The 54,809-nt window shown below is 70.2% G+C and carries 53 protein-coding genes, 1 tRNA gene and 2 pseudogenes (2 of these 56 running past the window's edge); 24 read left to right on the forward strand and 32 right to left on the reverse strand.

Annotated features, from left to right (window positions below; genetic code table 11):
• Positions 1 to 350, reverse strand: partial view of a nuclear transport factor 2 family protein gene (locus GNT64_RS10625; protein WP_156679506.1) — the 5' portion only. Its footprint begins 163 nt before the window's first position; the window shows 350 of its 513 coding nt (coding positions 1-350); the start codon lies at positions 348 to 350; the stop codon falls past the left edge of the window.
• Positions 351 to 386: 36 nt separating this feature from the next.
• Complete coding sequence (locus tag GNT64_RS10630) at positions 387 to 1,421, reverse strand: NADP-dependent oxidoreductase (protein ID WP_156679507.1); 1,035 nt, start codon at positions 1,419 to 1,421, stop codon at positions 387 to 389.
• A gap of 145 nt (positions 1,422 to 1,566) precedes the next feature.
• On the opposite strand from GNT64_RS10630, the gene GNT64_RS21545 reads away from it, so the two are divergent.
• On the forward strand, positions 1,567 to 1,947 hold the full coding sequence (locus GNT64_RS21545) for a limonene-1,2-epoxide hydrolase family protein (RefSeq protein ID WP_197277364.1): 381 nt from the start codon (positions 1,567 to 1,569) through the stop codon (positions 1,945 to 1,947).
• Between the two features lie 200 nt (positions 1,948 to 2,147).
• Here the strand turns inward: GNT64_RS21545 and GNT64_RS10640 are convergent, their stop codons facing one another.
• The 3 genes from GNT64_RS10640 to der all read right to left on the reverse strand — a co-directional run bounded on the left by GNT64_RS10640 (position 2,148) and on the right by der (position 4,271).
• The gene (locus GNT64_RS10640) at positions 2,148 to 2,576 is read right to left on the reverse strand and encodes an Hpt domain-containing protein (protein ID WP_156679509.1); all 429 of its coding nucleotides are present in this window, start codon (positions 2,574 to 2,576) and stop codon (positions 2,148 to 2,150) included.
• A 100-nt stretch (positions 2,577 to 2,676) separates the two neighbouring features.
• The gene (locus GNT64_RS10645) at positions 2,677 to 2,895 is read right to left on the reverse strand and encodes a sulfurtransferase TusA family protein (RefSeq protein WP_156679510.1); all 219 of its coding nucleotides are present in this window, start codon (positions 2,893 to 2,895) and stop codon (positions 2,677 to 2,679) included.
• A 5-nt stretch (positions 2,896 to 2,900) separates the two neighbouring features.
• A complete protein-coding gene (gene der, locus GNT64_RS10650) occupies positions 2,901 to 4,271 on the reverse strand; it encodes a ribosome biogenesis GTPase Der (protein ID WP_156679511.1) in 1,371 nt (456 codons plus the stop codon).
• Positions 4,272 to 4,416: 145 nt separating this feature from the next.
• On the opposite strand from der, the gene GNT64_RS10655 reads away from it, so the two are divergent.
• The gene (locus GNT64_RS10655; protein ID WP_231639461.1) at positions 4,417 to 4,623 is read left to right on the forward strand and encodes a helix-turn-helix domain-containing protein; all 207 of its coding nucleotides are present in this window, start codon (positions 4,417 to 4,419) and stop codon (positions 4,621 to 4,623) included.
• Between the two features lie 18 nt (positions 4,624 to 4,641).
• Here the strand turns inward: GNT64_RS10655 and GNT64_RS10660 are convergent, their stop codons facing one another.
• The 5 genes from GNT64_RS10660 to GNT64_RS10680 all read right to left on the reverse strand — a co-directional run bounded on the left by GNT64_RS10660 (position 4,642) and on the right by GNT64_RS10680 (position 9,986).
• The gene (locus GNT64_RS10660; RefSeq protein ID WP_156679512.1) at positions 4,642 to 5,964 is read right to left on the reverse strand and encodes an outer membrane protein assembly factor BamB family protein; all 1,323 of its coding nucleotides are present in this window, start codon (positions 5,962 to 5,964) and stop codon (positions 4,642 to 4,644) included.
• Between the two features lie 4 nt (positions 5,965 to 5,968).
• Positions 5,969 to 6,685 (reverse strand): tetratricopeptide repeat protein, encoded by a 717-nt coding sequence (locus GNT64_RS10665; RefSeq protein ID WP_156679513.1) that lies wholly within the window; start codon positions 6,683 to 6,685, stop codon positions 5,969 to 5,971.
• Between the two features lie 77 nt (positions 6,686 to 6,762).
• Complete coding sequence (gene panB / locus GNT64_RS10670) at positions 6,763 to 7,635, reverse strand: 3-methyl-2-oxobutanoate hydroxymethyltransferase (protein ID WP_156679514.1); 873 nt, start codon at positions 7,633 to 7,635, stop codon at positions 6,763 to 6,765.
• Between the two features lie 41 nt (positions 7,636 to 7,676).
• Positions 7,677 to 8,210 (reverse strand): ankyrin repeat domain-containing protein, encoded by a 534-nt coding sequence (locus tag GNT64_RS10675; protein WP_231639463.1) that lies wholly within the window; start codon positions 8,208 to 8,210, stop codon positions 7,677 to 7,679.
• Between the two features lie 69 nt (positions 8,211 to 8,279).
• Positions 8,280 to 9,986 carry a catalase gene (locus GNT64_RS10680; RefSeq protein ID WP_156679515.1) on the reverse strand — a complete coding sequence of 569 codons (1,707 nt, stop codon included), beginning with the start codon at positions 9,984 to 9,986 and terminating at the stop codon, positions 8,280 to 8,282.
• A gap of 905 nt (positions 9,987 to 10,891) precedes the next feature.
• Here GNT64_RS10680 and GNT64_RS22240 point away from each other — a divergent pair.
• Positions 10,892 to 12,214, forward strand: a pseudogene (locus tag GNT64_RS22240) (alpha/beta hydrolase family protein).
• 3 nt (positions 12,215 to 12,217) lie between these two features.
• Here the strand turns inward: GNT64_RS22240 and GNT64_RS10690 are convergent.
• The 3 genes from GNT64_RS10690 to GNT64_RS10700 are packed head-to-tail and all read right to left on the reverse strand — an operon-like array spanning position 12,218 to position 14,243.
• On the reverse strand, positions 12,218 to 12,607 hold the full coding sequence (locus tag GNT64_RS10690; protein ID WP_156679516.1) for a RidA family protein: 390 nt from the start codon (positions 12,605 to 12,607) through the stop codon (positions 12,218 to 12,220).
• Between the two features lie 5 nt (positions 12,608 to 12,612).
• A complete protein-coding gene (locus tag GNT64_RS10695; RefSeq protein WP_156679517.1) occupies positions 12,613 to 13,482 on the reverse strand; it encodes an LOG family protein in 870 nt (289 codons plus the stop codon).
• 41 nt (positions 13,483 to 13,523) lie between these two features.
• A complete protein-coding gene (locus GNT64_RS10700; protein ID WP_156679518.1) occupies positions 13,524 to 14,243 on the reverse strand; it encodes an extensin family protein in 720 nt (239 codons plus the stop codon).
• Positions 14,244 to 14,497: 254 nt separating this feature from the next.
• Between GNT64_RS10700 and GNT64_RS10705 the strand changes: the two genes are divergently transcribed.
• From GNT64_RS10705 to GNT64_RS10720, 4 genes are all read left to right on the forward strand, one after another.
• A complete protein-coding gene (locus GNT64_RS10705) occupies positions 14,498 to 15,655 on the forward strand; it encodes a phosphoserine transaminase (RefSeq protein WP_156679519.1) in 1,158 nt (385 codons plus the stop codon).
• A 195-nt stretch (positions 15,656 to 15,850) separates the two neighbouring features.
• Positions 15,851 to 17,428, forward strand: a complete 1,578-nt coding sequence (gene serA / locus GNT64_RS10710) for a phosphoglycerate dehydrogenase (RefSeq protein WP_156679520.1) — start codon at positions 15,851 to 15,853, stop codon at positions 17,426 to 17,428.
• Between the two features lie 196 nt (positions 17,429 to 17,624).
• Positions 17,625 to 18,737, forward strand: a complete 1,113-nt coding sequence (locus GNT64_RS10715) for an ATP phosphoribosyltransferase regulatory subunit (RefSeq protein WP_156679521.1) — start codon at positions 17,625 to 17,627, stop codon at positions 18,735 to 18,737.
• A 131-nt stretch (positions 18,738 to 18,868) separates the two neighbouring features.
• Complete coding sequence (locus GNT64_RS10720) at positions 18,869 to 20,158, forward strand: adenylosuccinate synthase (RefSeq protein ID WP_156679522.1); 1,290 nt, start codon at positions 18,869 to 18,871, stop codon at positions 20,156 to 20,158.
• Between the two features lie 54 nt (positions 20,159 to 20,212).
• Here GNT64_RS10720 and GNT64_RS10725 read toward each other — a convergent pair whose 3' ends face one another.
• The 4 genes from GNT64_RS10725 to fumC all read right to left on the reverse strand — a co-directional run bounded on the left by GNT64_RS10725 (position 20,213) and on the right by fumC (position 23,255).
• Positions 20,213 to 20,809, reverse strand: a complete 597-nt coding sequence (locus GNT64_RS10725) for a hypothetical protein (RefSeq protein ID WP_156679523.1) — start codon at positions 20,807 to 20,809, stop codon at positions 20,213 to 20,215.
• A gap of 68 nt (positions 20,810 to 20,877) precedes the next feature.
• On the reverse strand, positions 20,878 to 21,528 hold the full coding sequence (gene gmk, locus GNT64_RS10730; protein WP_156679524.1) for a guanylate kinase: 651 nt from the start codon (positions 21,526 to 21,528) through the stop codon (positions 20,878 to 20,880).
• A gap of 65 nt (positions 21,529 to 21,593) precedes the next feature.
• Positions 21,594 to 21,797, reverse strand: a complete 204-nt coding sequence (locus GNT64_RS10735) for a hypothetical protein (RefSeq protein ID WP_156679525.1) — start codon at positions 21,795 to 21,797, stop codon at positions 21,594 to 21,596.
• Between the two features lie 69 nt (positions 21,798 to 21,866).
• Positions 21,867 to 23,255: a class II fumarate hydratase gene (gene fumC, locus GNT64_RS10740; protein WP_156679526.1), complete on the reverse strand. Its 1,389-nt coding sequence runs from the start codon at positions 23,253 to 23,255 to the stop codon at positions 21,867 to 21,869.
• Positions 23,256 to 23,710: 455 nt separating this feature from the next.
• Between fumC and GNT64_RS21880 the strand changes: the two are divergent.
• From GNT64_RS21880 to GNT64_RS10750, 3 genes and pseudogenes are all read left to right on the forward strand, one after another.
• Positions 23,711 to 24,376, forward strand: a pseudogene (locus tag GNT64_RS21880) (type III PLP-dependent enzyme domain-containing protein); the annotation flags it as partial.
• A gap of 27 nt (positions 24,377 to 24,403) precedes the next feature.
• Positions 24,404 to 24,793 carry a type III PLP-dependent enzyme domain-containing protein gene (locus GNT64_RS21885; protein ID WP_277873272.1) on the forward strand — a complete coding sequence of 130 codons (390 nt, stop codon included), beginning with the start codon at positions 24,404 to 24,406 and terminating at the stop codon, positions 24,791 to 24,793.
• Between the two features lie 76 nt (positions 24,794 to 24,869).
• Positions 24,870 to 25,958 carry a 1,9-bis(guanidino)-5-aza-nonane synthase gene (locus tag GNT64_RS10750; protein WP_156679527.1) on the forward strand — a complete coding sequence of 363 codons (1,089 nt, stop codon included), beginning with the start codon at positions 24,870 to 24,872 and terminating at the stop codon, positions 25,956 to 25,958.
• 186 nt (positions 25,959 to 26,144) lie between these two features.
• On the opposite strand, the gene GNT64_RS10755 is transcribed toward GNT64_RS10750, so the two are convergent.
• Entirely contained in the window at positions 26,145 to 27,626 is a 1,482-nt protein-coding gene (locus GNT64_RS10755) for a DUF4139 domain-containing protein (protein ID WP_156679528.1), read from the reverse strand.
• Positions 27,626 to 29,029 carry a DUF4139 domain-containing protein gene (locus GNT64_RS10760; RefSeq protein ID WP_231638955.1) on the reverse strand — a complete coding sequence of 468 codons (1,404 nt, stop codon included), beginning with the start codon at positions 29,027 to 29,029 and terminating at the stop codon, positions 27,626 to 27,628. The genes GNT64_RS10755 and GNT64_RS10760 overlap by 1 nt, the downstream gene beginning before the upstream one ends.
• Positions 29,030 to 29,138: 109 nt before the next feature.
• Between GNT64_RS10760 and GNT64_RS10765 the strand changes: the two genes are divergently transcribed.
• The 3 genes from GNT64_RS10765 to GNT64_RS10775 all read left to right on the forward strand — a co-directional run bounded on the left by GNT64_RS10765 (position 29,139) and on the right by GNT64_RS10775 (position 32,519).
• Positions 29,139 to 30,725, forward strand: a complete 1,587-nt coding sequence (locus GNT64_RS10765; protein ID WP_156679529.1) for a tetratricopeptide repeat protein — start codon at positions 29,139 to 29,141, stop codon at positions 30,723 to 30,725.
• Positions 30,726 to 30,813: 88 nt separating this feature from the next.
• Positions 30,814 to 31,236, forward strand: a complete 423-nt coding sequence (locus GNT64_RS10770) for a putative quinol monooxygenase (protein WP_197276947.1) — start codon at positions 30,814 to 30,816, stop codon at positions 31,234 to 31,236.
• Positions 31,233 to 32,519 (forward strand): cytochrome P450, encoded by a 1,287-nt coding sequence (locus tag GNT64_RS10775; protein ID WP_156679531.1) that lies wholly within the window; start codon positions 31,233 to 31,235, stop codon positions 32,517 to 32,519. Before GNT64_RS10770 ends, GNT64_RS10775 begins: the two co-directional genes overlap by 4 nt.
• 57 nt (positions 32,520 to 32,576) lie before the next feature.
• On the opposite strand, the gene GNT64_RS10780 is transcribed toward GNT64_RS10775, so the two are convergent.
• Positions 32,577 to 32,996, reverse strand: a complete 420-nt coding sequence (locus tag GNT64_RS10780; protein ID WP_156679532.1) for a nuclear transport factor 2 family protein — start codon at positions 32,994 to 32,996, stop codon at positions 32,577 to 32,579.
• A 132-nt stretch (positions 32,997 to 33,128) separates the two neighbouring features.
• Here GNT64_RS10780 and GNT64_RS10785 point away from each other — a divergent pair, with 132 nt between their 5' ends.
• Positions 33,129 to 34,055: an alpha/beta hydrolase gene (locus GNT64_RS10785; protein WP_197276948.1), complete on the forward strand. Its 927-nt coding sequence runs from the start codon at positions 33,129 to 33,131 to the stop codon at positions 34,053 to 34,055.
• A 19-nt stretch (positions 34,056 to 34,074) separates the two neighbouring features.
• Here the strand turns inward: GNT64_RS10785 and GNT64_RS10790 are convergent, their stop codons facing one another.
• A complete protein-coding gene (locus GNT64_RS10790) occupies positions 34,075 to 35,439 on the reverse strand; it encodes an amino acid permease (protein WP_156679533.1) in 1,365 nt (454 codons plus the stop codon).
• Between the two features lie 44 nt (positions 35,440 to 35,483).
• Between GNT64_RS10790 and kynU the strand changes: the two genes are divergently transcribed.
• The 3 genes from kynU to GNT64_RS10805 all read left to right on the forward strand — a co-directional run bounded on the left by kynU (position 35,484) and on the right by GNT64_RS10805 (position 38,181).
• A complete protein-coding gene (gene kynU, locus GNT64_RS10795; protein WP_156679534.1) occupies positions 35,484 to 36,713 on the forward strand; it encodes a kynureninase in 1,230 nt (409 codons plus the stop codon).
• A gap of 187 nt (positions 36,714 to 36,900) precedes the next feature.
• Positions 36,901 to 37,566: a Ros/MucR family transcriptional regulator gene (locus GNT64_RS22280; RefSeq protein ID WP_156679535.1), complete on the forward strand. Its 666-nt coding sequence runs from the start codon at positions 36,901 to 36,903 to the stop codon at positions 37,564 to 37,566.
• Between the two features lie 6 nt (positions 37,567 to 37,572).
• The gene (locus tag GNT64_RS10805; protein WP_156679536.1) at positions 37,573 to 38,181 is read left to right on the forward strand and encodes a DUF938 domain-containing protein; all 609 of its coding nucleotides are present in this window, start codon (positions 37,573 to 37,575) and stop codon (positions 38,179 to 38,181) included.
• A gap of 1 nt (position 38,182) precedes the next feature.
• Here GNT64_RS10805 and GNT64_RS10810 read toward each other — a convergent pair whose 3' ends face one another.
• Positions 38,183 to 39,100, reverse strand: a complete 918-nt coding sequence (locus tag GNT64_RS10810; RefSeq protein ID WP_156679537.1) for a LysR substrate-binding domain-containing protein — start codon at positions 39,098 to 39,100, stop codon at positions 38,183 to 38,185.
• A gap of 103 nt (positions 39,101 to 39,203) precedes the next feature.
• Between GNT64_RS10810 and GNT64_RS10815 the strand changes: the two genes are divergently transcribed.
• Entirely contained in the window at positions 39,204 to 39,386 is a 183-nt protein-coding gene (locus GNT64_RS10815; protein ID WP_156679538.1) for a hypothetical protein, read from the forward strand.
• A 110-nt stretch (positions 39,387 to 39,496) separates the two neighbouring features.
• Here the strand turns inward: GNT64_RS10815 and GNT64_RS10820 are convergent, their stop codons facing one another.
• From GNT64_RS10820 to GNT64_RS10845, 6 genes are all read right to left on the reverse strand, one after another.
• Positions 39,497 to 41,245: a DUF885 domain-containing protein gene (locus GNT64_RS10820; RefSeq protein WP_422396585.1), complete on the reverse strand. Its 1,749-nt coding sequence runs from the start codon at positions 41,243 to 41,245 to the stop codon at positions 39,497 to 39,499.
• A 55-nt stretch (positions 41,246 to 41,300) separates the two neighbouring features.
• Positions 41,301 to 42,707, reverse strand: a complete 1,407-nt coding sequence (locus tag GNT64_RS10825; protein ID WP_156679539.1) for an amino acid permease — start codon at positions 42,705 to 42,707, stop codon at positions 41,301 to 41,303.
• Complete coding sequence (locus GNT64_RS10830; RefSeq protein ID WP_156679540.1) at positions 42,704 to 44,461, reverse strand: DUF885 domain-containing protein; 1,758 nt, start codon at positions 44,459 to 44,461, stop codon at positions 42,704 to 42,706. The genes GNT64_RS10825 and GNT64_RS10830 overlap by 4 nt, the downstream gene beginning before the upstream one ends.
• Before the next feature lie 101 nt (positions 44,462 to 44,562).
• A tRNA-Lys gene (locus GNT64_RS10835) sits at positions 44,563 to 44,638 on the reverse strand.
• A gap of 57 nt (positions 44,639 to 44,695) precedes the next feature.
• Positions 44,696 to 46,789: a TonB-dependent receptor gene (locus tag GNT64_RS10840; protein ID WP_156679541.1), complete on the reverse strand. Its 2,094-nt coding sequence runs from the start codon at positions 46,787 to 46,789 to the stop codon at positions 44,696 to 44,698.
• A gap of 149 nt (positions 46,790 to 46,938) precedes the next feature.
• Positions 46,939 to 47,220 carry a hypothetical protein gene (locus tag GNT64_RS10845; protein WP_156679542.1) on the reverse strand — a complete coding sequence of 94 codons (282 nt, stop codon included), beginning with the start codon at positions 47,218 to 47,220 and terminating at the stop codon, positions 46,939 to 46,941.
• A gap of 110 nt (positions 47,221 to 47,330) precedes the next feature.
• Between GNT64_RS10845 and GNT64_RS10850 the strand changes: the two genes are divergently transcribed.
• From GNT64_RS10850 to GNT64_RS10860, 3 genes are all read left to right on the forward strand, one after another.
• Positions 47,331 to 48,506 (forward strand): winged helix-turn-helix domain-containing protein, encoded by a 1,176-nt coding sequence (locus GNT64_RS10850; protein ID WP_156679543.1) that lies wholly within the window; start codon positions 47,331 to 47,333, stop codon positions 48,504 to 48,506.
• A 63-nt stretch (positions 48,507 to 48,569) separates the two neighbouring features.
• Positions 48,570 to 49,430 (forward strand): oxygen-dependent coproporphyrinogen oxidase, encoded by an 861-nt coding sequence (gene hemF / locus GNT64_RS10855; protein WP_156679544.1) that lies wholly within the window; start codon positions 48,570 to 48,572, stop codon positions 49,428 to 49,430.
• Between the two features lie 5 nt (positions 49,431 to 49,435).
• The gene (locus GNT64_RS10860; RefSeq protein ID WP_156679545.1) at positions 49,436 to 50,041 is read left to right on the forward strand and encodes a GNAT family N-acetyltransferase; all 606 of its coding nucleotides are present in this window, start codon (positions 49,436 to 49,438) and stop codon (positions 50,039 to 50,041) included.
• Here GNT64_RS10860 and GNT64_RS10865 read toward each other — a convergent pair.
• The gene (locus GNT64_RS10865; protein WP_156679546.1) at positions 49,999 to 50,823 is read right to left on the reverse strand and encodes a hypothetical protein; all 825 of its coding nucleotides are present in this window, start codon (positions 50,821 to 50,823) and stop codon (positions 49,999 to 50,001) included. The two genes, GNT64_RS10860 and GNT64_RS10865, sit on opposite strands and share 43 nt — an antisense overlap.
• Positions 50,824 to 50,918: 95 nt before the next feature.
• Here GNT64_RS10865 and lipB point away from each other — a divergent pair, with 95 nt between their 5' ends.
• The 3 genes from lipB (at position 50,919) to GNT64_RS10880 (ending at position 52,875) form a co-directional block, all read left to right on the forward strand.
• Entirely contained in the window at positions 50,919 to 51,596 is a 678-nt protein-coding gene (lipB, locus tag GNT64_RS10870; protein ID WP_156679547.1) for a lipoyl(octanoyl) transferase LipB, read from the forward strand.
• Positions 51,597 to 51,685: 89 nt separating this feature from the next.
• Positions 51,686 to 51,955, forward strand: coding sequence for a hypothetical protein (locus tag GNT64_RS10875; RefSeq protein ID WP_156679548.1), 270 nt, complete (start codon positions 51,686 to 51,688; stop codon positions 51,953 to 51,955).
• Positions 51,956 to 52,206: 251 nt separating this feature from the next.
• Complete coding sequence (locus GNT64_RS10880; RefSeq protein WP_197276950.1) at positions 52,207 to 52,875, forward strand: hypothetical protein; 669 nt, start codon at positions 52,207 to 52,209, stop codon at positions 52,873 to 52,875.
• Positions 52,876 to 53,204: 329 nt separating this feature from the next.
• Here GNT64_RS10880 and queE read toward each other — a convergent pair whose 3' ends face one another.
• From queE to GNT64_RS10895, 3 genes are all read right to left on the reverse strand, one after another.
• Positions 53,205 to 53,849 carry a 7-carboxy-7-deazaguanine synthase gene (queE, locus tag GNT64_RS10885; RefSeq protein WP_156679549.1) on the reverse strand — a complete coding sequence of 215 codons (645 nt, stop codon included), beginning with the start codon at positions 53,847 to 53,849 and terminating at the stop codon, positions 53,205 to 53,207.
• Positions 53,849 to 54,550 (reverse strand): 7-cyano-7-deazaguanine synthase QueC, encoded by a 702-nt coding sequence (queC, locus tag GNT64_RS10890; protein WP_156679550.1) that lies wholly within the window; start codon positions 54,548 to 54,550, stop codon positions 53,849 to 53,851. Before queC ends, queE begins: the two co-directional genes overlap by 1 nt.
• 232 nt (positions 54,551 to 54,782) lie before the next feature.
• A protein-coding gene (locus GNT64_RS10895; RefSeq protein ID WP_156679551.1) for a DUF3617 domain-containing protein crosses the window boundary here: on the reverse strand, positions 54,783 to 54,809 show its 3' end. The gene runs 399 nt beyond the window's last position; the window shows 27 of its 426 coding nt (coding positions 400-426); its start codon lies beyond the right edge, outside the window; it ends in the stop codon at positions 54,783 to 54,785.

Below are 54,809 nucleotides of genomic sequence, written 5' to 3' on the forward strand. Positions count from 1 at the left end.
TAGCGGCCGTAGATGAAGCTGTCGGTGCGCTGGTCCTCGCCCGCCACGCGAACGTGGGTGATACTGGCGAGCTCGACATCGGCGCCGTCGCCCCGCAGAGCGATGCGCGGCATGCCGAACAGGTGCATGCGGCGCTTATAGCCTTCTTCCAGGCCGATCAGGAACGGCATGAAATCCGCGCGCGATCCGCGGAACATGTCGCCGAAGTCCATCTCGGCATCGTCCCAGAACAGGCTCTCCGCCACCGGCCAGTTCATCCAGTCGACGGCGGAGGCGTAGCGGCCGAGCACGTCGCGTATGTCCGCCTCGTCCACCAGCCGGCGCACGGTGCCGGCATCGATCTCGCTCATCGTCGTCCCCTCTCCGCGCGGTCCGGCCGCGTCCGTTCAGGCCGCCTCGTCCACCAGATCGATCTCCAGCACCGTCTTGCCGATCGTGCGGCCGCTCATCAGGTCGCAGAACAAGGCCGGGGCTTCCGCCAGCCCGACGCGCCTGTTCTCCAGCACCTTGATCTTGCCCTCGCGGATCCAGCCCTCGATCGCGGCCAGCGCCTCCGGGATCTTGTCGGCGAAGGCGGGCAGCAGGAAGCCCTTCATCTCCAGCTGGCGCGCCACCATCTGCCACAAATTGTAGACGGGCGGCGGCGTGTCGGACTGGTTGTAGCCGGCGATCATGCCGCAGGAGACGATGCGGCCGAAATCCTTCATGCACACCAGCATCGCATCCAGGGTCGCGCCGCCGACATTGTCGTAGAAGATGTCCGCGCCTTCCGGGCACGCCGCGCGGATCGCGCCGACCAGATCGTCCGTATCGCGATAGTTGACGACGGCGTCGTAGCCATATTCCTCCATCGCCAGCCGCGCCTTCTCGGCCGAGCCGAGGATGCCGACGACGCGGCAGCCGCGCAGCTTGGCCACCTGCGCGGCGATATGGCCGACGGCGCCCATCGCCGCGCTCATCACCACCGTGTCGCCCACCTTCATGCGGCCGACCTCGTGCAGGCCGATATAGCCGGTCAGGCCGGATCCGCCGAGCGGCCCGACATAATAGGAAAGCGGCATGTCCGCCGCGACCGGCAGCTTCTGCAGCACGATCGTGGCGTCGCTGGCGATCGAATAATCCTCCCACGCCAGCAGCGCGAAGACGATGTCGCCGACCGCGAAGCCCGGATTGTTCGACTGCACGACACGGCCGACCATCGGCGAGCGGATCTTCTCGCCGATGGCGAGCGGCGCGAAATAGTTGGCGTCATTGTCGTCCAGCCAGCCGCGGATCGCCGGCTCCATCGAGATGTAGAGGTTGCGGATCAGCATCTCGCCCTCGCCGGGCACCGGGATGTCCGCCTCGGCCATCGCGAAATTGTCCGGCACCGGGTTCCCGTCCGGCCGGCTCCTCAGCACGACTTGCCTGTTGGTGGCCATCTCGATCCTCTCCGGCGTGTGCGGGCTCAAGCGGCGGAGGCTAGGGGCCGCCCCGCCCCCGGCAACTCCCCAAAAGGACAAGCGCGCGGCTTTTGACAGTCGCGGCGGCTTGCGCCAGCCTCGCCGGGAAGAAGCGGGGGGCGGGATGACCAACAAGGAAGTCGTGCAGGCGTTCATCGATGCCTGGAACCGGGTCGACTGGGATGCCGTCTCGGCGCTGATGACCGAGGACGTCGCCTATCAGAACATGCCGTGGGCGCCGGTGGCGGGGCGCGACGCGGTGATGGCCAACCTCGCCGGCTTCGACGTGCAGGCGTCGGACTGGATCACCCACAATATCGTCGCCGATGGCGATCTGGTGATGACGGAGCGGACCGATCGCGTGCAGATGCGCGGCATCTGGAAATCGCTGCGGGCGATGGGCGTGTTCCGCCTGCGCGACGGGCGGATCAGCGAGTGGCGCGATTATTTCGATCCGGCCGAACTCACCGCGGACATCGCGCCGCCCGAGCGCGGCGTGCTTTAGCCGTATCGACCTTCAGCTTTTTTGCATGTCCGCTCATCCTGAGGAGGGGCTGAGCGGAGGCGAAGACCCGTCTCGAAGGATCCTTCGAGACGCCATTTCGGCAGGCTCAATGGCTCCTCAGGATGAGCGGTTTGCACAAACGCAAACCAAACCGGCTTCTTCCGCAAAATTTCGATATGCTCTAGGCGATTACGCCGAGGTCAGGCCCGGCTGAGGCTCTGCGCCGGCATCTTGCGGCCGAAGGCGGGGCGGCGATCGACCAGCGGGTTGGTCTCGCGATCGAACATCGCCAGGGTCTGCTCGAACAGCGGACGCAGGCGGACCACCACCTCGATCAGCTCGCTGGGGGACTGGCGCGTCTCGATGCAGCGGCGCGCCACCTGCTCGATCTGCTCGGCCAGCGCGCCCAGCGGTTCCGCGCCGAACTGCAGCGCCTCCCCCTTCAGCGTGTGCGCCGGGATCACCAGCGCGGTCGCGTCCAGCTTGCGCATCGCCTGCTCGATCGCCGCGACCGACTTGGTCCCGTCCTCGCGGAAGTAGCTCAGGATGCGGACGAAGCCGGCCCCGAGCTCCGCGCGCGCCTGCGAGAAGGTTCGCCAGTCGACGATCGCTGTATCTGTCTGTGACACCGGCCCTGCTTCCTCGAAACGATCCGTTCGGGGATCCCCTGACCGTGGCTTGCCGGAACTGAGTAAATATCAGGTTTACACCCGCCGGCGGAATGCTCCGTTATGGGACGATCCTCACCGTCACGTCGAACGTGTCCGGCGCCGGCGTGGCGACCGTCCAGCCGCGCTCGGCCGCCATGGCCGCCACCTCCGCCGCCGCCGCCGGATCGTCGGCGATCAGCCGCACGCCGGCACCTGCGGCCAGGCCGCGCATCGCCCTAGCCAGCCGCAGCGCCGGCCACGGACAGCGCAGCCCGCGCGCATCGACGATCGCGGCCACCGCGCTCAGTCGAACGGGTTCTTCGGCGCGCGCAGGGTGAGGCGCACCGGCACCGCCCCGAAGCCGAGATCGCGGCGGATACCGTTCACCAGATAGCGGCGGTAGCTTTCCGGCAGCTGATCCACCCGCGTGCCGAACAGGATGAAGCCGGGCGGCCGCGTCTTGGCCTGGGTGAGATAGCGCAGCTTGATCCGCTTGCCGCCGGGCGCCGGCGGCGGGTTGGCCTCGATCGCCTTCTCGAACCAGCGGTTCAGCTGGCCGGTCGAGACCCGCTTGGACCAGGCGTCGCGCGTCTCGAACGCGGCGGCGAGCAGCTGGTCCACGCCGCGCCCGGTGGCGGCGGAGACGGTGAGCAGGGGCAGGCCCTTCACCTGCGCCAGCCCCTCGTCCAAGGCGGCGCGCACGCCCTGGAACAGGCTCGGCGGATGCTCGGCCACGTCCCACTTGTTCAGCGCGATCAGCAGCGCGCGGCCCTCCTGCAGCACCTTGTCGGCGATGCGCAGGTCCTGCGCCTCCAGCCCCAGGGTGGCGTCCAGCAGCAGCACCACCACCTCGGCGAAGTCCACCGCGTGCAGCGCATCGGCAACGGAGAGCTTCTCCAGCTTGTCCTGCACCTTGGCCTTCTTGCGCAGCCCGGCGGTGTCGATCAGCCGCACCGGCCGGATCTCGCCGTCGGGCGCGTGCCAGTCCCAGTCGATCGCGATCGAATCGCGGGTGATGCCCGCCTCCGGCCCGGTGATCATCCGCTCCTCGCCCAGGATGCGGTTCACGAGGGTGGACTTGCCCGCGTTCGGCCGGCCGACGATCGCCAGCTTCAGCGGGCCGCCCTCCTCCGGCTCCTCCTCGGCGGGTTCGGCATCGTCATGCTCGATAAAGGGGCGCAGCGATTCGAACAGGTCGACCAGCCCCTCGCCATGCTCGGCGCTGAACGGCACCGGATCGCCAAAGCCCAGCCCGAACGCCTCCAGCACGCCGCCCTCGCCCGCCTTGCCCTCGGCCTTGTTGGCCAGCAGCACCACCGGCGTCTCGCCGTCGCGCAGCCAGCGGGCGATCTCCTCGTCCAGCGGCAGGATTCCGGCGCGCGCGTCGATCATGAACAGGGCCACGTCGGCGGTGCTGACGGCGGCCTGGGTCTGCTGGCGCATCCGGCCGGGCAGCGTATCGGGATCCTCATCCTCGAAGCCGGCGGTGTCGACGATGCGGAAGTCCAGGCCGAGCAGCTGCGCATCGCCCTCGCGGCGATCGCGCGTCACGCCCGGGCGATCGTCCACCAGCGCCAGGCGCTTGCCGACGAGGCGGTTGAACAGGGTCGACTTGCCGACGTTCGGGCGGCCGACGATGGCGACGGTGCGGTGGCGGGACGAAGGATGGGACATGGCGCCGCTCTAGTCGCTGGAGCGCATCCGCGCGAGTCGCTTGGCCGCCGCCGGCCGATCGCACCGATTTCGAGCAGGATCGTCGACCGCCCGGCCGGGAAGGCGGTTATCGGACGGAGCTGTAGCTTTATCCCGGAGAAACCGAATGCAGCTTGCCTCGATGCACCGCGAAGACGTGAAGGCCGCCCTGCGCAAGAGCTTCGGCTCCATCTTCGCCTTCGAGCGGGCGCACGATCTGCCGCGCAAGTCGGTCAGCGATGTGCTGCGCGGCCGGCCCAACCAGCGCGTCACCTCGGCGATCCAGCAGGCGCTCGATCGGCCGGCGCCAGGCAATCAGCGGCTCACGCGCTGATCGGCGGCGGCCGGTCCGTCAGCGCCAGGCGGTCAGATGGCCCTCATTGTCCAGCAGGAACAATGTCTGGCTCGCCACCACGGGGGAGAGGAACACCGGCGCGCCGGCCTTGCCGGTGGAGAGCAGCTTGCCATCCGCCGTCGCGACGTTGGCGAGCTGCCCCTCGGAACTGGCGAGGATCAGGCGGTCGCCGGCCAGCACCGGCCCGGTCCAGCTGATCGTGCCCTTCTTCGGCTTGTCGTCGCGATAGCGTCGCAGCTGCGACATCCAGCGCACCTTGCCGGTGGTGCGGGCGATGCAGAGCAGCTTCGCCTCGTCCGTCACCACGAACAACCAGTCGCCGGCCACCCAGGGGGTGGAGATGCCGGCGACGTTCAGCTCCCACAGGCGCTGGCCGGTCGTCAGCTCCAGCGCCACCATGCGGCCGCCCTGGCCCACGGCGTAGACCCGGCCGGCATCGATCACCGGATCGGCGTCGATGTCGGAGAGGCTGGCGACGGCGGTGGAGATGCTGGTGCGGGAGAGCGCATCCTGCCACACGCTGCGGCCATTCTCGTAGCGGTAGGCGTTGAGCTCGCCGGAGGAGAAGCCGGCCACCACCGTGCCCTGCGCGGCGGCGGGCGCGGCCACGCCGAACACGCCGGCCAGCTCCAGCGTGCCCGCCTCGTTCCACAGCGTGCTGCCGTCGCTGGCCTTCAGGGCGAACAGCTGATTGTCCTGGCTGACGACGTAGAGCGTGTCGTTGGCGATCGTCGGCGCCCCGCGCAGCGGCCCGCCCGGCCGCTTCTTCCACAGGATGCTGCCGCTGGTCGCATCCAGCGCCGCCACGTCGCCGACGCCGTTGGTGGCGTAGAGCCGGCCATTGTCGAAGCTGACGCCGCCGCCGAAGCGGGACGACTTGCTCTTGTCGTCGGCCCCGGTGGCGGTGGCCCACGCCTCCTTGCCGTCCGCCACGCGGAAGGCGTGGACGACGGCGTTCACGTCGATCACGTACACCGTGTCGCCGGAGACGACCGGGGAGGCGGCCAGCCGCTCCTTGGCGGTGCTGCCGGCGATCCGCACGGACCAGGCGGGCTTCAGCTCCAGCCCGATCGCCAGGCTGCCCATCGATTTGGCGGCGTTGCCGCCGGGCTGCGTCCAGTCGCCGTTGATCGATCCGGCCGGCAGGTCCACCGGCGTGTCGGCCAGCGAGGGATCCACCTCGGCGCCGGTCTCGGCGTTCAGCACCGGCATCCGCTCGCCCAGCACCGGCGTCTTGGGCTTCTTCTCGCCGCCGCCGCCGAAGATGCTGCAACCGCTGAGCGACGCCAGGAGCGCCAGCCCGATCACGAAACGCTTCATCCGCTTATTCCCCAGCCGACCGGATCGCGCCGGCCGCCGCCGGCTGCGCCACCGCATCCACCCCCAGCAGCCCCGCCAGCCGCATCGCCCGCGTGCGGATCGTCTCCGGCACGTCCTTGTCCTTGGCCATCGCGGCGAACAGCGGGCCGGCCAGCTCGTTCTTGCCCATCTTCTGATAGGCGAGGCCGACGAGCTCGCCGGCGCTGCCGAACCACGGATTGCCGGAAACCGCCAGCGGCCGCAGCCGCGCGATCACGGTGGCGGGCGGCAGGCTGTCATACTCCACCGCCGTCTGCCGGATCAGCGCCAGATCGCGGAACGGTTTGGCCAGCCCGGCGTCGCCGGCGATCGCGGCATATTGCGCGGCGGCCGTCTTGTCGTCGCCCTTGTCCAGCGCCAGCGCGGCGGTGGTGAGCCGGGCGGTGGCGCGATACCCGTCGATCCCGCTGGTCGAGAGCTGCGCCAGCACCGGCTCCGCCGCCGGCCGCTTGTTGTCGCTGATGTCGCGCAGGGCGCCGCTCAGGCGCTCACCGGCGAGACCCGCCTGCTCGGCCTGGCGATGCTGCCAATAGAGGTAGCCGGCGAAGGCGACGAGCCCGACGACCACCGCAGCCGCCACCAGGCGGCCATAACGCCGCCAGAAACTGCCGAGCTGCTCGCGCCGCAGCTCCTCGTCCACTTCGCGGAAGAACGTCTCTTCATTCTGGGGCGTGAGGGCCACGCATGATCTCCACAGGCATCGGGGCGCGACCGCGCATCGCCCCCCTTAGACGCAGGCCGACCTGAACGAAAGCTGGTTCAGCCCTTCGCCCGGTAGGTTTGATCCGCCGTGGGAAACGTGCGCGCGCGCACGTCGGCGGCGTAGCGGCCGGCCGTCTCGGCGATGCGCTGGCCGAGCTCGTCATATTTCTTCACGAAGCGCGGCACCCGATCGAACATGCCGAGCATGTCGTCCACCACCAGCACCTGCCCGTCGCACTCGGCCGAGGCGCCGATGCCGATCGTCGGGCAGGCCACCGCCGCGGTGATGGCGGTGGCGATCGGCTCCAGCACGCCCTCGATCACCATGGCGAAGCAGCCGGCCTCCGCCACCGCCGTCGCATCCGCCATGATCTTGCCCGCCTCCGCCTCGCTGCGGCCGCGCGCGCCATAGCCGCCCAGCGCGTTCACCGCCTGCGGGGTGAGGCCGACATGCGCCATCACCGGGATGCCGCGCGCCGACAGGAAGGCGATCGTCGCCGCCATCGCCTGCCCGCCCTCCAGCTTCACGGCGGCGGCGCCCGTCTCCTTCAGCAGCCGCGCGGCGCTGAGGAACGCCTGCTCGGGCGAGGCCTCGTAGCTGCCGAACGGCATGTCGATCACGACCAGGCTGTGCCAGCTGCCGCGCGTGACGGCGGCGCCGTGGGCCGCCATCATCTCCATGCTGACGGGCACGGTGGAAGGCAGGCCGTAGATCACCTGGCCCAGCGAATCGCCCACCAGCAGGATGTCGCAGTGCGGATCGAGCAGCTGCGCCATGCGCACGGTGTAGGCGGTCAGCATCACCAGCGGCTCGGCCGTGACGCCGTTCTGCTTGCGGGCGCGGATCGCCGGCACCGTCATCCGCTTCATCGGTGCGGGCGTGGGGTTGGCGCGGCTGGTGGCGGTGTCGATGGTGTAGGTGGTGGACATCCGGCCGGTGTAACCGATCCCGGCCGGCGCGGGGAAGGATCTTAGCGACCCAGTTGCCGCACCGCCGCGTCATTCCCCTGCCCAGCCGCCACCGATGCCGCCGTGTTGCCGGCGCGATCGACCGCGCCCGCATCAGCGCCGGCGGCCTTCAGCATCTCGATCTGCCGGGTGCGGCCGAACAGGGCGGCCATCATCAGCGCCGTCTGCCCGGCCTTGTTGCGCGCGTTCACGTCGCACCCGGCGCGCAGCAGCCGCGCGGCGATCGGGTCATAGCCCTTGAAGGCGACGCCCATCTGCGCGGTGTTGCCCTGATCGCGATCCGGCAGGCACGGATCGGCCTTGGCGGCGATCAGCGCCTCCACGGTATCGAGGTGATCGTTATAGGCGGCGAGGATCAGGGCGGTGAAGCCGCGCGGATCGCGGGCGTCCACATCCACCCCGCTCGCCGCCAGCGGCGCGATCAGATCGGTGCGGCCCAGCCGCGCGGCCTCGAACAGCAGTTGCTGCCGGCGCGCGGGCGGCGGCAGAGCGGGCGCGGCGGCCGCCGTGGCCGCCGCGATCATCAGTGCGAGCATGTCGGGCTCTCCCACGAATGGCCCGGCGCGCGAGGGGAAGCGCGCCGGGCCGGTGCGACCCTTGGCGGGTCAGTTGGCCGAGGCGACCTGCTGCTGCGGGTTCGCGGCCTTATACTCGTCGATGGCCTTGTTCACCTCGGCCATCGGCACGTTCACCGCCTTGGCCAGCCGCGTGCCGAAATCCCGGTCCGCCTGCGTGAAGTAGCTGACCATGATCGTCTTGGTCCGCGCGGAGGTGACGACGTTCAGGTCGCCGGCCAGGTTCTTGACGAGGTCCGCCTTGTCCTGCGGCTTCAGTGCCCGGTAGAAGGCGCCGGCCTGCGCGAAGTTGTCGGTCTTCGCGATCGGCTTGGCATCCACCAGCCCCGACACCTCGTAGGTCGACTGGCGATACTGGTCCGCCGTGGCCTTCGCCGCCGTGGCCGCCGGGAAGTAGTTGACGTCGCTCTTGCGCTCCGCCTGATCGAGCTGGCCGAACTGGTTGTTGTTCGTCACCGCCACCAGCGGCCGGTTGACCGGCAGCTGCTGCACGTTGGCGCCGACGCGATAACGCTGGGTATCGGCATAGGAGAACAGCCGCCCCTGCAGCATGCGATCCGGCGACGCCTCGATCCCGGGCACCATGTTCGAAGGGGCGAAGGCCGACTGCTCGGTATATTCGAAGAAGCTGTCGGGCACCTTGTTCAGCGTCATCTCGCCGATCTTGCGGAACGGCACGCCCAGCCACTCCTTGGTGTCGTCGAACGGATTATAGTCGAGCTTGGCGAACTCGGCCGGGGTCATGGTCTGCACCATCAGGTCCCAGGTCGGATAGTTGCCGCGCCCGATCTCCTGGTAGAGATCGTCGGTCAGATAGTTCCACGTGGCCGTCGCCACCTGCGCGCCGTTCAGGTTGCGAATGCCCTGGCGGCTGATCCAGCGGAACTTGGCGAAGATCGTCTCGCCCTTGGCGTTCACCAGCTTGAAGGCGTGGACGCCGTTGCCGTCCATGGTGCGGTACGAGGCCGGCGTGCCGAGGTTCGAATAGACGTGCGTCAGCATGTTGGTCGATTCGGGCGTGGCCGAGAAGAAGTCGAAGAAGCGGTTGGGATCCTGCTTGTTGGTGATAGGCGACGGCTTCAGCGAGTGGATCATGTCCGGAAACTGGATCGCGTCGCGGATGAAGAAGATCGGCAGGTTGTTGCCGACGAGATCCCAATTGCCCTGATCGGTATAGAATTTCGTCGCGAAGCCGCGCGGATCGCGCATGCCTTCCGGGCTACCGGACGGGTGGATCACGGTGGAAAAGCGGACGAACACCGGCGTCTTCTTGCCGGCCACGAACAGCGACGCCTTGGTGATGTCGCCCATATCGGCCGTGGCGGTGAACACGCCGCCGGCGCCCGTGCCGCGCGCGTGGACCACACGCTCCGGCACCCGCTCGCGATCGAAGCGGGCGAGCTTCTCGATCAGCTGGCTGTCTTCCAGCAGCACGGGGCCAGTGTCGCCGGTCGTCTTGGAATGGCGGTTCTCGCCGATCGGCGCGCCGTTGTCGCGCGTCATCTGCGCCGTGGCGGTGCTGCCGGCATCGCCCTTGGCGTCCACCGTGCCCGCCACGCCGGCCTGGGCGAGCGGCGGCTTGCCGGCGGAGACGGGCGCCGGCGCCGTGGTCATGCGGGTCTCGGCCTGGGTCGAGGCCGGATCGGCCGTCTGCGCCGAGGCGGCGACGCCGAGCACCCCGCCCGCCAGCAGTGCCGCCAGCGAAACGCCGCGCCGAAAAATGGTTCCGTAAGACATGATCGTCCTCCTCTGCCTCGCGCGCCGACCGGCGCGTGCGGGTCGACGCCCGCTGGTGAACGCCCTTCTCGCGCAAAAGGAGGGGCACGGGAAACGAGGTTCCTGCGTCACTCTGAACGACGGAAGCGATCAGCCGGCGCCGCGGCGCAGGATGGAGGGCGGTACGCGCATCAACAACAGGTAGTCTACATCAGCGTCCCGCAGGGCTTTTCGCCAGCCACGATCCATGCCAGCAAGCCACCATCAGGGGACAGGGGGGATCGATGCGGAAACGGGGACGCGGGCATCGGCTGCTGATCGCGGCGATCGCGACGGCAAGCGGCGCGAGTGCCGAGATCCCGCTGGACAAGGCCGCGGCGTTGTTCGGCGCGCGACCCTCGGTAGAACAGATCAGCCTCTCGCCAGATGGCGACAAGGTGGCGATCATCGCGCCCACTACCGGCCCCGGCAACGCCGTGCTGGTCGCCCCGATCCAGGGCGAAGCCAAGCCGATCGCCACCAGCAGCGGCGTGCCGATGAAGCTGACGAGCTGCGGCTGGTCGGCGTCCGATCGCCTCGTCTGCCGTCAGCGCGGCGACCTGGAGGGCATATCGTTCAGCCGCATGTTCGGAATGGATAGCGACGGCAAACGCCAGCTGCCGCTGGCGCGGCGCTCCTCTGGAGACACCACGCGCATCTCGCAACATGACGGCCGCGTCATCGACTGGATGGCAGGGAAGGACGGCAGCGTGCTGATGGAGCGCGATTTCGTGCCGGAAATCACAACTGGATCGCACATCAGGAGCGACCGTGGCGGCCTGGGCGTCGAACTCGTCAATACGCGGACGCTGCAGACAGCGCGGGTGGAGCAGCCGCGCACCAATGCCGCAGGCTATATCGCCGATGGCCGCGGCGACGTGCGCATCATGTGGATCAACCAGAACAACGCCGCCGGAATGCTCACCGGGACGACCGACTATTTCTACCGCGACCCCGACGGCAAAGGTCAGTGGCGCAAGCTGACCAGCGACGACGTGAGCCGCACCGGCTGGCAGCCGATCGCGGTGGATGCCGGGCTGAATGTCGCCTACGCACTTCACCGGCTAAACGGCCGCCTGGCGCTCTACCGCATGAGCCTCGACGGCAAGGCGACGACGGCACTGGTCTATGCCAATCCGCAGGTCGATGTGGACGATGTGATCCAGGTTGGTCGATCCGCCCGCGTGATCGGCGCCAGCTATGTCACCGATCGACGCCAGACGATCTTCTTCGACGATGCCTACGCAAAGCTTTCCCGATCGCTCGCCAAGGCAGTGCCCGGCCTGCCGCTCATCAGCTTCGTCGGTGCCAGCGCGGACGAGAACAGGCTGCTGCTGCGCGCGGGCAGTGATGTGAATCCGGGCGGCTACTACGTGCTGGATCGCGCAGCCAGGGCGATGAACCCGATCCTGCTGGAGCGCCCCGGCCTGGAAGGAGAGACGCTGGCGCCGGTTCGCGCCGTCAGCTTTCCCGCCGGAGACGGCACGATGGTGCCGGCCTACCTCACTCTCCCCGTGGGTGCGACGGCCAAGGGTCTGCCGGCGATCGTGATGCCGCACGGCGGCCCGGCCGCGCGGGACGAGTGGGGCTTCGACTGGCTTGCCCAGTTCTTCGCCGCCCGCGGCTATGCCGTGCTCCAGCCGAACTTTCGCGGCTCGACGGGCTACGGCGATCAGTGGTTCGTCGACAACGGCTTCCGCTCCTGGAAGGTGGCGATCGGCGACGTGACCGATGCCGGCCGTTGGCTGGTGCGCGAGGGCACTGCCGATCCTGCCCGGTTGGCGATAGTCGGCTGATCCTATGGCGGCTATGCGGCGCTGCAATCGGGCGCCGTCGACCCCGGCCTGTTCAAGGCGATCGTCGCCATCGCGCCGGTCACGGACCTCGCGATGCTGAAGCGCGAGGCGGAGGGGTTCACCAATGCTCGTATAATGCAAACCTATATCGGCACGGGCCCGCATATCGCCGAAGGCTCGCCGTTGCGCCGCGCGGAGGAGATCAAGGCGCCGGTGCTGATGTTCCACGGAGAGAAGGACACCAACGTCGGCGTGGCCGAGAGCCGGGCGATGGACAAGGCATTGAAGGCGGCCGGCGCCCGCAGCGAGCTCGTGACGTACAGGACGCTCGATCACCAACTGGACGACAGCGCCGTACGCGCCGACATGCTCAGGCGATCGGACCTGTTCCTGCGCGCGGCGTTGAAGATGTAGCGATCAGCCGGCGCCGCGGCGCAGGGCCGTCACCTCGATTTCCACCTTCATCTCGGGTTTGACCAGGCCGGCGATCAGCGCCGTCGCGGCCGGGCGGATCTCGCCGAAGGCCTCGCCCAGCACCGGGCCGACCTCGTCCCAGCAGGCGGCGTCGGTGAAATAATAGGTGGCGCGCACCACGTCGGCGAGGGCGAAGCCGGCCTCGTCCAGCGCGGCGGCGATCACCTTCAGCGCGTTGCGCGCCTGATCGGCCGCCTGCTCCGGCATGATCCGCGTCTCCGGATCATAGCCCGTGGTGCCGGCGACGAAGCACCAGTCGCCCTGCACCACCGCGCGGGAATAGCCGACCTGCCGTTCGAAGGGGGAGCCGCTGGAGATCAGGCGTCTTGTCATGGGCATCATCCGGCCTTGGGCAGCTGCCAATAGTCGCGGACATGGTCCCACGCCTCCTCGGCCGTCTCCACGAACTGGATCAGCGACAGGTCGTTCGGCGAGACGACGCCCTCCGCCACCAGTTCGTCGAAATCGACCACCCGCTGCCAGAAGTCGCGGCCGAACAGCAGGATCGGCAGGGCGGCCATCTTGCCGGTCTGCACCAGGGTCAGCAGCTCGAACATCTCGTCGAACGTGCCGAAGCCGCCGGGGAACACCGCCACCGCCCGCGCCCGCAGCAGGAAGTGCATCTTGCGCAGCGCGAAATAGTGGAACTGGAACGACAAAGACGGGGTGACATAGGGGTTCGGCGCCTGCTCGTGGCTGAGCGTGATGTTCAGGCCGATCGATTCGGCGCCGACATCGGCCGCGCCGCGATTGGCCGCCTCCATGATCGAGGGGCCGCCGCCGGAGCAGACGACGAACTGGCGCCAGCCCTCCTCATCCACCGGCGTGCCGCTGGCCAGGGCGGCCAGGGCGCGGGCCTCGTCATAGTAGCGGGCCTTGGCGCGCAGCCGCTCGGCGATCCCGCGCTGCGTATCGGTGACGGCTGCGTCCACCATCATGTCCGCCCGTTCCGGCGCGGGGATGCGGGCGGAGCCGTAGAAGACGAAGGTGGAGCGGATGCGCGCCTCGTTCAGCAGCACCTCCGGCTTCATCAGCTCCAGCTGGAAGCGCACCGGGCGCAGATCCTCGCGCAGCAGGAAGTCCATGTCCTGAAAGGCCAGCGCATAGGCCGGGTCCACCGTCTGCGGGCTCGGCGCCACGGCGCGGGCGCTGGCGGCATCGGCCTTGGCGGGCGGGAAGACGCGCTGGGGAACATCTGGGTCGGTCATGCGGGCTCGATCGGTTTCGCGGGAGAATCAGGCGGGGCGCCTTAGCGGCAATATGAGCCCCGGCCCATGTCGAAATGCAGGTGATCGCGATGCAGGGCGTTCGCATCCGGCCCCAGCACCACCGAGAAGCGACGGCACGCCGCCTTGTGCACGGCGCGCAGGAAGTTGCGGGCATTCTCGTCCGGCCCGTTCCAGTCGCCCAGCACGGTGATCCGCCGGCCGCTCGCCAGCACGAAGGCGGAGATGTCCACGGCGTTGGACGTCCCGTGCTCCGACAGGCGATTGCCCGCCTGGTTGTTCACCGGGCGGCAGGCATAGGTGCCGAAGCTCTCGATCTTCACCACCCGCGAATCCAGCCAGGCGCTGGCGGCGGTCTGCAGCGCCTCGTTGGTCCACGCGACGAAGCGTTCGGCCAGGCGGCAGCGCATCGCGCCCAGATTGGTCGTTGGGATGCCGATCCTGACGAGCTTCACCGTGCCGATCGCCGAGCAGCCGCCGCCCATCACCCGATCCGGCAGCGCCTGATAGCTGGCGCCCTGCCGGCCGAGATCGGCATAGCATTGCCGCAACGCCCGCGGATCCTCGGCGCCGCCGGCCGACACCGGCGGCGAGGGTGCGGCGCGGCGCGCGGGCGGGCGACGATCGGCCACCGGCACGCACGCGGCGAGCAGGAACAGCAGCGCGCCCGCCCAGCGCGACGCCTGCCGCCCCGCGCCCTCGGCAGGCTGGCGCCGGCCGGCATCCATGCCCCTGCCGGCCATCACCCGCCGCGCCGGCGCAGGCCGGCATCGATCCCTGCCCCGGTTCGGGCGGCGGCTGGAGGGAGCGTTCGCACGCCCCGTCTATCGGGCGACCGGCGGCGATGGACAAGAGCGGGGCGTCGCACGCCCGGCCCGCCGCGCCGCATGGCGACGCCCAGCTCCGACATTCGCGTTGACACCCCGCCCGGCCCGTCTATGAGCGCCGGCGGGCCACGCCGCCCCAACGCGGCGCGCGCTCTCTGTGAGGAGAGACCATGACTGATTTTCCCCGCCCCGGCGTCAAGCCGGCTCGTCCGCATTTCTCGTCCGGCCCCTGCGCCAAGCCGCCCGGATGGGGGCCGGAGCATCTCGCCCTCGGCTCGCTCGGCCGCTCGCACCGCTCCAAGCTCGGCAAGAGCCGGCTGACCTACGCGATCGATCTCACCCGCCAGATCCTGCGCGTGCCGGATACGCACCGCATCGGCATCGTCCCCGGTTCCGACACCGGCGCGTTCGAGATGGCGATGTGGACGATGCTGGGCGCCCGCCCCGTCACCATGGCCGCGTGGGAGAGCTTCGGCGAAGGCTGGGTGACGGACGCGCTGAAGCAGCTGAAGCTGGAGCCGACGGTGGTGAAGGCGCCCTATGGCGCGCTGCCCGATCTCGCCGCGATCGATCCGTCGCACGACGTGTGCTTCACCTGGAACGGCACCACCAGCGGCGTGCGCGTGCCGAACGGGGACTGGATCGCCGACGATCGCGCCGGCCTGACCTTCGCCGATGCCACGTCCGGCGCCTTCGCGCAGGATCTGCCGTGGCCTAAGCTGGATGTCGCCACCTTCTCCTGGCAGAAGGCGCTGGGCGGCGAGGGCGGCCACGGCGTGCTGATCCTCGGCCCGCGCGCAGTGGAGCGGCTTGAAAGCTATGTGCCGGATCGGCCGCTGCCCAAGGTCTTCCGGCTCACCTCCAAGGGCAAGCTGATCGAGGGCATCTTCAAGGGCGAGACGATCAACACGCCCTCGATGCTGGCGGTCGAGGACTATATCTGGACCCTGGAGTGGGCGCGCGGCGTGGGCGGCCTCTCCGGCATGATCGCGCGGGCGGACGCCAATGCCGCGGCGCTGGACGAGTTCGTCCAGCGGACGCCGTGGCTCGATCATCTCGCCAGCGATCCCGCCTCCCGCTCGAACACCAGCGTCTGCCTCAAGTTCGCCGACGCGGCGGTCGCCGGCATGGACGACGAGGCGCAGAACGCGCTCGTGAAGAAGATGACCGCGCTGCTGGAAGGCGAGGACGCCGCCTACGACGTTGGCGGCTATCGCGATGCCCCGCCTGGCCTGCGCATCTGGTGCGGCGCGACCGTAGAGGCGGCCGACATCGAGGCGCTTGGCCCCTGGCTCGAATGGGCCTGGCACTCCGCCCGCGGCCAGTAGGCTGTCGCCTCGCCCTCGCCTGCTTCTCACAGACCTCCAGACATCTCCTTGATCGTCATGCTGAACGTGGTTCGGCATCCATGCGCGACACCCGCGACCGGACGGTTCGCCGCCACGTCGCGCATGGATCCTGAGACATGGTCAGAACGACGGACGAGTGCGCTGGCTGGCAGATGACGCCAAGGATCAAGACCCATGCCCAAAGTCCTCATTTCCGACAAGATGGACCCCCGCGCCGCCCAGATCTTCCGCGAACGCGGCGTGGAGGTGGACGAGATCACCGGCAAGACCCGGGACGAGCTGATCGCGATGATCGGCGACTATGACGGCCTCGCCATCCGATCCGCCACCAAGGTGACGAAGGAGGTGCTCGCCGCCGCGACCAACCTGAAGGTGGTCGGCCGCGCCGGCATCGGCGTCGACAATGTCGACATCCCCGCCGCCTCGGCCAAGGGCGTGGTGGTGATGAACACGCCGTTCGGCAATTCGATCACCACCGCCGAGCATGCGATCGCGCTGATGTTCGCCCTCGCCCGCGACCTGCCGGAGGCGGACCGCTCCACCCAGGCCGGCAAGTGGGAGAAGAACCGCTTCATGGGCGTGGAGGTCACGTCCAAGACGCTGGGCCTGATCGGCGCGGGCAATATCGGCTCGATCGTCGCCGATCGCGCGCTGGGGCTGAAGATGAAGGTGGTCGCCTACGATCCCTTCCTCACCCCCGAGCGTGCCGTGGAGATGGGCGTGGAGAAGGTGACGCTGGACGAGCTGCTGGCCCGCGCCGACTTCATCACCCTGCACACGCCGCTGACGGACAGCACCCGCAACATCCTCTCGGCCGAGAATATCGCCAAGGCGAAGAAGGGCGTGCGCATCGTCAACTGCGCGCGCGGCGGCCTGATCGACGAGGCGGCGCTGAAGGCGGCGCTGGACAGCGGCCACGTCGCCGGCGCCGCGCTCGACGTGTTCGTCGAGGAGCCGGCCAAGCAGAGCCCGCTGTTCGGCACGCCGAACTTCATCTCCACGCCGCACCTGGGCGCCTCCACCAACGAGGCGCAGGTGAACGTGGCGATCCAGGTGGCCGAGCAGATGGCCGACTATCTGATGTCCGGAGGCGTCACCAACGCGCTCAACGTGCCGTCGCTCTCGGCCGAGGAGGCGCCGAAGCTGAAGCCGTACATGGCGCTGGCCGAGCGGCTGGGCGCGCTGGTCGGCCAGCTGGAGGGCGACAACATCAAGGCCGTCGCGATCGAGGTGGAGGGTGCTGCCGCCGAGCTGAACCAGAAGCCGATCACCGGCGCCGTCCTCTCCGGCCTGATGGGCGTCTATTCGGATACGGTGAACATGGTCAACGCGCCCTTCCTCGCTCGCGAGCGCGGGCTGGACGTGCGCGAGGTGCGGCACGATCGCGAGGGCGACTATCACACCCTCGTCCGCGTATCGGTGACGACGCCGGCGGGCGAGAAGTCGGTCGCGGGCACGCTGTTCGCCAATTCGGAGCCGCGCCTCGTCGAGATCTTCGGCGTGAAGGTGGAGGCGGATCTCGCCGGCCGCATGCTGTACGTGGTGAACGAGGATGCGCCGGGCTTCATCGGCCGCCTGGGCACCAGCCTGGGCGCCGCGGACGTGAACATCGGCACCTTCCACCTCGGCCGCCGCGCCGCGGGCGGCGAGGCGGTGCTGCTGCTCTCGATCGACACGCCGGTTGAGGAGCCGCTGGTGTGGCAGATCTGCCAGCTGCCGGGCGTGCGGAGCGTGAAGGCGCTGAAGTTCTGACGGCTTGGTCCGCCGCGTCGCTTTAGGCTGGCATGGCGGGCCAACCGCGCTAGAGCGCTGCGGCACCGTTCCGCTCATCCTGAGGAGGGCTGAGCGAAGGCGAAGACCCGTCTCGAAGAATCTTTCGAGATGCTGCTTCGACTTCGCTCGATGGCTCTTCGGGAAGAGCGGCCCGCCCAAGACCGAGTTATCGACCATGACCATGTCCGCCCTCCTCCCCGTCGGTCTGCGCGATCGGTTGCCGCCGCAGGCGGAGGCGGCGTCGCGGCTGCTGCATCGCGTGATCGTGGCGATCGGGCGGCACGGCTATGATCGCGTCGCCCCGCCGCTCGCGGAGTTCGAGGAGGGGCTGGTCGGCCGGCTGAAATCGGCCCGCGCGCAGGATCTGCTGCGCTTCGTCGATCCCGTCTCGCAGCGCACGCTGGCGCTGCGGCCGGACATCACCGCGCAGATCGGCCGCATCGCCGCCACCCGCATGCGCCACCGCGCGCGGCCGCTGCGGCTGGCCTATGGCGGGCCGGTGCTGAAGCTGCGCGCCACCCAGCTGCGGCCGGAGCGCGAGCTGATCCAGGCCGGCGCCGAGCTGATCGGCAGCGACACCGTGGCCGCCGCGATCGAACTGCTGGACGTTGCGATCGAGGCGCTGGAGACGGCGGGCGTGCGCGGCATCACGATCGATCTCACCCTGCCCGATCTGGTCGAGACGATGGCCGCCGGGCCGCTGCCGCTGCCGGCCGGCCGCATCGATGCGGTGCGCGCCACGCTGGACGCCAAGGATGCCGGCGGTCTCGCCGCGCTCGGCGCGGACGCCTACCTGCCGTTCATCGCCGCCGCCGGTCCGCTGGATCGCGCGATGGCCGGCCTGCGCGCCGTGCCGGGCGCCGCCGCCCTCTCCTCCCGGCTGGACGGCATCGCCGCGATCGCCGACGCCTTCCGCGATCGCGTGGCGCTGACGCTGGACCCGACCGAGCGCCACGGCTTCGAATATCAGAGCTGGATCGGCTTCTCGCTGTTCGGCGACGGTCTCTCCGGCGAGGTGGGGCGCGGCGGCAGCTACACCGTCGTCCACGCCGATGGCATGGAGGAGGCGGCGATCGGCTTCTCCCTGTTCATCGATCCGCTGGTGGATGCCGGACTGGGGCAGGAGCCGCGCCGCCGCATCTTCCTGCCGCCCGGCACCGCCCCCGCCGCCGCCGCCCGCCTGCGCGCGGACGGCTGGACGACGGTGGCGGCGCTGGCCGATGGCGACGACGCCGCCGCGCTCGGCTGTACGCACCGGCTGGTTGGCGGGGCGCCGGAACCGATCTAGGGCATCCCAAACTCCCTTGTGTCGAGCGAAGTCGAGACACGCCTTCGAGCGCAGCCGAGAAGACGGCCTCGGCGACGCTCGGCCGGCCCCTCGTCTTCGCTCGGGACAAGGATCTGCTGCAAGGAACCATCATGGCCAACGTCACCGTCATCGGCGCCCAGTGGGGCGATGAAGGCAAGGGCAAGATCGTCGACTGGCTGGCCGAGCGGGCCGACGTCGTCGTGCGCTTCCAGGGCGGGCACAATGCCGGGCACACGCTGGTGGTGGGCGGCACGACCTACAAGCTCAGCCTGCTGCCCTCCGGCATCGTGCGCGGCACCCTCTCGGTGATCGGCAACGGCGTCGTGCTCGACCCGTGGCACTTCCGCGACGAGGTGGCGAAGCTCGCCGCGCAGGGCGTGACGATTACGCCCGATAACCTGCACATCGCCGAGACGTGCCCGCTGATCCTGCCGTTCCACCGCGATCTGGACGGACTGCGCGAGGATGCGAGCGGCGCCGGCAAGATCGGCACCACCCGCCGCGGCATCGGCCCGGCCTATGAGGACAAGGTGGGGCGGCGGGCGATCCGCGTGTGCGATCTCGCCCATCTCGACGATCTCGCGCCGCAGCTCGATCGGCTCTGCGCCCACCACGACGCCCTGCGCGCCGGCTTCGGCGAGGCGCCGATCGATCGCGACGAGATCGTGGCGGGCCTGCGCGAGATCGCGGACTTCATCCTGCCTTATGCCAGGCCGGTGTGGCTCACCCTGAACGAGGCGCGGCGGCGCGGCGACCGCATCCTGTTCGAAGGCGCGCAGGGCGTGCTGCTCGACGTCGATCACGGCACCTATCCGTTCGTCACCTCGTCCAACACGATCGCCGGCACCGCCGCCGGCGGCTCGGGCCTCGGCCCATCGGCGGCCGGCTTCGTGCTCGGCATCGTCAAGGCCTACACCACGCGCGTCGGCTCCGGCCCCTTCCCCACCGAGCTGGAGGACGCGATCGGCCAGCGGCTGGGCGAGCGGGGGCACGAGTTCGGCACCGTCACCGGGCGCAAGCGGCGCTGCGGCTGGTTCGATGCGGTGCTGGTGCGCCAGTCCGCCGCCGTCTCCGGCATCACCGGCATCGCGCTGACTAAGCTGGACGTGCTGGACGGCTTCGACGAACTGAGGATCTGCACCGGCTACACGGTGGACGGCCGCCCGTTCGACTATCTGCCGCCGCACCCGCAGGACCAGGCCCGCGCCGTGCCGGTGTACGAGACGATCGAGGGCTGGAGCGAGTCCACCGCCGGCGCGCGCAGCTGGGCCGACCTGCCGGCGCAGGCGATCAAGTATATCCGCCGGGTGGAGGAGCTGATCCGCTGCCCGGTCGCGCTCGTCTCCACCAGCCCGGAGCGCGACGACACCATCCTGGTGCGCGACCCCTTCGCCGACTGAGCGGGCGTTCCGCCTGACGGAAGCGCCGCTCCGCCTCTGCGGTAACGCAGCCGCCTAGTGCCGCGTCCCCGTCGTCACCTCGGCCACCGCCGCGTTCGGCAGGAACCAGCGGGCGATCACCAGGCCGGCGGCGGAGAAGCCGGCGGCGCCGGCGATGAAGCTGTAGATCCAGTAACCCCAGCCATGATGGTTGAAGATCGGGTTGGAGAGCGAGAGGTACAGGGTGATCGCCAGCGACAGCAGCACGATCACGCGCGCCCGCTCGCCGAAGGTACGCGGGCCGGCGAAGCTGAGGCCGATGGCGAGGATCAGGCCGGTGATGAGCGCCAGGATCAGCCCGGAGACGATCGCGCCCGGATCGGCGATGGGAAAGCCCGATATGTTGAAGTGGATCGTCGCCACCGGCCCCTGGCCGAACAGCACGGTGCCCCGGTCCGTAGCCGGCCACGGGATCATGTAGGTGCCGGTGCCGCTCCGCGTCAGCCCCTGCGCCAGCGCCGCCTGCAGCTGCGCGTTGGTGGCATCGTCCACGCTGGAATAAGCGAGCGCGCTCAGCGGCGTCGCCCAGAACAGGAAGCCGACGACGAACAGGGTCAGCCCGCCGACCAGTCCGCCCACGATCGTCTTCGCACCCGCCAGCCTGCCGCCCATGATCGCCCCTCCTGCGCCCGGTCCTTGACGTTCGACCGGGCGGAGGGTGCGCCCGCCGGCGGCGCGGGTCAGTTGGCCGGCGCGCCGCTCGCCATCAGCTTGCGGGTGAAGCCGATCAGGCCGATCTGGCGGCTGCGCTTCAGCCGCTCCGCCGTCAGGATCGCGCGCACCTCCGCGATGCACGCCTGCACGTCGTCGTTGATCAGGACATAGTCGTAGCCGTCCCAGTGGCTGATCTCGCTGGCGGCGCGGCTCATGCGGGCGGCGACCACCTCCGCGCTGTCGGTGCCGCGCGACGACAGGCGCCGGCCGAGCTCCTCGACCGAGGGCGGCAGGATGAACACCCGCACGGTGTCCCCGCCCAGCTGCTGGTGAAGCTGCTGCGCGCCCTGCCAGTCGATGTCGAACAGCACGTCGCGGCCCTCGTCCAGCATACGCTCGACGGGCGCGCGCGGCGTGCCGTAGCGATTGCCCAGCACGTGCGCCCACTCCAGGAAGGCGCCCTCCTCGCGCATCTCGCGGAAGCGATCGAGACTGACGAAGTGGTAGTGCACGCCGTCCACCTCATCGCCGCGAATCGGGCGCGTGGTGGCGGAGATCGACATTTCCAGCGTCGGATCGCCCTCAAGCAGCATCCGCGCGATGGTCGACTTGCCCGCGCCGGAGGGCGAGGAGAGGACGAACAGCAGGCCGCGGCGGGGGAGGGCTTTGTGGGGCATGGGCTATTGGCCCCTGTGCCCCCTGCGCGTCAACGTCCCGTGACGGCAGCCGCCGATCCGTCGGTTCAGACGACGCGGCGGCGCGCCGCGCGACGCCGATCCAGCACCTTCTTGGCGACATAGCCGCCGGCCAGCGCCAGCCCCAGCGGCCCGGTGCGCCGCAGCGCGCCCGCCGCCGCCGCGCCCAGCAGCGCGCCCTTCGCGCCGCCGCTGCCGTCCCGCCGATCGATCTCGCGGCCGAGAAGTGCGCCGATCACCTTGCCGATCATGGGATATCCTTTCGCCGATAGTCGCAGGCAGGAGCGCGGCAGACCGGGGTTCGGTTCCCGGCGAGCCCATCACATCCCCAGCATCGCCTGCGGGCGCACCACGCGGTCGAACGTGGCCTCGTCCACCAGCCCCAGCGCGAGGCCGGCTTCCTTCAGGGTCAGCCCTTCGGCATGGGCGTGCTTGGCGATTTTCGCGGCGGCGTCGTAGCCGATCTCGGGCGCCAGCGCCGTCACCAGCATCAGCGATCGATCGAGCAGAGTGGCGATGCGCTCGCGGTACGGCTCCAGCCCGTCCACCGCGCGCAGGCGGAAGCTCTCCATCGCCACCGCCAGCAGGTCGATCGATCGCAGCACGGCCGCGCCGATCATCGGCTTGAACACGTTCAATTCCAGGTGGCCCTGCATCCCCCCGACCGTCACCGCCTGGTGGTTGCCGATCACCTGCGCCGCCACCATCGTCAGCATCTCGCACTGGGTGGGATTCACCTTGCCGGGCATGATCGAGCTGCCGGGCTCGTTCTCCGGCAGGCGCAGCTCGCCCAGGCCGCAGCGCGGGCCGGAGCCGAGCAGGCGGATGTCGTTGGCGATCTTGGTGAGCGCCACGGCGAGCGTGCCGAGCGTGCCGGAGAGATGGACGAGCGGATCGTTGGAGGCGAGCGCCTCGAACGTATTCGGCGCGGAGGCGAACGGCAGCCCGGTGATCGCCGCGATCTCCGCCGCCACGTCCCCGGCGAAGCCGGCGGGGGCGTTCAGGCCGGTGCCCACGGCGGTGCCGCCCTGCGCCAGCAGCAGCATGCCGTGGCTGACGGCAGGCTCGATCCGCACCTTGCAGCGGTGCAGCTGGGCGACGTAGCCGGAGAATTCCTGCCCCAGCGTCAGCGGCGTCGCATCCTGCAGATGGGTGCGGCCGATCTTGACGATGTCGTTCCAGCTCCGCGCCTTGGCCTCCAGCGCGGCGCGCAGGCCCTCCAGCGCCGGCAGCAGCGATCGCGTGGCGGCGAGCGCACAGGCGATGTGGAGGGCGGTGGGAAAGGTGTCGTTCGAGGATTGCGCCATGTTGACATGGTCGTTCGGATGCACCGGCGCCTTGCCGCCGCGCGTGCCGGCCAGCGACTCGTTGGCGATGCCGGCGATCACCTCGTTCACGTTCATGTTCGATTGCGTGCCGGAGCCGGTCTGCCAGATGACGAGCGGGAACTGGTCGTCATGCGCGCCTGCCGCCACCGCCGTGGCCGCCGCCTCGATCGCGTCGGCGATCGTCGAATCGAGGCCATGGCGGCGGTTCACCCGCGCCGCGGCCCGCTTCACCACCGCCAGCGCGTGGACGATGCCCAGCGGCATCCGCTCCGTGGCGCCGAACGGGAAGTTCTCGATCGAACGCTGGGTCTGCGCGCCCCAATAGGCGTCGGCGGGAACCGCGATGGGTCCGAAGCTGTCGGTCTCGGTGCGCGTCGTCATGGGCGGATCCTCGGGCGAATCGGAGCGTGGGCCGGGCGGCGACGGACCGATTCGCGCTCGGTCCGTCGCATTCGTGCATGCCGCGCCGGGCGCGGCCGCGTCACCCCGCTTGCGCGCCGGCGCGGCTCGGCTCATCGTTCAAACCGCCGCGTTCGGCGCGATGGAAGTCACCTGCGTTATAAGACAAACGTGTGACACATAATTGCAACTTTACAGGGGGGATGGCTCTTCCTATATCGCGCTCCCGCTGCCCCATGGGACTTCCACCGCAAGGCAGCTTTCTTGCCAACTGACGCTCCTGGAGGTCCCTTGAATTGCACAAGCATCATAGCGCGCTGGGGCTAGCGACCGCCCAATCGACCGCCGTTCGCGGCATCGACATCGCCAAGCTGTGCCCGGTCCAGCCGGTAACGCTGCTTCGTCCGCACGCCGCGCGTCGGGCTGCCCGCTTCTTCGTGGAGAAGTTCAAGGGCAAGTCGATGTACGCCGTGAAGGCGAATCCCTCGCCGGATCTGCTGAAGATCCTGTGGGAGAGCGGCATCACGCACTTCGACGTCGCCTCGATCGCCGAGGTGCGGCTGGTCGCGTCGACGCTGCCGGGCGCCACCCTGTGCTTCATGCACCCGAAGTGAAGGCCGAGGAGGCGATCGCCGAGGCGTATCACGCACGGCGTCCGCACCTTCTCGCTCGACACGGTGGAGGAGCTGGAGAAGATCGTCCGCGCCACCGGTGGCGCGACCGATCTCACGCTGTGCGTCCGCATGCGCGTCTCGTCCGAGATGTCGAAGCTGAGCCTCGCCTCCAAGTTCGGCGTCGACGCGCGCGAGGCGCGGGACGTGCTGATGGCCACCCGCCAGGTGGCCGACGCGCTGGGCATCTGCTTCCACGTCGGCAGCCAGGCGATGAGCCCGCAAGCCTATGTACAGGCGATGGCGCGCGTGCGCCAGGCGATCGTCGAGGCGGGCGTCACGGTGGACGTGATCGATGTCGGCGGGGGCTTCCCGTCCATCTATCCGGGCATGGAGCCGCCGCCGCTGGAGAGCTATTTCCGCGCCATCCACGACACGTTCGAGAGCCTGCCGATCAGCTATTCGGCGGAGCTCTGGTGCGAGCCGGGCCGGGCGCTCTGCGCCGAATATGCCAGCCTGCTGGTGCGCGTGGAGAAGCGCCGCGGCGACGAGCTCTACATCAACGACGGCGCCTATGGCGCCCTGTTCGATGCGGCGCATGTCGGCTGGCGTTTCCCGACGACCCTGCTGCGCGAGCCGGAAAGCGAGGTGCGGGACATGCCGTTCAGCTTCTACGGCCCGACCTGCGACGACATGGATCACATGGCCGGCCCGTTCCTGCTGCCGGCCGACGTGCATGCGGGCGACTATATCGAGATCGGCATGCTGGGCGCCTATGGCTGCGCGATGCGCACCGGCTTCAACGGCTTCACCGCCGGCGAGAGCGTGATCGTGGCCGACGAGCCGATGGCGAGCGTGTATGTGGCGGCCGAGCCGGTGGCGGTTCCGTCGAACGTCATCAAGCTGTAAAGCTGCCGAAGCACTGCGGCGTCGCCCCGCCCCCGCGGGACGGCGCCGCTTTTCATTTGTATTCCGGAGAGCATCCATGACCGACGCGACCCCCGCCGAAGCCGGCATCAACGACACCCGCAAGGCGGAACTGCTCTCCACCCAGGTCGAGCATATCGACATCCGCTCGTTCGACGCGCGCCCGATCGTCGAGGCGATGGGCAAGATGAGCTTCACCAGCCGCGATCTCGCCCGCGCCACCGGCATCTACAACCAGATGCTGGCCGATCCGGACTGCACGGTGGTGCTGGTGATCGCCGGCTCCACCTCGGCCGGCGGCTGCATGGACCTGTATGCCGAACTCGTCCGCTCGAACATGGTCGACGTCGTCGTCGCGACGGGTGCGTCGATCGTCGACATGGATTTCTTCGAGGGGCTCGGCCACAAACATTATCAGGCGCTGGAGGTGCCGGACGACGACACGCTCCGCTCGCTCTACATCGATCGCATCTACGATACCTATATCGACGAGGAGCAGCTGCAGGACTGCGACTTCACGATCAACAAGATCGCCAACGCGCTGGAGCCGAAGCCCTATTCCAGCCGCGCCTTCATCCGCGAGATGGGCAAGTATCTGGTCGAGCACGGCAAGAAGGAGAACAGCCTCGTCAAGCTCGCCTACGAGCATGACGTGCCGATCTTCTGCCCGGCCTTCGTCGACTCGTCCGCCGGCTTCGGCCTGGTCAAGCATCAGGTCGACAACATGAAGGCCGGCCGCCCCTACATGGTGCTGGACGCCATCGCCGATTTCCGCGAGCTGACCGACATCAAGATCAAGGCCGGCACCACCGGCCTGCTGATGATCGGCGGCGGCGTGCCGAAGAACTTCATCCAGGACACGGTCGTCTGCGCCGAGATCCTGGGCCACGAGGATGTCGAGGTGCACAAATATGCCGTGCAGATCACGGTGGCGGACGTGCGCGACGGCGCCTGCTCCTCCTCCACGCTGCAGGAGGCGGCGAGCTGGGGCAAGGTGAACACCGGCATCGAGCAGATGGTGTTCGCCGAGGCCGGATCGGTGATGCCGCTCCTCGCCTCCGACGCCTATCACCGCCGCCTGCGCGAAGGCCGCGAGCCGAAGCGCTGGGCCAGGCTGTTCGAGTCGGCCGACGCCAACCAGGGCTGACGTTCAGCTAGGGGCGCGGCGCTTCGTAGTTCCCTCCCGTCGCTCCAGCGCAGGCTGGAGCCTGTTTCTCCAACCGCAAAAGACGGCTTTGAAGGTGAGAGACATGGGTTCCAGCCTTCGCTGGAATGACGGCGAAAGTCGCGAGGCAAGCTCTTGGCATTGCCTTAAACAGCGGCCCGCGACCGTTCAGCGATAGGTGAAGCTCAGGGTGGCGGTGCCGTTCGCCGGCAGCGCCACCTTCCACGTCTGGATGCCGTCGATGCGCGGCAACGGCGCGCTTGCCCGCGTCGCGTCCGGCTGGCCGGGCCAGCCGATCGGCACCTCCACGTTCGCCGGAAACGGGTTGGCGTTCGCCACCGTCAGGGTCATGCGCCTGTTCGCGCCTGTCGTCTGGTCCAGCGTCACCTGGCGGCTGGTGCCGGCGGCGATGGCGAAACGCTCGCCCTTGGCGGTGTCGCCGATCGTGCCGATGCCGGCGAGCAGCCGCTCCTCCCCGCGCCGCCCGTAGAGCGAGGTGGAGCCGGCGGGGAGCGGATAGCCCAGCCCGCTCGCCTCGTCGTTCCGCATGCGCAGCAGGATGCGCGCGGGCCGGCCGGCGACGCTCTGCCCCGGCGAGGCGGGGATGCGATAGACCCGCTCGAACGGGATGCCGCTCTTCTCCAGCAGGGCCACCTGTTTCTGGCCGTTCGACGCGATCGTCACCCGCTGCGGCACGCGATAGAGCTTCAGGTCGCCGAGATCCTCAGGGGGCGGCGGCGGTGGCGGCGGCGGCGCCGCGGGCACAATCGCCGGCGGCGCGGCGAAGGCGCGCCTGGCGGTGAGGACGATCTGGTCCCGCATCTCGGGCGGCGGCTCCGGCGATCGAAGGTCCGACGTGGTCGTGCCGAGCGGATAGCAGGTGAGAGACAGTCGCGCCGCCGCCGCGCGCAGCGGCTCCACCCGCTCGCGGTTCAGCCGCCCGGCCACGGCCTGGGTCGCCGCGTCGGGGAAACGCTCGGCATTGGCGTTGGCGAGCGTCAGCCAGGCGAACAGGTCCAGCGTGCGGCCGTCCGGCGCGATCGTCGCGACGTAGCTGGCGCTCCAGTCGAACGCCCCGCTCAGATAGGAGAGCGTCACGCGCGCGGCGCCGGCGCGTGGGCTGCGCACCCGCACGCTCAGCGTTGGTGTGGCGGAGAGGTCGGCCGGCACGCCGCCATAGGCCGGCTTCTCGGCGAGGCCGGAGCAGCCGAGCGTGACGATGCCCGTCGCCATCCGCAGCACCACGCCGCCTTCCGGGCCGGCGACGATCTCCGCCTCCTCCTCGCGCACGGCACCGCTCGTCCGGTCCGTGCGGCGGAGCGTGACGCGGCGGCCCAGCGTGCCGTCCACCAGGGCGGCCGGCGACAGCAGGCGGGCGTCGCGATTCTTCTCGATCACGCCGCCGGGCAGCCCCTCCACGATCGCGCTGGCCGGCACGATGCCGCCGGCCACGCCCTCGAACCGGATCTCGCTGTCGCCGGCCGGCAGCATCACGGTCCGCGTCTCCGTCACCAGCGCGAAGCCGCCCAGGAAGCGCAGGTCCATCGGCCGGTCGCGGCCGCGGCCGGGATCGCGATAGACCGTCACCGCCAGCGCCTCCGGCGCGGACGACACGATCGTCGCGGCGCCGAGCAGCGCCAGCGCGATCATCAGTAGCGCGTCTCGAACGTGGCGGTGACGATCGCCTCGCCATTGGCCGGCACCGGCACCTGCCAGCGCACGGTGTCCGCGTCGTGCGGCACGCTGTTCAGGCTCTCGGCCGTCAGCTTCGTGTCGGTCCACCACCATGGCACGCCGGCCTGCACCAGATCGACCGTCACCGGCCTGGCCTTCGCGTTGGTCAGCACGTAGCGCATCGTCGTGCGCCAGCGGGCGGGGCCGATCCGCTCGCGCGCCTGCACGGTGGGCTGCACCTTCACGTCGAAGGCGTCGCCGGTGCGGATCGACAGAGTGGAGCCCTGCGGTGTGTGATCAATGCGGTTCTCGCCGGTGAACTGCGCCTGGCCGCGGCTGTCCCGCACATAGACGCGCACGGTGCCGGCGGGCAGCGCATCGCCGAGACCCCCCTTGGCCGCGCTGCTGAAGCGCAGCACGCTGGCCGCGCTGTTCGCCTGCTCGCTGCTGCCGTTCCACTCGTTGCGATATTCGTAGCCGCTGCTGGCGGGCGCCCCCTTCACGTCCAGGAAGCTCACCTGCTTGGTCTGCTTGTCGGCGATCATCGTGCGCTCGGCCAGCGGATAGAGGTAGAAGTCGCCCAATTGCTCGCGCGCCGCCGTCTCCGTGCCGGCGCGGCGCATGGGCGCGGCGCGCGGGCGGCCATAATCGGTGCCGTTGCCGCCGTCGCCCACCTCGCCCGCCACCAGCAGGGTGCGGGCGTTGGCGAAGCTGGTGCCGGTCGCGTTGCGCAGCGTGACCCAGCCCTGCACGTCGATGGTGCCGGCCTTCTCGTCGAACAGGGCGACGTAATCGGCGCTCCAGCCCAGCCCGGCGGTGAGGTAGGAGAGCGTCACCGGCCGCGCCCCGCCGCGCTGCGCATCGAGCGTGACGGAGAGCGTGGGGCGGGCGCGCAGGCTTTCCGGCACCCTGTCGAAGATCGCGCGCACCGGCAGGCCGTCATCGCGCAGCACCTCGATCCGCTCGCCGATCTGGAGGACGACGCCGCCGTTCACCGCCAGCACCTTCGCCCGCTCGCGCGTTTCGGCGCCGGTGCCGGGGTTCGTCCGCACCAGCGTGATCGTCTCGCCCACCGCCTTCTCCATCAGGCTGGAGGGGCTGAGCAGGTCATAGTCGAAATTCTGCTCCACCACCGCCACGCCGGCGGCGGCGATCCCCACCGTCTCCGGGCGGATGCGGGCGCTGACGTCCGGAAAACCCTGCTGGCTGCGCCCGCCGGGCAAAGAGAGCGTGCGGGTATCCTGCACCAGCGCGACATCGTTATTGTAGATCGTGACGGAGAGGTCGCCCTGCGCCGTGCGCGCGGGATCGGGCAGGTTCGCCGGCTGCGCCACCACCGCCGCCGCCGGCCACAAGGCCGCCATGATCCAGAGCCGCATGCCCGCCCTTCCCGCTGCCTCGCCTGCGCGCCTTCATGGCCCAGCACCGCGCTTGCGCCAAACGCAAACTGGATTGCCAAGGCCGCCCCGCCCCACCATTCTGCCCGGCATGACGCGGGGAGCAAGGCGGGCGGCCGGGCCGGTGGCGGGCACAGGCGCATTGGTGCGCGGCGTGGCGGCCGCGCTCGCCATCGCCGCCGCCATGCCGGCGCACGCCGCCTGGGTGGAGGCGCGAACCGATCACTTCCTGGTCTATTCCGACGATGCGCCGGACAAGGTGAAGGCGCAGGCGGTGGGGCTGGAACGGTTCGATCGCGCGCTCCGCAAGCTGCGCGGCCTGCGCGAATTTGCCAGCGACAAGGCCAATCCGCTGACCGTCTACGTCGTGCCCAACGTGGGCGCCGTGCAGAAGCTGTGCGGCATCCTGGAGGGCAGTCGCAGGGCGTGCAGCAACACCGCCGGCTTCTACGAGGGCCGGGCCGAGGGATCGGTGGCGTTCATGCCGCGCCACGCCGGCACCGGCGGCAAGCTGGATCTCAACGCCCAGATCGTGCTGTTCCACGAATATAGCCACCACATCATGCTGGCGAACTACAGCGCCGCCTACCCGGCCTGGTTCGTGGAGGGCTATGCCGAGTTCAACTCCACCGCCAGCCTGGATGCCGATGGCAGCATCGGCTTCGGCAGGCCGGCGCTGCATCGCGCCTACGGCCTGATCCTCACCCAGCAGCTGAAGCTGCCCGAACTGCTCACCGCCGATCCCGTGCGGCTCCCGCCCGAGAAGCGGGAGTCGCTCTACGGGCGCGGCTGGCTGCTGACCCATTATCTGACGTTCGAGCCGACCCGCAAAGGCCAGCTCGGCACGTATCTGAAGGCGGTCAACGAGGGCAAGGGCAGTCTGGAGGCGGCGAAGGCGGCGTTCGGCGATCTGGCCGCGCTCGATCGGGAGCTGGACGCCTATATTCGGCGCAGGGCGTTCACCTACTTCGTCGTCAAGCCGGACGCGCTGCCCGATTCGGCCGTCGGCGTGCGCATGCTGACGCCCGGCGAGGCGGCGATGATGCCGGTGCGGCTGCGCTCCGATCGCGGGGTGGACGAGGCTGCCGCGGCGGCGGTGGTGGCGGATGCGCGGCGGCTGGCGGCACCTTTCCCCAACGACGCCGGCGCGCAGGCGATGCTGGCCGAGGCCGAATATGACGCCGGCCACGATGCCGAGGCGGAGGCGGCGGCCGATCGCGCGCTGGCCGCCGATCCGAAGAACCGCGCGGCGATGATGTACAAGGGCCGCGTGCTGGTGCGCCGCGCGCGGCAGGCCGATGCCGACGCGGCGGCGTGGCGCACGGCGCGCGGCTGGTTCGTCCGGGCGAACCGTGCCGAGCCGGACGATGCCGCCCCGCTCTACCTGTTCTACCGCAGCTTCCTCAGCGAAGGCGTGACGCCCCCGGCCAATGCCGTGCTGGGCCTGGTCCGCGCGTTCGAGCTTGCGCCGCAGGATGGCGGCCTGCGCTTCATGCTCGCCCGGCAATATCTGATCGACAAACGCTACAAGGATGCGCGCGAGACGCTGGCGCCGCTGGCCTTCGATCCGCACGCGCCCGCCGACAGCCCGGCCGCGACCCTGCTCGCGCTGATCGATCGCAACGATGCGCCGGGCATCGCCGCGATCGTCGGCCAATCCGCCGATCCCGATCGCTGAGACTTTTCGGAACCTGACAAAAAGGCGCGCTACCCTGTCGCGCCGTGCCGTCCGACACTCGCCCGCACATGGCCGGCGGAGAGGGCTGATGATCACCTTGCTATCGATCCACACGGTCGCGCCCGGACGCGAGGAGGAATATGTCGCCATCCAGCAGCGGCTGGCGGCCCTTACCCGCGAGCATGAGCCGCACGTGATCCGCTATGAACATTATCGCGGCACGAAGCCCGGCCAGTTCGTCTCCTTCCTCACCTTTCCGGATCTCGACGCTTTCCTCGCCCACCAGATCGCCGACTATCATGACGACGTGAACTGGGAGGGGCTGTTCATCGAGCATGAGATGCAGTGGCTGGATCCGCTGCCCGGCGCGAACGATCTGGCGCAGAGCGAGATTCCGCCACTGCCCGACGATCTCGATCCCAAAAAGCGCATCTATGCCGAGATGATGCCACCGGCCCGCCCCGCCTGGTGGGGCGGCATCGCCGGGACGAGCGAAGGCGCAGGCGCATGACCGCGCGCTGCCCCTTTGCCAGCCCACAGGACATCGACTTCATGGACCCGGCGGTCCAGGAGAATTGGTACGACGCCTATGCGGTGCTGCACCGCGACGCGCCGGTCTACTACATGCCGGAGATCGGCATGTACGTCGTCACCCGCTACGACGATCTCGACGCGATCCTCCACGATCCCGAACTCTACCTCAACGACTATTCCGACGGATCCAAGCATCCGCTGATCGCCAATCCCGAGGCGCAGGCGCTGTACGAGGCGGAGGGCTGGCCGCGCATCATGCCGCTGTCGTGCAACGTGCCCGAGCACAAGGCCTTCCGCCGGATGGTCGACCCGTTCCTCACCGCCTCCGCCGTGAAGAAGCGGGAGCCGCTGATCCGCGCCGTCGCCAACCGCCTGATCGACGCGTGGATCGGCGACGGCGAGGTGGAGTTCATCCGCGATTTCTGCGAGCCGCTGCCGATGGCGATCATCGCCGAGGCGCTGGGCTTCCCCGCCGTCGATCTGCCGCGCCTCAAGCGCTGGTCCGCCGCGTGGGTGAAGCCGTTCGCGCGCGGGCTGACGGCCGAGGAGGAGATAGAGGCCGTCCGCACCCACATCGAGTTCCAGCATTACATCCACCAGACGGCGCAGGCGAAGCGGGCGAACCCGACCGACGACGTCATCAGCCACCTGGTGCAGGGCGACTATGTCGATCCGGTGAGCGGCGCCGCCCGCAAGCTGACGGACGCGGAGATCATCGGCATCAGCGACCATCTGCTGACCGGCGGCAACGAGACGACCACCTTCGCGCTCGCCAGCGGCATGTGGCTGCTGTTCCAATATCCCGACGTGCATGCCGAGCTGCTCGCCGATCGCCGCAAGATCCGCATCTTCGTGGAGGAAACGCTGCGCATCGAATCCCCGACGCAGGGGCTCTACCGCTTCACCGCGCGCGAGGTGACGCTGCGCGGCGTGACGATCCCCAAGGGATCGGCCGTGCACGTGCGCTACGGCGCCGGCAACCGCGACGCGGCGCGCTTCCCCCAGCCCGAACGTCCGGACCTCGCGCGCCGCAACGCCGCCAGCCACATCGCCTTCGGCGCCGGCGAGCATGTGTGCCCGGGCGGCGCGCTCAGCCGGCTGGAACAGGTGGTGGCGTGGGACATATTGCTCGATCGCGTGCCGAACATGCGGCCGGCGCCCGGCCGCAACGACTATACCCACCTGCCCGGCTTCTGGCTGCGCGCGCTGAAGGCGATGCACGTGGCGTTCGATCCGGCGCCGGTCGCGGCCATGGCCTGAGGTAGACGTCGACGGTCGAGCGACGTCCGCCGACCATCCTCGTCGCCCCGGCGCCCCTCAGCCCGGCCCGATGTGCAGCACCGTCAGGCTGCGGCTGGCGAACATCCAGCGGCCGTCGCGCTTCACCCACTCATCGTCGTAGCGGTTCAGCCAGCGTTCCACCTTGCCCTCGGTGTCGGTGTTCAGCTCGTCCGTATAGGTGTGGCCGCTGGCGCGATCGCCATCCACCGCGATCGCGCCACAACGCTGGAAGTTGATCTGCTTCGGCCAGCCGGGCATCGCCGCCACCCACGCCGCCAGGATCGCGTCGCGCCCCTCCACCCGCTCCATGCCGGGGATGGCCGGCAGCTTCCACACCGCATCCTCCGCCCAGTTGGCGATCCAGGCGTCACCGTCACGGCAGGTGACGGCGTCGCCGTAGCTCGCGACGAGTTCGTGAATGGCGAGGCGATCCTCGGCCGGGCCGCTGAACGGCATGAGATGCATCCTCCTATCGTTGCGGCGCGACCCTGCGCCGCCGCGCCCGCCGCCGGAAGCTGCCCTTAGTCGCAGGCGATTGCGGGGTGGACGCCGATTGCCTAGCCTGACGGTCTATTGCGGGAGCGACCGATGCCGAGCCTGTTTCCGTCCCGCGCCACCCGCCTGGCGATCGCCGCCGGCGCCGCCCTGCTGGCGGGGCTGGCCGCGCTGGCCGCCGCGCCGGGCGCGATCATGCAGTGGCCGGACCTGCTGGACCGGCCGAAGCCGGCGGCGGACCGGCGCATCGCCTATGGCCAGGATCCGCTGCAACATGCCGATCTCTGGCTGCCGGCGGGCAAGCCGCCCTTCCCGGTGGTGCTGATGGTGCATGGCGGCTGCTGGCAGACCGACATCGCCGATGCCGGCATCATGAACTGGATCGCCGACGATCTCCGCGCCCACGGCGTCGCCGTGTGGAACATCGAGTATCGCGGCGTCGACCGGCCCGGCGGCGGCTATCCCGGCACCTTCCGCGATGTCGCCGCCGCCGCCGATGCGCTGCGGCCCGCCGCCGCCCGCTTCGGGCTGCGGGCGGATCGGGTGGTCGTGCTCGGCCACTCGGCGGGCGGGCATCTCGGCCTGTGGCTCGCCGCGCGCGGGCGGCTGCCGCGCGGCAGCGCGCTGCGCACCGCCGATCCGCTGCCGATCGCCACCGCCATCAGCATCGGCGGCCTGCCGGATCTGCAGGCGGCGCAGATCCCGCCCGGCGACACCTGCGGGGTGGAGGCCGTGCGCACGCTGGCCGGCCGCGCGACAACGGATCGCCCGAACGTCTACCGCGATACCTCGCCGGCCGAGCTGATGCCGTTTCCGGCCCGCCAGATCCTGGTCAACGCCACGCGCGATCGCATCGCGCCGCCCGCCTTCGCCGCCGCCTACGCCGCGCGGGCGCGGGCCGCCGGATCGCCCGTGACGCTGCTGACCGTGCCGGACGAGGGCCATGTCGAACTGATCGCCCCCGGCACGAAGGCGTGGGAGACGGAGCGCGCCGCGATCCTGCGCGCGCTCGGCCGATAGGGCGGCGCCGCGGTCCGCCTCAGCCGCCGCGCCGCCGCAGCACGCCCGTATAGAAACGGAAGAAGGCGGCGCTGCCGGCGATGACGATCGCCAGCCCGGCGATCTCGGCCCAGCGGGCGAACAGGATAAGCGCGACCATGCTCGCCATGCCGGCCACCGCCGCCACCGGCAGCGCGCGCAGGCCCAGCGGCGCGCCGAACAGGGCGACGCCGCGCCGCGCCAGCCGCCACGCCGCCGCGCAGGAGAAGACGTAGAGCGCCGCCGTCGCCAGGGTGGAGAGGATCGCCAGCCCCTCGAACGTGCCGGTGACGGCCAGCAGGATCGCCAGCGCGGCGTGGACGATGATCGCCACGTGCGGCGTGTGCGTGGCCGGATGCAGCGCCGCCAGCGGAGACGGCAGCAGCCGATCCCGCGCGAAGGCGAACAGCACGCGCGGCGCGCCGAACAGGTCGCTGGCGATCCACGCCAGGCGGGAGAGCGTGGCGCCGACCAGCAGGACGATGCCGACCGTCGGGCTCACCAGCGCGATGCCGTCGGCCAGCGGCGTCGCGGCGGCCGGGAGGCGCGGGCCGAGCAGCCCCTGCGCCACCAGCTGCACGAGGATGTAGAGGATCGCGACAAAGGCCATCGCGGCGAACAAGGCGCGCGGTATCGTCCGCTGCGGCGTCGCCACCTCGCCGCTCGCGCCAAGCGGCGTCTCCATGCCGCAGAAGGCGAACAGCGCCAGGATCACGGCGCGGCCGAACCCCTCCGGCGGCGGCGGCGTGCCCGCTTGCGCCGGCAGCCCCGGCATGGCGATCAGGCCGACGCACACGAAGATCAGCAGCGGCACCAGCTTCACCACCGTCGCCACGGTGATGAAGCGCGCGGCCGGCGATGCGCCGCGCACGTTGACCCAGGCGAGGCCGCCGATCACCGCCGCGATCAGCCCCGCCCGCACCGGCGGATCGTGCGCCACCGGCGCCAGCGCCGCCACGCCGTCGGCAAAGGCGGCCGCGATGCCGCCGCACGCGAGCACGCTGGAGAGCCACAGCAGCACGCCGGCGACGAAGCCGGCCAGCGGCCCGAACGCCGCCTCGACATAGCCGTAGGAGCCGCCGCTGGTCGGCACCCGGCTGCTCGCCTCGGCGAAGCAGACGACCACGGCCGCCATCGCCAGCGCGCACGCCACATAAGCGAGCGGCGCCTGCGCGCCCGCCGCCCGCGCCATGGCCGACGGCAGCGAGAAGATGCCGGCGCCGACCACGCCGTTGACGATGGCGAAGGCGAGCCCCCAGGTGCCGACCGAGCGGACGAGGCCGCGATCGCGCGCGCTCTCCTGCGTGGCCAGGGTGGCGCGGGCGTGATCGGTCAGGCTGGCCTCCTCGCGGGGGGGTGCGGCGATCGAACGAGCTTGCCCCGCCGCCGCCCACGTCGCAACAGCGCATAATGGCCCGACCCACGCCCGCCGAGATCATCGCCCGCGACGCCGCCGATCCGCTCGCCGCCTTCCGCGATCGCTTCGCGCTGCCGGACGGCGTGATCTACCTCGACGGCAATTCGCTCGGCCCCCTGCCGCGCGCCACCGCCGCGCGGATGGCGCGGGTGATCGAGGGCGAGTGGGGCACGGGGCTGATCCGCAGCTGGAACGAGCATGACTGGATCGGCGCGCCGCAGCGCATCGGCGGCAAGATCGGCCGGCTGATCGGCGCGGCGCCGGGCACGGTGATCGCCACCGATTCCACCTCGGTGAACCTGTTCAAGCTGATCGTCGCCGCCACCGCGCTGAGCCCGGAACGCGGCACGATCCTGACGGAGGCGGGCAATTTCCCGACCGACCTGCACGTCGCGCGGCAGGCGGCGGCGCTGCTCGGCAAGCGCCTGCGCGTGTGCGACACGGCCGATCTGGAGAACGCGATCGATGCCGATACGGCGCTGATTGTGCTGGCGCACGTCCATTATCGCAGCGGCCATCGCCACGACATGGCGGCGATCACCGCGCACGCGGCGGCGCACGGCGCGCGGGTGCTGTGGGATCTCAGCCACAGCGTCGGCGCGGTGCCGCTGGCGCTGGCGGCGGACGGCGTGGAGCTGGCGGTGGGCTGCGGCTACAAATATCTGAACGGCGGGCCGGGCGCGCCGGCCTTTCTCCACGTCGCCGGGCATCTGCACGAGAGGATGCAGTCGCCGATCGCCGGTTGGCTGGGCCACGCCGCCCCGTTCGACTTCGCCGACGCCTACCGCCCCGCGCCGGGCGTGGACCGTTTCCTCGCCGGCACGCCGCCGATGCTGAGCCTGCTCGCGCTGGAAGCGGGCGTCGACCTGATGCTGGCGGCGGACCAGGCGGCGCTGCACGCCAAGGCGCGCGACCTGCACGATCTGTTCGCGGCGGACGTGGCGGCCGAATGCCCGGCGCTCACCCGCATCTCACCCGACGAAGCGGAGCGGCGCGGCAGCCATATCGCCTTCGTCCATTCTGATGCGTTTGCAATCATGCAGGCGCTGATCGCGCGCGGCGTGATCGGCGACTTCCGTTCTCCCGACGTCCTCCGCTTCGGCCTGACGCCGCTTTATTTGCGCCATCGCGACATTCGCGACGCCGTTACTATCCTGTCGGACATCATTACGGGCGAACACTGGCGCGACCCGCGCTTCTTCATCCGCGATCGCGTGACCTGACGCGCGGCAGCCCCGCAGATCGCCGGACTTGACGAGCCTACCCACAACCGCCGCGACCTAGTCGTCACCTATAGGGCCGGCTTGCGCAATGATGATTGCATTGATACGCAACTGTTCTAAAGATGTTACATCGACGGCAAGAAGCGCATCGCTCCTCTCGCCCGCGTTGCCTATCATGAGGCCGAACATGTCCGACGAAACCGCCAGCAGCCCCGAAGACTATCTCGCCCTCACCGCCGATATCGTCTCGGCCCACGTCAGCAACAACCGTGTCGCGGTGGGCGAACTGCCGGACCTGATCGCCTCCGTCCACGCAGCACTCGCCGGACTGGGTGAGGCGCCGGCCGAGGCGGAGCCGCCGAAGCAGGAGCCGGCCGTGTCGGTGCGTGCCTCGATCCGGCCCGACTACATCGTCTGCCTGGAAGACGGCGCCAAGCTGAAGATGCTGAAACGCTATCTGCGCACCAATTTCGACATGAGCCCGGACGAGTATCGCAAGAAATGGGGCCTGCCGTCCGACTATCCGATGGTCGCGCCCAATTATGCGGAGAAGCGCCGCGGCCTCGCCCACGCGATCGGCCTCGGCCGCAAGACGAAGGCCGAGCCGGAAGCGGAGCCCGTCGTCGAGGCGGAGGAGGCGCCGTCGCCCAAGGCCAAGCGCGGGCGCCCGCGCAAGGCGGCCACGCCGAAGACGCCGGCCGACACGACGCCCGCCGAAGAGGCTCCGGTCGAAGCGGCTCCGGTCGAGGCGGCTGCCGAGCCGGAAGCCGCCGCCGAGCCCGCGCCGGCCAAGCCCGCCCGCAAGCCACGCGCGCGCAAGCCGAAGGCGGAAGAGGCGGCGACCGACGCCTGATCGCCGGTGGCGACGCCCGATCCGCGTCGCCACGCGCCGGCGACCGCGCGCAACGCCGCGCCGATCCTGGCGGTGCTGCATGACATCCTGCCGCCAGCCGGCCTCGTGCTGGAGGTGGCGAGCGGCAGCGGCGAGCACGTGATCCGCTTCGCCGCCGCGCTGCCGACGCTGGACTGGCAACCGAGCGATTCCTCCGCCGACGCCCGCGCCTCAATCGCGGCGTGGACGGCGGAGGCGGCGCCGGCCAACATCCGCCCGCCGCTCGCGCTCGACGCCGCCCGCGCGGACTGGCCGATCGACCGGGCGGATGCCGTGCTCTGCATCAACATGGTCCATATCAGCCCGTGGGCGGCCACCGTCGGGCTGATGCGCGGCGCGGCGCGGGTGCTGGCCGCCGGCGCGCCGCTCCTGCTCTACGGCCCCTATCGCGTCGCCGGCCAGCCGACCGCGCCGAGCAACGAGGCGTTCGACGAGAGCCTGCGCCGCACGGACCCGGCCTGGGGGCTGCGCGATCTGGACACCGTCACCGCGTGCGCCGCCGAACACGGCCTATCGCGCGAGGCGGTGATCGCGATGCCGGCCAACAACCTCTCGCTCGTCTTCCGCCGCCTTTAGCTCAGGCGGGCGGCGGGACGAACGGCGCGCCCGCCGCCTCGTGCGCGATCGCCGCGAGCAGCCACTCGCGCAGGCGGCGCACCTTCGGCGTGGCGGCGTGGCGTTCGGGATAGACGAGATAGTAGCTCGTATCGTCATAGGCCGGCGTCTCGGCGAGCGGCACCAGCCAGCCCTCGCGCAGCTCGCGCCGCCAGAACAGGGGCGTCAGCAGCGCCACGCCCTGATCGGCCATCGCCGCCTTCCCCTCGTCGGCCTGCACCTCCAGCCCCAGCCCGGCGCGGCCGGGCACGTGCCGCACATCCGGCACGGCATGGGCGAACCAGTGCCGCCACCACGCCTGTTCCGGGCTGATGAGCGGCACGCGCAGCAGCGCCTCAGGCGAGCCGAGCGCGCCGTGGCGGGCGCGAAACGCCGGGCTGCACATCGGCAGGAAATGCTGGCGAAACAGGAAGTGGCAGCGCAGGCCAGCCCAGCAGCCGGCGCCGCTGCGGATGGCGACATCCACTTCCTCCCGCGCGAAATCGACGAGCGCGTGCGTGCTCTGCACCCGTACCGCCATGTCGGGATGGCCCACCTGGAACTCGCCCAGACGCGGCGCCAGCCAGTTGGAGGCGAAGGTCTGGCCGCTGCTGATCGTCAGCACGTCCTCGCTCTGCCGCCGCGCGATCGAGAAGGCGTCGTCGATGGTGTCGAACGCCTGCGCCACCAGCGGCCCGGCCAGCCGCCCGGCCTCGGTGAGCGTCACGCGCTTCTTCTCGCGGTGGAACAGGGCTAGGCCCAGCCGCTCCTCCAGCACGCGGATCTGATAGCTGACCGCCGCCTGCGTCATGCCGAGCTCGGCTGCGGCGGCGGTGAAGTTCAGGTGCCGCGCCGCCGCCTCGAACACGCGGACGGCGGCGAGAGGGGGTAGGCGGCGCATGAGGGATGATAAGGTCAGCTTGTGAAGTCGGTCCAGCCTTTCGTTGGCGGCGGCGCGCGCTTTGGCCCATCTCGTCCCCACCGCCACCCGCAGGAGACGAACGATGGGAACGATCGACCGCTATGACGACCGCGCCGCCGTGCGTGCCGCTCTGGGCTTCCGCCCGCTCGCCACGCTCAACGCCTTTGTCGCGTGGTGGGGGCAGCACCGCGCGTGGCCGGCGAACGAGCCCGCCCGCATCCCGCCGGAGAGCGCGCGGGCGGCGGCACCGGCGCGCTGCCGCTAGCGCGGTCTGCCGGCAGGTGGAGCCACCTGCCGGCCCGGAAGCCGCGACAGACAAACCCGATCGTGAGACTCTGGCTCGCCTCCCGCTCCGCAGTCGCCGCCCGCGCGGGATCAGAACGCCGCCGTCGCCGCGCCGCCCATCATGCGCTGGCGCAGCAGCGGGATCGGCGGGCCGCCATAGCCCAGGAACGTATCGTGGAACGCCTTCCACGCCGCGCGGCCGCCGCGGCTGGCGGTCCAGTCGTCGCGCAGCTTCTGGATCATCAGCTTGCCCAGCGTATAGTTCAGATAGGCCGGATCGTAGGTGCCGCGCGCGGACTGCTGGTTCGCATTGCCCTCATCCTGATAGCATTGTTCGAGGAACATGGCTTTCGACTGCGCCTGCGTCATCCCCCGCGCATGCAGGCCGATCGCGGAGAGGAAGCGGCAGTCGCGCAGCAGCGCCTCCGATAGCTGGCCGACATGCGTCGCAGGGTCGCCGTTACGCAGTCCGGCATCCCACATCATCTGCTCGCTATAATGCGCCCAACCCTCGGCAAAGGCATAGCCGACGAACACGCGACCGAAGATCGACTTGGACCGGTTGGCGTGAAGAAATTGGAGGAAGTGACCGGGCATCACCTCATGCAGGGATGTGAACAGCAGCACCGGCTCGCCCGGAATATAGGCGTTCTGCACCGCCTTGGTCCACGCCGGATCGGGCGGCGAGATGTAGTAGACAGACGGGATGCCCTTCTCATACGGCCCGGCCGGATCGATATAGGCGCTGTTCTGGCGATTGTAGGGTGGCGATTCCTCCACCAGCGCCTGCTCGGTGCCGGGGATCGTCACCAGATCCTTGGCCAGCACGAAGGCGCGCAGTTCCGGTATCTGTCGGCGTGCGGTGGCCACCGGGCCGCCGGCGCCCTTCACCGCGTTCATCCTGTCCACGCAGGCCTGCATCGTGGCGCCCGGCGCATAGGATGCGCAGGCCGCCTTCAGCGCATCCTGGTTGCGCTTCAGATCGGCGCGGCCCACCGCCTCCAGCCGGTCGAGCGGCGTGTCCACCGCCTCGGTCGCCAGCAGCATGCGCGAGAATCTCTCCGGCCCCAGCGCGAAATCCTGCGTCGCCGTGGCGCGGTTGCTCTCCAGCCAGTCGGCCAGCCCCTTCATCGCCCGCGACGCGGCAACGGTGGCGGCGGTGAAGTCTGCCTGCAGCGCGGCATCCTTCACGTCGGCGAAGGCGGCTTTCGCGTCGCCGACATAATAGTCCGCGAAGCCCTGGAAGCCCGCCTTGCCATAGTCGATGAAGCTCAGCGGCATCGGCGTCTTCAGGTTCGCGCGGATCTGCGCGGCGGCCGCCGGCACGCGTCTGGCATAAGCGATGAAGGCCTTCATCCGCGTCGCCTTGTCCGCATAGGGTCGCGCGATGTAGACGTTCGGGTCGAGCCCGTTGCCGATATAGTAAGCCGGGTTGCGGTGCGGCTGATCGGCATCCTCCAGCCAGAACAGCCGGCCCTCGGCCACCTTCACCAGATAGTCGCGCTCCAGCCGCTGGTCCGGGTTCAGCGCGGCATCGGGAAAGGTCTTCGCCTTCGCGATGGCGGCGCGCAGATAGTCTCCGGTCGCCTTCAGCCCGGCGTCGCTCCAGTCCGGCAGCCGCCCGTCGAAGTCGTGGCGGCCCTGATAGACGGCGAACGAGGGATCATGCCCGAAATAGCCGGTCAGGAAGCTGTCGACGAAGGCGGCGAAGCCCGCGTCGGCGGCGGCCGCCGCGGTCGCCTTGCTCGCCATGGTCGGTGCCGCCGCCCCGGCGCCGATGCTGCTGCCGGCCAGCGCGACCATCGCGGCCACGGGCAGGATGCCAAATCCCCTTTTCATCATGCGACTTCCTTTTTCTCGATTGGCGCCAGCTTGCTGCCGCCGATCGGGCAGGTCAACCGGCCGACCGGCCGAGCAGGCTGTGCCGCCGCCCATAGGCCAGGTAGACGATCAGCCCCGCCGCGTTCCACAGCAGGCACCACAGCAGCGTCTTCGTCGGCAGGCTGGCGAACAGGTACAGGCAGCCCAGTATCGCGCCGAGCCCGACGAGCGTGCCCAGCGGAGCGCGGAACGGGCGCGGCGCGTCCGGCGCCCGCCGCCGCAGCACCAGCAGGCACAGGCCGACCGAGGTGAAGGCGATCAGCGTGCCGGCATTGGCGAGCGCCGCGATCTGGTCGATCGGCAGGAAGCCGGCGAGGATCGCCACCAGCACCGCCGTCACGATCGTGATCCGCACCGGCGTGCCGCGGCGCGAGAGGCGGGCGAGGCCGGCCGGCAGGAACCCGTCCCGCGCCATCACGAGGAAGATGCGGCTCTGCCCGTAGAGGAAGCCCAGCAGCACCGTGGGCAGCGCGATCACAGCCGCCACGCCCACGATCCGCGCGACGCCGCCCTGCCCCATCTCGCGCAGGATCAGCGCCAGCGGCTCCGGGCTGTCGGCGAAGCGGGTATAGGGCAGCGCGCCCACGGCGGCGGCGGCCACCAGCACGTACACGGCGGTGCACACCAGCATCGATCCGACGATGCCGATCGCCAGGTCGCGCTCCGGCCGCTTGGTCTCCTCGGCGGCGGTGGCGATCGCATCGAAGCCGTAGAAGGCGAAGAAGATGATCGCCGCCGCCGCCATCACGCCGCGCTCCACCCCGTCCGGCCCCATCGCCTTGGCGAAGCCGTGGGGGCTGAACGGGTGCAGGTTCGCGGCGTCGAACGCCGGCAGCGTCACCGCCACAAATAGCGCGAGCGTCGCGATCTTGATGAGCACCAGCACCGCGTTTAGCCGTGCGCTCTCCTTGGTGCCCAGGGTCAGCACGCCGGCCACCACCGCGATGATGAAGATCGCCGGCAGGTTCACCACGCCGCCCAGCGACGGCCCTTGCATCAGCGCCTGCGGCATGCCGACCGTGGCGAGCAGCGGCGCCGCATAGCCCGACCAGCCGACCGCCACCGTGGAGACGACGAGCGAATATTCCAGCATCAGGCTCCAGCCGACCACCCAGGCGAACACCTCGCCCAGCACGGCGTAGCTGTAGCTGTAGGCGCTGCCCGCCGCCGGCATCATCGTGGCGAGCTCCGCGTAGCAGAGTGCCGCGCAGGCGCAGATCGCCCCGGCGATCGCGAAGGAGACGAGCACCGCCGGCCCCGCCCGGTCCGCCCCCACCCCGATCAGGGTGAGTATGCCGGTGCCGACGATCGCGCCCACGCCCAGCGCCAGCAGATGCGGCCAGGAGAGCGTCGGCACCAGCCCGCGCCCCTCGCCCCGCGCGCCCGCGTCGAACGGCTTGCGCCGCAACAGGCCGCTCACGAGGCGGCCGCCCCGCCGGCCTGCCCGTCGATCCAGCCCTGCACCTGCGCGTCCAGCACGTCGAGCGGCACGGCCCCCTGCCCCAGCACGACATCGTGGAAGCGGCGGAGATCGAATTTCGGGCCGAGCGCCTTCTCGGCCCGCGCGCGCAGCTCGCGGATCTTCAGCTCGCCCAGCTTGTAGGCCAGCGCCTGCCCCGGATTGGCGATGTAGCGGTTCACCTCCGCCTCGATATTGGCGGCGCTCAGCGCGCTGTTGTCGGTCATGAAGGCGATCGCCTGGGCCTTCGTCCAGCCCTTGGCGTGGATGCCGGTATCCACCACCAGCCGGCAGGCGCGCCACATCTCGTAGCTCAGCCGGCCCATGTCCTTCTCGGGCGTGTCGTACAGCCCCATCTCGATGCCCAGCCGCTCGGAATAGAGCCCCCAGCCTTCCACGAAGGCGGTGAAGAAGGCGGCATATTTGCGGAACGGCGGCAGATCCAGCTCCTGCTGCACGCTGATCTGCTGGTGGTGGCCGGGCACCGCCTCGTGCACGGTGAGCGCCGGGATCTCGAAGAAGGGCCGCTGATCCAGCTTCGAGGTGTTGACCCAGTAGGTGCCGGGCAGGCCGCTCTCCAGATTGCCGTCGGTGTAGTAAGCGGTGGTCGTGCCCTCCGCCGTCTCGGCCGGGATCTCGCGCAGCGTGTAGGGCAGGCGCGGCAGATAGCCGAACAGCGACGGCATCTTGCCGTCGATGATCTTGGCGACGCGGGCGTTGGCGCGCATCAGCTCCTCCGGGGTCTTCGCGTAATAGACCGGATCGGTGCGCAGCCTGGCGATGAACGCCGCCCGGCTCGGATAGCCGGCCTTGGCCGCCAGCGCGTCCATCTCGCCGCGGATGCGCGCCACCTCGCTCAGCCCCAGCGCGTGGATCTGGTCGGGCGTCAGCGTCGTCGTGGTCTGCTGCCGCACGCGGAAGGCGTAGTAAGCGGCGCCGCCCGGCTCGGCCGAGGCCGCCGGCGATTTCGCGCATTTCGGCGCATAGTCCCGCGTGTAGAAGGCCAGGAAGGCGGTGTTGGCGGGGTTCAGCGATCCGGTGATCGCCGCCCGCGCACGCGCCTGCAGCGCGCTCCACTCGGCCGCGGTCGCATCCGCCGGCCGGGCGCGGGTGAACGGCTCATAGGCGCGGGCCTTCGTCGGGTCGGTGACGATCAGGCCCGATATCGTCTTCTCGAACCCGGCCATCGCCTCGCACGGCAGGGTGTAGCCGCCCGCCACCGCCGCCTTCGTCACGGCGATCATCTCCGCATTCACCGCCGGATATTTCTCGTACCGGGTGACGAGGCTGACATAATCGGCCTTGGTGAGCAGCGGCACGTAATCGCCCAGGCTGGCGACATCCTGGTGCGGGCCGTTGCGGTTGGTGAACAGCATCATCCGCTGGCCGAAACCGTTCGCCTCCACCTGCTCGCTCAGCAGACGCCGCAGGATCGCCTTGTTGCCGCGCTGGGCAGGGGTGAGGCTGGCGTCCGGTATGGCATCCAGCCGCGCGACGAAGCCCTTGGCCTCCGCCGCCCGCCGGTCCATCCCCGCGAGCGACAGGTCGTCGAGCTGGTCGTCGTAGCGCCGCTCGCCCAGCCGCGTCGCCATCACCGGATTGTTCTTTAGATACCAGGCCCAGTGCCGCTCGATCAGCCGGTTCAGGTCATCGGCGGGCGTGGCGGCGGCGGGCGCCGCGACGGCAAGAAGCAGGGCGGCAAGGGCCAGGCGCATGATCGATCTTCCCTTTTTGTATTCCGATCCTGGCGAGCCTAGATCGGGCAGGAGAACGATGCCAGTCCCCGGCGGCGGGCGAGGGGCGGCCGCGCCGGGGGTGGTGGGCTCGCCGGGATTCGAACCCGGGACCTACAGATTAAAAGTCCGTTGCTCTACCGACTGAGCTACGAGCCCGCACCAGCGTGGGTCCGCTCCCTATGGGCGGGCGCCGGTGCGGTCAACCGATTGCGCTCAGAAGCTCGCCCGCGCGGTGATGCGGAAGTCGCGGCCCGCCAGCGGCGCGAAATCCTTGAGGAAGGAGGCGTGGCGCCGGGCGTTCACGTCGAAGATGTTGTTGGCCGAGAAGGCGAAGCTCAGCGGCCGCTCCGCGCCCCATGGCCGCAGCGCGATCGTGGCGTTGACTAGGGTGAAGCCGTCCGTCTCCGTCTCCAGGGCGGAGAGGCGATTCTGGTCGTCGGTCCACTCCACCTCCACCCGCCCGTCGATCTTCGGGCTGGTCGCGCCGATGCCGCCGAGCAGCCGCAGCGGCGGGATGCGCGGCGCCGGACCGACGCTCTTGATCTGGGCGTGGACGTAATCGGCCAGGCCGTCCGCCCGCAGCGTCACCGCGCCGACCTTCGCGAGATCGAGCGAGCCCTGCGCCTCGAAGCCGTAGTAGCGCGCGTCGGCCTGTCGCCCCTGATAGACGGGCAGGCCGTCCTCGATCGCGCCCGTTCGGTCCTCGTAGATGAAGTTCGAGAACCAGTTGTGGTAGGCCGACGCCTCGAACGTGTAGCCGTCGCCGCGCCCACGCAGCACCGCCTCCACCCCGTAGGAGCGTTCCTTGCGGAAATCGGGATCGCCGATCTCGAAGGCCTCGGTGCCCGCGTGCGGCCCGTTGGCGAACAGCTCCTCGGCCGATGGCGCCCGCTCGGTGCGGGAGAGGTTCACGCCCAGCCGCCACTGCCCGCCCAGGCCGTAGGATGCGCCGGCGGAGGCGGAGAAGGCGTCGAAGCTGCGCCGCGTGTCGGCGAACTGCGGCTGGTCCACCGTCGGCTTGCCCTGCAGGCTGCTATGTTCGTAGCGCCCGCCCGCCTCCAGCTTCAGCCGCCCGAAATCGAGCTGCTGCAAGGTGAAGATGCCGATCTGCCGCGTGTCGTTGCGCGGCAGGAACGCCTCCTCCCCCACCACGTTGAAGTCGCGCGAGAAATACTGGACGCCGCTCGCGCCCTTCCACGCGCCGTGATCGGCCTGCACCAGTTCCAGCCGCCCTTCCAGGCCCTTGTTGTAGAAGGCGGTGCCGATCGATCCGTCCTCCTCCAGCTCGAAGTGGCGGTAGCTGGCATAGCCGAAGCGGCCGCGGATCGTCTGCAATATGCCACCGCCGGTCTGCACCTCGGTGCGCGCGTCGATGCGGTTCTGCTTCAGGTCCAGCCGCGGCGCCTCCTGCTCCTGCCCCGGCGCGGTCGCGTAGCGGATCGGCACGCCGTAGAGGCTGTCATAATGGCTGTAGGCGATGCCGAAATTGCCCGTATCGGTGATGATCGCGGCGCCGACGCCGGCTGTCCACGTCTCGCCGGCCGAGTTGGGCAGGCGGTTCTTCAAAGCGGCGCTGGCGGCGAAATCGATCTCGTCGTCCGGCGCTGCGGCGGCGGAGGCGAGCGCCTCGGCCCGCGCCTGGCGGGAGAGCACGTGGCCGCCGATGCGCAGGTCGTCCGTCTTCAGGTAGCTGCCGTCCGCGTGCAGCACGATCATCTTGCCCACCGGCACGTCGGCCGCGCCCGCGATCGATCGTTCGTCCGCTGCCGATCCGTAGCTGGCGATCGCGTCGATGTGGATCGGCTCGTCCGGCACGGCGCGCGGGATGCGCTTGTCGATGACGTTGACGACGCCGCCGATCGCCGCCGATCCGTAGAGCAGGGCCGCCGGCCCGCGCAGCACCTCCACCCGGTCCGCCAGCAGCGGATCGATCACCACCGCGTGATCGACGCTGGTGTTCGATACGTCGATCGATCCGATGCCGTCGGTCAGCACGCGCACCCGCTCGCCTTGAAGGCCGCGTAGAACCGGGCGCGAGGCGTTGGGGCCGAACGAGGTGGCGGAGACGCCGGGCGTGCGCGCCAGCGTCTCGCCGATCGTCGGCCGCAGCGCCTGGGTGAGATCGGCGCCCTGCAGGATCGCCACGCCGGAGAGCACGTCCGCACGATCGCGCTGGAACGGCGCGGTAACGATGATCTCGGCCGGCGGCGCCGCGTGGTAGGTGGAGCCGGCGGGCGCCTCCTCCGCCAGAGCCGGTCCGGAAAGCGCCGCCAGCGCCACGCCGCCGAGGAAAAGGGATCGTCTCATGCCGCCACCTGTTCGATAATGATATAACATTGCATCCGGGGCGCAAGTACGATCGGCCCTGGCCCCTGCTAGCGGGACTGGGACGGGGATACAATATAACATTCTGCAATCGAAACTGGGCGACGGTGGAGCGGCGCACCGCCCCCATGTCACAGGGAGCTGGGATGATCCGGTACGGCCGCCTCGTCCGCCGCGCGCGCTACCGCCTCGGTCTGCGCCTCCGCGCCCTCGTGCGGCACCGGCACGTCGATCGGGCTGTTGCGGGTTGTGCCGGTGGTGGTGTGCGGCGCCGCCGCGGCCGCGCTCGCGCCGCCGAGGCCACCGCCGCCCGCCACCTCGCCAGCAAGATCCTGGAGCGCCGCCGCCGGCTCGCCCACCTCGGTGCGGTCGACGATCTCCTCGGGGGCGTTGTTCGGCTGCTGATCGGCCATGATGTGTCTCCTCGCATGTTCAACGAGTCGGCCCGCCCGGCGATCCGCGCCTCGCCGCTCTGGCGAAGCGATCCGCCGCCGTTCATAGGCGGAGCCGAGGAGGCGCGACGATGACGGAGCAGATCTCGCCGGCGCTGGCCAGGCGCATCGCGCTGGCCGCGCAGGGCTTCGCCGATCCACGCCCGCTCGTCGGCCAGCGGCGCCACCTGCTGCGCACGATCGCGCGGCTGGGCCTGCACCAGATAGACAGCGTCAACGTGCTCGTCCGCGCCCATTATCTGCCCGCCTTCTCGCGCCTCGGCCCCTATGATCGCGCGCTGATCGAGGAGGCGGCGTGGGGGCCGCGCCGCGCGCGCCGGCTGTTCGAATATTGGGCACACGAGGCGTCGCTGCTGCCGCTCGCGATGCACCCGCTGCTGCGCTGGCGCATGGCGCTGGCCGATCGCGGGGCGATCGGCTGGGGATCGCTGCGCCGCTACGCCGTCGATCAGCGCGCCGACGCGATGGCGCTGCTCGATCGCATCCGTGGCGAAGGCCCGCTCGCCGCTTCGGATGTAGAGGAGGGCCGCAGCCGCGCCGGCTGGTGGGCGTGGGGCGAGAGCAAGCGCGCGCTGGAATGGCTGTTCTGGGCCGGGCACGTCACCACCGCCACCCGTCGCGGCAGCTTCGAGCGGGTCTACGACGTGCCCGAGCGCGTCATCCCGCCGGCCGTCCTGGCGCTGCCGACGCCGCCGCCGGCCGGGGCGCAGCGGGCGCTGATCGCCCACGCCGCCGGCGCGCTGGGGATCGCCACCACGATCGAGCTGCGCGACTATTTCCGCCTGTCGCCGGAGGATGCGCGCGCGGCCATCGCCACGCTGGCGGAGGAAGGCGTCCTGCTGCCGGCGGCGGTGCCGGGCTGGCCGGCCGCCACATGGCTGCACCGCGATGCCCGCCGCCCGCGCCGGATCGCGGCCGCCGCCCTGCTCGCCCCATTCGATCCGCTGATCTGGGAGCGGGCGCGGGCCGAGCGGCTGTTCGGCTTCCGCTATCGCATCGAGATCTACACGCCGCAGGCCAGGCGCCAGCACGGCTATTACGTGCTGCCCTTCCTGCTCGGCGACCGGCTGGTCGCGCGCGTCGACCTGAAGGCCGATCGCGCCGCCTCGCGCCTGATCGTCCAGTCGCTGCACCGCGAGCCCCATGCGCCCGACGAGACGCTGCCGGCCCTCGCCGACGAACTGGCCACGATGGCGCACTGGCTGGGGCTGGAGGCGGTGACGATGCCCGGTCGCCCGGTCGCTTGAATGTTCTGCGGACGGCTGGCATCGCCACCGGCAGGTGATGCGACGGACAGGATGCGGACCGGAATGATCGAGTTGGACGGCCAGCAGCAGGCGGCGCGCGACTGGTTCGAGAGCCTGCGGACCCGCATCTGCGCGGCCTTCGAGGCGATCGAGCGGGAGGCCGGCAGCGACGCCGCGTTCGAGTATCTGCCGTGGACGCGGGAGGGCGAGGCCGGCACCGCGGGCGAGACGGGCGGCGGCGTGCGCGGGCTGATGAAAGGCCGCGTGTTCGAGAAGGTCGGCGTCAACGTCTCCACCGTCGGCGGCGCCTTCGCCCCCGATTTCGCCGGCACCATCCACGGCGCGGCGGAGGATCCCCGCTTCTTCGCCACCGGCATCAGCCTGGTCGCCCACATGGCCAACCCGCACGTGCCGGCGGTGCACATGAACACGCGCTTCCTCGTCACCACCAAGCGCTGGTTCGGCGGCGGCGCCGATCTCAACCCGCCAATCCCCTATGCGGAGGATACCGCCGCCTTCCACGCGGCGCTGAAACAGGCCTGCGATGCCAACCCGCCCGGCGACTATGATCGCTATAGCAAGTGGGCGGAGGAATATTTCTGGATCCCGCACCGCAACGTGGCGCGCGGCGTCGGCGGAATCTTCTACGATCATCTCGACTGTGCCGACGATGCCGCCTTCGGCGCGAACCTCGCCTTCACCCGCGCGGTGGGCGAGGCATTCCTCGCCGTGTTTCCGCCGATCGTCCGCCGCCGCATGGGGCTGCCGGCCAGCGAGGATGAGCGGGCGACGATGCTCGCCTATCGCGGCCGCTACGCCGAGTTCAACCTGGTCTACGATCGCGGCACCCTGTTCGGCCTCAGGACCGGCGGCAATATCGACGCCATCCTGATGAGCCTGCCGCCCGTCGCCACCTGGGCCTGATCGCCGTGGCGCTCACGCCCGTGCCGCCCGGCCACATCGCCACGATCGTCACCTCGCTGGACATGGCGGCGCGGCCGCGCCCGGCGCCGATCCCGCCCGCCCCGTTCCGCCTGGTGCGGTGGCCGGCGCCGACGCCGGATCGCTACCGCGCGCTGTTCCGCCGGATCGGCCAGCCGTGGCTCTGGTTCTCGCGGCTGGCGATGGACGACGCGACCCTGCTCGCCACGATCGCCGATCCGGCGGTGGAGGTGTTCGCCGTCACCGATCGGCAGGGAATCGAGATCGGCTTCCTCGAACTCGACTTCCGCCTGCCCGTCACCTGCGAACTCGGCTATCTCGGCTTCGTGCCGGAACTGGCCGGCAAGGGCCACGGCCGCTGGCTGATGGCGCACGCGCTGGGCCTCGCCTGGCGCCGCGGGATCGATCGGGTGTGGGTGCACACCTGCACGCTCGATCATCCGGCGGCGCTCGGCTTCTACCGCCGCAGCGGCTTTCGCCCCTATGCGCAGGCGATCGAGACCTTCGCCGATCCCCGCCTCGCCGGCCTGCTGCCGCGCGACGCCGCGCCTCAGATCCCGCTCTTCGACCCGGCCGATCGCCCCGCCAGCTGACGGTAGAGGTTCGCCAGCATCACGTAGAACCACGTGAGGAAGGCGGCGTTGGCCAGCCCGCGCAGCAGATCCAGCAGCAGCCGCCCCAGCGCCTCGTCGCCCAGCAGCCGGCCCAGCGCCAGCAGCACGGTGCCGCCCGCCGTCACCACCGCCACGGCGGCGATCACGCTCGCCGCGACGAACAGCAGGACGAAGCCGAGCAGCCGCCAGAACAGCCCGCGCGTCATCTCCCACGATCGCGCGATGGTGGCGAACACGCCGCGCCGCTCGCCCACGGCCACCGTGTTCAGCAGCAGCAGCCGCACCATCGCAAAGACGAGGCCGAGCGCGATCGCCACCAGATACAACAGCAGCAGCAGCGCGAAGGCCGGGTTCAGCCGCTGCACCGCCCCCTCCCCGCCCAGCACGATCGGCAGCGCCGGCGCGGCCACCAGCGCGAAGCCGATTCCCAGCAGCAGCGACGATCCGACCGCCACCGGAAAGCGCCCGCCCGCCTCGCGCATCGCCTCCGCCACGCTGATGCCGGGGCGCAGCGCCAGCAGGCTCAGCACCAGCGATGCGAACAGGGTGACGAGCAGGTTCAGCGGGTTGGCCAGCAGCGCCGGCTCGAACGCGCCGGCGGCAGCGCCCTTGGCCATCACCGCCGCCGACGGCCGCACCCGATCCAGCACCACCCCCGGCAGCACGATCAGCGCCAGCGCGACCGGCACCAGCAGCGCCGCCTCGCGGCGCACGATCGCATTGGTGTCGTCCCAGGCCGTCGAGAAAGAAACAGGTGCCATCGATCCTCCGTTCGGCCCGCTTGTAGGCGCGGGCGGCCGGCGGGCGCAATCGCCGGAGGCTTGATCCCGTACCGCCCGCGCAGCACAAGGCGCGGATGAACGGTGCGAGCGATGCCGCCCCAGCGGCGGTCGAATGGCGGATCTCGGAGGGGCTGACCCCCTATCCGGAGGCGCTGGCGGCGATGGAGGCGCGGGCGGCGGCGATCCGCGCCGGCACGGCGGGCGAGCTCGTCTGGCTGGTCGAGCATCCGCCGCTCTATACCGCCGGCACCAGCGCCGCCGCGACGGAACTGCTCGCGCCCGGCCGCTTCCCGGTCTACCCGGCCGGGCGTGGCGGGCGCTACACCTATCACGGCCCCGGCCAGCGGGTGGGCTATCTGATGCTGGACCTCGATGCGCGCAGCCGCGACGTGCGCCGCTTCGTCCACGCGCTGGAAGGCTGGCTGATCGCCGCCCTCGCCGATCTCGGCGTCGCCGCGCGGCAGGAGGAGGGCCGCGTCGGCATCTGGGTGGGCGAAGGCTCCGGCGAGGCGAAGATCGGCGCGATCGGCGTCAGGGTGCGCCGGTGGGTGACGCTGCATGGCTTCGCGATCAACGTGGCGCCGGATCTGTCGCATTTCGCCGGCATCGTGCCGTGCGGCCTCGCCGACTTCGCCGTCACCAGCCTCGCGGCGCTGGGCCGGGACGCCACGATGGCCGGGCTCGATCTTGCACTGCGGCGGCACTTTCCGGCATTTCTCGCGTCTTTGACGCACTGCACCGAGAAGTCTTGAGGCGCAGCCACTTTGTGGCTAATGTCTACCACGGTTTGGATATTATGGCCCTCAGAGCCGGACCAGATCGACTATCTAGGGAGTCTGATATGCGTGATCTCTTTTCCAAGCTGATGACCGCTTCGATGGTCGCGGGTGCGGCACTGCTCGTCTCCGCCTGCGGCAGCAGCGAAACCACGACTGCGAACACCACCGCCGAGATGAACAGCATGGAGCCTTCGATGGAAGGTTCGATGAACGACGTCACCGCGGTCGACGCCACGATGGGCGCGGACTCGAACATGATGATGGACAACTCCATGGGCAATTCCATGGACTCCAACATGATGGAGTCGAACAGCATGGGCAACGCGATGTAAGACGCCGCAAGGCGTACCATCACGGCTTGAACGGGGGGCCGTCCGGACGTCCGGGCGGCCTTTTCGATTCGGCGGCGTATCGGCATTCCGCCGCATCCCGTTGATGTGACCCGTCGATTCTGTTGCATCGTAGGACAGGCGTGCGGCATAAGCGGCGCGCCGCGCATCGCGCGGTGGCACATGGGCGGGGGCCGCATGGCCGAGGCAGACCGGGCGGCCCGCCGATCGGGCCGTGGCGGAGGAGTGTGACAATGGCCTACCGTTCCTATCGGCTGATCGCCGCGACTGCGGCACTGAGCCTCGGCACCAGCTTCAGCGCCCAGGCTTCCGCTTATCTGTTCTGGCGCCCCCCGGTGTTCGCCGGCGCGCCGGTGAAGGGGGACGAGCCCGGCCTCGGCCTGCCGATGCCGAAAGCCACCGCCAAGGAATATCAGGCGCATCTGCTGTGGAACATGCGCGCCGGGCTGAACGTCGCCGCGCTGCAATGCCAGTTCGCGCCGGCGCTGATGACGGTGCGCAACTATAACGATCTGTTGAGGCAGCATAGCGCCGAATTGAACGGCGCCTATTCGGCGATCACCGCCTATTTCAAGCGCACCGGCGGCAAGGGCTGGCAGACCGCGCTCGACGAATACACCACCAAGACCTATAACGGCTTCTCCACGCTCTACGCCCAGCTCGGCTTCTGCGAGACGGCGGGGTCGATCGGCCGCGACGCGCTGGAACGCCGCAAGGGCGACCTGTACCTCACCGCGCAGGAGCGGATGCGCGAGTTCCGCAACAGCCTGGTGCCGGCAGGCGACGGCCTCTACCCGCTGCGCCCGGCGCGTCTGACGATGCAGCTGAACCTGCCCTCGCTCGACGAGAAATGCTGGGACAAGCGCAACCAGCTGCGCAAGCGCTGCGGCGGCGACGCCTGAGCGGAGCGGAGCCCGCCTGAGGCGGCTTCCGATCCGTTAGCAGCGGATCGCCGCTCGTGGTTCCTCGTCCGCCGCGACTTCCGCGCCGGCAGACGAACGCATCGCGCACCAGTGCGGTCCCTCTCTCGAACCTTGTGTCGAGCGCAGTCGAGACACGCCTTCCGCTGCCGTGAGAGCGCGTTGCCCGCGCCAGGTTCGCCCCTCGACTTCGCTCGGGGGAAAGCTCTGGGCTCGGGGAAAGGCTCTGGGCTCGGGGAAAGGCTGTGGGCTCGGGGAAAGGCTGTGGCCGGCTGCGGTGGGCAGGCATCCACCTGCCCTCGAAAGTCGCTCTACCGCAGGCCGATCAGCTTGTGCGTCTGCGTGGAGAGGCGCCAGCGCGGGTGGGTCATCACGAAGCGGATAGCCGCCCGCCGCGCGTCGTCGCTGCCCGGCCCGTCCATCGGCGAGATCATGTGGTGGCTGAACGCCCAGCCCTCCATCGCGATATGGTCCAGCCCGGGCTGCGGCCACACCAGCTTCAGCTCGTCGCCCTGGCGCAGCACGATCTCGGTGCCGGCCTTCGGGCTGACGCACAGCCAGTCGATCCCCGGCGGGCGCGGCTGGGTGCCGTTGGTCTCCACCGCGATCTCGAAGCCGCGACCGGCCAGCGCCGCCGTCAGCGCCGCATCCACCTGCAGCAGCGGCTCGCCGCCGGTCAGCACGGCGAAGGCGCGGTCTGCCGGCCCCTCCAGCCCTTCCAGCCACAGCGCCGCCGCCGCATCGGCCAGCGCGTCGGCATCGGCGTAGCGCCCGCCCTGGTCGCCGGAGATGCCGACGAAGTCCGTGTCGCAGAAGCGGCAGTCCGCCGTCGCCCGGTCCCGCTCCCGGCCGGACCACAGGTTGCAGCCGGCGAAGCGGATGAACAGCGCGCGGCGGCCGGTGTTCATCCCCTCGCCCTGCAAGGTGACGAACATCTCCTTCACGGCATAGGGCATCAGGCGCTCGCCGCGTAGCGGGTGGGATCGGGCAGACCGGCCTCGGCATAGCCCTTGGCGCGCAGCCGGCAGCTGTCGCACAGGCCGCAGTGCAGCGCCCCCGGCGCGGGATCGTAGCAGGACCAGCTGAGCCCCGCGTCCAGCCCCAGCCGATCCGCCTCGATCGCGATATCGGCCTTGGACATAGCCTGCAGCGGCGCGTGGATCCGCACCCGATCGCCTTCCACCCCGGTCTTGGTGGCGAGATCGGCGAGCGTCTGGAAGGCGGCGATGAACTCCGGCCGGCAATCGGGATAGCCGGAATAATCGAGCGCGTTCACGCCGAGGAAGATGTCCCGCGCGCCGCACGCCTCGGCGAAGCCGAGCGCCAGCGAGAGGAAGATGGTGTTGCGCGCCGGCACGTAGGTGCTGGGGATGCCCGGCCCGACGCCGTCCTTCGGCACGGCGATGTTGGCCGTCAGCGCCGATCCGCCGAACAGCGTCAGGTCCAGCGGCATCAGCACATGCCGCCGCGCGCCGAGCATCGTCGCGATCCGCCGGGCCGCCGCCAGTTCCACCAGATGGCGCTGGTTGTAGTTGATCGTCAGCGCCTCGATCGCGAAGCCGCGCTCGCGTGCCAGGCCGCCCGCCACCATCGAATCGAGGCCGCCGGACAGCAGCACGACCGCGCCGGGCGCCGTTTCCCTTGCCGATATCTGCATGGTGCACGGCTAACCGATTTCACGGACGCGCGAAAGCGCCGGAAAAGAACGGGCCGCCCGGATGATGGGGCGGCCCAGGGATCGGCTTCGCAGCCAGCTAGGGAGGATATCATGCCAACCGGCACGATCTGCGTGATAGCGGCGAAAGCCTAAACCGGCGGTTAACGAGGATCAGGAGCGGCCCGTACGGGTCGGGTCGGGTCGCCCGTCGGCGACGTGCGGAGAGCTGTCCTCAGCGGCTGGCGCTGCGGGCCGGGCA

Source organism: Sphingomonas profundi (assembly GCF_009739515.1).
Classification (GTDB): Bacteria; Pseudomonadota; Alphaproteobacteria; order Sphingomonadales; family Sphingomonadaceae; genus Alterirhizorhabdus; species Alterirhizorhabdus profundi.

Bases quoted from the DNA above. Each gene is read 5' to 3' on its own strand.
- GNT64_RS10630 (WP_156679507.1), bottom strand. From the start codon at position 1,421: ATGGCCACCAACAGGCAAGTCGTGCTGAGGAGCCGGCCGGACGGGAAC.
- GNT64_RS21545 (WP_197277364.1), top strand. From the start codon at position 1,567: ATGACCAACAAGGAAGTCGTGCAGGCGTTCATCGATGCCTGGAACCGG.
- der (WP_156679511.1), bottom strand. From the start codon at position 4,271: ATGTCCCATCCTTCGTCCCGCCACCGCACCGTCGCCATCGTCGGCCGC.
- GNT64_RS10655 (WP_231639461.1), top strand. From the start codon at position 4,417: ATGCAGCTTGCCTCGATGCACCGCGAAGACGTGAAGGCCGCCCTGCGC.
- GNT64_RS10660 (WP_156679512.1), bottom strand. From the start codon at position 5,964: ATGAAGCGTTTCGTGATCGGGCTGGCGCTCCTGGCGTCGCTCAGCGGT.
- panB (WP_156679514.1), bottom strand. From the start codon at position 7,635: ATGTCCACCACCTACACCATCGACACCGCCACCAGCCGCGCCAACCCC.
- GNT64_RS10675 (WP_231639463.1), bottom strand. From the start codon at position 8,210: ATGCTCGCACTGATGATCGCGGCGGCCACGGCGGCCGCCGCGCCCGCT.
- GNT64_RS10680 (WP_156679515.1), bottom strand. From the start codon at position 9,986: ATGTCTTACGGAACCATTTTTCGGCGCGGCGTTTCGCTGGCGGCACTG.
- GNT64_RS10690 (WP_156679516.1), bottom strand. From the start codon at position 12,607: ATGACAAGACGCCTGATCTCCAGCGGCTCCCCCTTCGAACGGCAGGTC.
- GNT64_RS10695 (WP_156679517.1), bottom strand. From the start codon at position 13,482: ATGACCGACCCAGATGTTCCCCAGCGCGTCTTCCCGCCCGCCAAGGCC.
- GNT64_RS10700 (WP_156679518.1), bottom strand. From the start codon at position 14,243: ATGGCCGGCAGGGGCATGGATGCCGGCCGGCGCCAGCCTGCCGAGGGC.
- GNT64_RS10705 (WP_156679519.1), top strand. From the start codon at position 14,498: ATGACTGATTTTCCCCGCCCCGGCGTCAAGCCGGCTCGTCCGCATTTC.
- serA (WP_156679520.1), top strand. From the start codon at position 15,851: ATGCCCAAAGTCCTCATTTCCGACAAGATGGACCCCCGCGCCGCCCAG.
- GNT64_RS10715 (WP_156679521.1), top strand. From the start codon at position 17,625: ATGACCATGTCCGCCCTCCTCCCCGTCGGTCTGCGCGATCGGTTGCCG.
- GNT64_RS10720 (WP_156679522.1), top strand. From the start codon at position 18,869: ATGGCCAACGTCACCGTCATCGGCGCCCAGTGGGGCGATGAAGGCAAG.
- GNT64_RS10725 (WP_156679523.1), bottom strand. From the start codon at position 20,809: ATGGGCGGCAGGCTGGCGGGTGCGAAGACGATCGTGGGCGGACTGGTC.
- gmk (WP_156679524.1), bottom strand. From the start codon at position 21,528: ATGCCCCACAAAGCCCTCCCCCGCCGCGGCCTGCTGTTCGTCCTCTCC.
- GNT64_RS10735 (WP_156679525.1), bottom strand. From the start codon at position 21,797: ATGATCGGCAAGGTGATCGGCGCACTTCTCGGCCGCGAGATCGATCGG.
- fumC (WP_156679526.1), bottom strand. From the start codon at position 23,255: ATGACGACGCGCACCGAGACCGACAGCTTCGGACCCATCGCGGTTCCC.
- GNT64_RS10750 (WP_156679527.1), top strand. From the start codon at position 24,870: ATGACCGACGCGACCCCCGCCGAAGCCGGCATCAACGACACCCGCAAG.
- GNT64_RS10755 (WP_156679528.1), bottom strand. From the start codon at position 27,626: ATGATCGCGCTGGCGCTGCTCGGCGCCGCGACGATCGTGTCGTCCGCG.
- GNT64_RS10760 (WP_231638955.1), bottom strand. From the start codon at position 29,029: ATGCGGCTCTGGATCATGGCGGCCTTGTGGCCGGCGGCGGCGGTGGTG.
- GNT64_RS10765 (WP_156679529.1), top strand. From the start codon at position 29,139: ATGACGCGGGGAGCAAGGCGGGCGGCCGGGCCGGTGGCGGGCACAGGC.
- GNT64_RS10770 (WP_197276947.1), top strand. From the start codon at position 30,814: ATGATCACCTTGCTATCGATCCACACGGTCGCGCCCGGACGCGAGGAG.
- GNT64_RS10775 (WP_156679531.1), top strand. From the start codon at position 31,233: ATGACCGCGCGCTGCCCCTTTGCCAGCCCACAGGACATCGACTTCATG.
- GNT64_RS10780 (WP_156679532.1), bottom strand. From the start codon at position 32,996: ATGCCGTTCAGCGGCCCGGCCGAGGATCGCCTCGCCATTCACGAACTC.
- GNT64_RS10785 (WP_197276948.1), top strand. From the start codon at position 33,129: ATGCCGAGCCTGTTTCCGTCCCGCGCCACCCGCCTGGCGATCGCCGCC.
- kynU (WP_156679534.1), top strand. From the start codon at position 35,484: ATGGCCCGACCCACGCCCGCCGAGATCATCGCCCGCGACGCCGCCGAT.
- GNT64_RS22280 (WP_156679535.1), top strand. From the start codon at position 36,901: ATGTCCGACGAAACCGCCAGCAGCCCCGAAGACTATCTCGCCCTCACC.
- GNT64_RS10810 (WP_156679537.1), bottom strand. From the start codon at position 39,100: ATGCGCCGCCTACCCCCTCTCGCCGCCGTCCGCGTGTTCGAGGCGGCG.
- GNT64_RS10815 (WP_156679538.1), top strand. From the start codon at position 39,204: ATGGGAACGATCGACCGCTATGACGACCGCGCCGCCGTGCGTGCCGCT.
- GNT64_RS10820 (WP_422396585.1), bottom strand. From the start codon at position 41,245: ATGAAAAGGGGATTTGGCATCCTGCCCGTGGCCGCGATGGTCGCGCTG.
- GNT64_RS10830 (WP_156679540.1), bottom strand. From the start codon at position 44,461: ATGCGCCTGGCCCTTGCCGCCCTGCTTCTTGCCGTCGCGGCGCCCGCC.
- GNT64_RS10840 (WP_156679541.1), bottom strand. From the start codon at position 46,789: ATGAGACGATCCCTTTTCCTCGGCGGCGTGGCGCTGGCGGCGCTTTCC.
- GNT64_RS10845 (WP_156679542.1), bottom strand. From the start codon at position 47,220: ATGGCCGATCAGCAGCCGAACAACGCCCCCGAGGAGATCGTCGACCGC.
- GNT64_RS10850 (WP_156679543.1), top strand. From the start codon at position 47,331: ATGACGGAGCAGATCTCGCCGGCGCTGGCCAGGCGCATCGCGCTGGCC.
- hemF (WP_156679544.1), top strand. From the start codon at position 48,570: ATGATCGAGTTGGACGGCCAGCAGCAGGCGGCGCGCGACTGGTTCGAG.
- GNT64_RS10865 (WP_156679546.1), bottom strand. From the start codon at position 50,823: ATGGCACCTGTTTCTTTCTCGACGGCCTGGGACGACACCAATGCGATC.
- lipB (WP_156679547.1), top strand. From the start codon at position 50,919: ATGAACGGTGCGAGCGATGCCGCCCCAGCGGCGGTCGAATGGCGGATC.
- GNT64_RS10875 (WP_156679548.1), top strand. From the start codon at position 51,686: ATGCGTGATCTCTTTTCCAAGCTGATGACCGCTTCGATGGTCGCGGGT.
- GNT64_RS10880 (WP_197276950.1), top strand. From the start codon at position 52,207: ATGGCCTACCGTTCCTATCGGCTGATCGCCGCGACTGCGGCACTGAGC.
- queE (WP_156679549.1), bottom strand. From the start codon at position 53,849: ATGCCCTATGCCGTGAAGGAGATGTTCGTCACCTTGCAGGGCGAGGGG.
- queC (WP_156679550.1), bottom strand. From the start codon at position 54,550: ATGCAGATATCGGCAAGGGAAACGGCGCCCGGCGCGGTCGTGCTGCTG.